Source organism: Bradyrhizobium sp. DOA1 (assembly GCF_001593325.1).
Classification (GTDB): Bacteria; Pseudomonadota; Alphaproteobacteria; order Rhizobiales; family Xanthobacteraceae; genus Bradyrhizobium.
Window position 1 is genome coordinate 4,179,173 of record NZ_JXJM01000001.1, and the last position, 47,563, is coordinate 4,226,735.

Below are 47,563 nucleotides of genomic sequence, written 5' to 3' on the forward strand. Positions count from 1 at the left end.
CGGCACGGCATCCAGCAGCGCGCGCGTATAGGGATGGGCGCAGCGCTCGAACAGATCCTCCGGCCGCCCCTGCTCGACGATCTGGCCGAGATACATCACCGCGACCTCGTCGCAGAGATAGTCGACGACGGCGAGGTCATGGCTGATCAGGATGTAGCTGAGGCCGAACTGCTCCTGGAGATCCTGCATCAGGTTCAAAACCTGCGCCTGCACGGAGACATCCAGTGCGGAGACCGGCTCGTCGGCGACGATCAGCTTGGGCTGCGTGATGAACGCGCGTGCAATGGCGATGCGCTGGCGCTGGCCGCCGGAGAATTCGTGCGGATATTTCTCCATGTCCGCATCGCGCAAGCCGACCTGGCGCAGCACCGCAGCGACGCGGTCGCGGAACGTGGTGCGGTCGGCGCCCTCGAGCACGGTCAGCGGCTCGGCGACGATGCGGGCGATGGTCTGGCGCGGATCGAGCGAGCCGTAAGGATCCTGAAACACCATCTGGAAATCGCGGCGCGCACGCCGCAGCTCGTCGGCAGATATGCGGTTGAGGTCGCGGCCGAGCAGCGCGACCTGGCCCGACGTCGGCCGCTCCAGCGCCATCACGACCCGCGCGAAGGTCGACTTGCCCGAGCCGGACTCGCCGACGACGCCGAGGCTCTTGCCGGCCTGGACCTGCACGCTCACGCCATTGAGGGCTCGCACCTGCCCCGGCGGACGGAACAGACTTTCGCGCGGCAGCGTGTAACGCTGCACCAGATCCTTCACGTCGAGAAGCGGCTCTGCAGCGGCGGTCATGCGGTCAGCGCTCCGACGCGTTCGGCCATCGACACGTCCGTTCTGATGCAGCGAACGAAGTGGCCGGGGCCGACATCCACCATCGGCGGCAGCGCGGCGCGGCACTGGTCGATCACGAGCGGACAGCGATCGGAGAAGGTGCAGCCGGTCGGCAGATCGGCCAGCTCCGGCACCGTGCCCGAGATCGTCTTCAGCCGCGTCCCCTTGCGCGCGCCGAGCTTGGGCCGGGCGCGGAACAGGCCCTGCGTATAGGGATGCCCCATGCGGCGGAACACCTCGTCGGTCGGGCCGCTCTCGACGACGGTGCCGCCATACATCACCATCATGCGCTGCACGTTCTCGGCGATGACGCCGAGATCGTGCGAGATCAGGATCATCGACATGCCGCGCTCCTCGACGAGATCGGCGATGAGGTCGAGGATCTGGCCCTGAATGGTGACGTCCAGCGCGGTGGTCGGCTCGTCGGCGATCAACAGATCCGGCTCGCAGGCGAGCGCCATCGCGATGGTGATGCGCTGGCGCTGGCCGCCCGAGAACTGGTGCGGATAGGCATCGACCCGCCGTGCCGGGTCCGGCAGCCCGACGCAGTCGAGCAAGGCGATGGTCTCACGCCGCGCCTGCGAGGCCGAATATTTCTTGTGACGCCGCAGCGGCTCGGCGACCTGGTTGCCGATCGTGTGCATCGGGTTGAGCGCGGTCATCGGCTCCTGGAAGATCATGCTGATGCGGTTGCCTCGCAGGCGGCAATAATCGGCATCGGAGAGCCCGACGAGCTCGTCGCCATCCAGCTTGATGCTGCCGCTGACGACCGCACTATCAGGCAGCAGGCCCATCAGCGACAAGGCCGTCACTGACTTGCCGCAACCGGATTCGCCGACGAGACCAAGCGTCTCGCCGCGCTTGAGCGCAAAGCTGACGCCGCGCACGGCCTGCGCCGGCCCGCGGCTGGTGTTGAGGCGGACGCCGAGATTGGCGACCTCGATCAACGGCGCCGTTGCGTAATGAGCCATCGTCACCGCTCCCGCGCCAGTCTGGGATCGAGCAAATCGCGCAATCCGTCACCAAGGAGATTGAGGCCGAGCACGGCAATGGCGATTGCGACACCCGGATAGACTGCGAGCATCGGCGACTGGAACAGCAGTGTCTGCGCATCGTTCAGCATCCGTCCCCAGGACGGCTGCGGCGGCTGCGTACCGAGACCGAGATAGGACAGCGCGGCTTCGGCGAGAATGGCGAGCGCGAACTGGATGGTGACCTGCACGATCAGGATCGACAGGATATTCGGTAGCACATGCTCGATCGTGATGCGGAAGCGCCCCTTGCCCGCCGCGCGCGCGGCCAGCACGAATTCGCGTGCCCAGATCGCGTTGGCCGAACCGCGCGTCAGCCGGGTCAAGGTCGGGATCTGGAAGATCCCGATCGCGACGATCGAGGTCACCATGCCCGGCCCGGCCACCGCGGCGAGCATGATCGCCGACAGCACGGCCGGAAAGGCGAAGCTGAAATCGGCGAAGCGCATGATGATCTCTTCGGTCCAGCCGCGCCTCGCCGAGGCGATCAGACCGAGGCAGACGCCGAAGGTGAGGCCGATGCTCACCGCGATGATGCCGACCATGATGGTCGAACGCGCGCCGGCGAACAGCAGCGAGACAATGTCGCGGCCGAAGGAATCGGTGCCGAGCCAGTGTGCGGCCGACGGCGGCCGCAGCTTCGAGGCAATGTCGATCTCATAGGGCGACCAGGGCGTCCACACCAGCGACAGCAGCGCCGAGGCAAGCACCAGCAGGCTCAGCGTGGCGCCGAGCACGAAGCTTCGATGGCGCAGCGCGCGACGCCAGAACGTTCGGCCCGGCAGCGGCCGCGTCGCGAGCGGCGCGTCGATGGTCATGGGCGCGCTCACAGATCGTGGACCTTGATGCGGGGATCGATGAAGGCGTAGAGCACGTCGACGACGAAATTGACGATGACCACCATGGTCGCCAGCAGCATCACGCAGTTGCGCACCACGATCAGGTCGCGGTTGGCGATCGACTGGAAGATCAGCCGCCCGAGGCCCGGCAGGTAGAACACGTTCTCGATCACGATGGTGCCGGCGAGCAGATTGGCGAATTGCAGCCCCATCACCGTCATCACGGGGATCATGGCGTTGCGCAGCACGTGGCGCCACAGCACCTCGCGCTTGCCGAGCCCTTTTGCGCGCGCGGTGCGGACGAAGTCCTCGCGCAGCACCTCCAGCACGGCTGAGCGCGTGACGCGCGCGAGGATCGCAGCCTGCACCACCGCGAGCGAGATTGCCGGCAGCAGCAGTGACTTGACGCCCAGCCAGATGCCGTCCTCCCAGCCGGCAAAGCCGCCAGCCGAGAGCCATTGCAGCCGCACCGAGAACAACAGCACCAGGAGGATCGCGAACCAGAAGTTCGGCAGCGCGATGCCGACCTGCGTCAGCGACATCACGCCGACGTCGCCGAGCTTGTTGTGGTTGGCGGCGGTGTAGATGCCGGCGGAGAGCGCCAGCGTCACCGTGACGGTCATGGCCATGATCGCGAGCGGAACGGTCAACACCAGCCGCTCCGCGATCAGGCTCGCGACCGGCGTGCCGTAGACATAGGAGTTGCCGAGGTCACCGGACAGCAGTCCCTTGATCCATTGCAGGTAGCGAACCGCCAGCGGTTGGTCGAGCCCGAGCTTGACGGTGAGCGCGCGGACCGCGTCCGGCGAGGCGTCGGCGCCCATCAGCATCTGCGCGGCGTTGCCGGGGAGCGCATCGAGCACCAGGAAGATGATCAGCGATGCACCGACCAGCGTCGCCAGCAAGGTCAACAGACGTCGGAGGACAAAGACGCTCATGCGTGCTCGGCTTCAGGGCTCACCCGCGGCACGATCAACATGTCTGGACGGCGGAGGCAAGCTCTTTGCAGCATGTCCGTCTCCTCAAGCCGGCCGACGGGACAGAAGGTCACTCGACGTCTCGAACAGCGCGCTCACGCGCAGCAATTCGGCGTCGCCGCGGAAACGGCCGACGAGCTGCAGCCCGATCGGCAGGCCGTCGCGGCCGAAGCCGCAGGGCAGGCTGACGGCGGGATGGCCGGTCATATTGAACGGCATGGTCCAGGGGAACCAATGCGGCCGGACGCTGTCGAAATGCTCGCCGTCGATCTCGATTCGGCCGAACAAATCCTGCCCGATCGGCAGCGCGGTGCGCGTCAGGGTCGGCATCGCCAGCAGGTGCCCGCGCGCAAGCAGCGATTGCACCCGGCGGAACAGCGCGGTGCGCGCGAACATCGCCTCCTGATAGTCGATGCCGCTGACCTCGGTCGCGAGCGCAAGCTGCTTGAGAAATGCCTCGCTCAGCTCGTCCCTGTGCTCGGTCGCGAGCTTCGCAAAGCGCGTGCGCCAGACGGTGTGGTTGATGGCGCGCCAGATCGGCTCGATGTCAAACCCGTCGCCGGAGAATTCCTCGAGCTCGGCACCGAGCCCCGCCAGAAGGTCGAGGCTCGCCTTGAAGCTGGTTGCGACGTCGGCGGACACCGGACGGCCGGGCGGGGTCAGGCAGTGCAGGATCTTCTGCCCGCGCAGATCGCCGCGCGGGGCGGCGGTGCCGATGAAGTCGGGCACGGGGACGCCAATGGACCAGGGATCGCAGGCATCCTCGCCGGCCATCGCCTGCATCATCAGCGCGGTGTCGGCGACGGTGCGCGTGGTCGGGGTGACATAGGTCTGGTTGCCGAACGCGTCCATCGCCTGGCTGTGCGGGATCACGCCGTTGCTCTGCTTCAAGCCCACCACGCCGTTGCAGGCGGCGGGAATTCGCGTGGAGCCGCCACCGTCGGTCGCGATCGCAAGCGGCGCGATGCCGCTCGCAACGGCCACCGCCGCACCGCCGCTGGAGCCGCCGGAGGAACGTTCCGCACTCCACGCGTTGCGGGTGCGGCCGAACAAGGGCGAGTCCGTCAGGCACTTGCTGCCGAACTCCGGCGTCGTGGTCTTGCCGATCAGGATCGCGCCCTCGCTGCGCAGCCGCGCCACCGCCACGGTATCCTCGTTCGGCACATTGTCCTTGTAGGGAACCGCGCCGAAAGTGGTCTTGACGCCCTTTGTGTTGACGATGTCCTTGACGGTGACGGGGATGCCGTGCAGCAGGCCGAGCGGCTCGCCGGCCATCATTTTGCGCTCGGCTTCGCGCGCCGCCGCGATCGCCTGGTCACCGCACAGCGTGATAAAGCAGTTCAGCTCGGGCTGGAGTGCCTCCGCCCGCGCGAGCACGGCACGAACGATCTCGACTGGCGAAATCCGCTTTCCGGCGATGAGGCCGCGCAGCTCGGTTGCGGACAAGAGACAGGGATCGCCGTTCATCGTCAATCGCGCTCCGAGGGGAGGCCGTTGGTGGCCCAAGCATTGCATCGGCAGCGAGAATGACAGTTCTGTTACCCTCCCGTCCAATACGATTTTGGGCGCTAACCCATACATTCACGGTATGCCAATGGATCTTCGCCGGCTCCGCTATTTCGTCGCCGTCGCCGAGGCGCGCAGCATCGGCAAAGCCGCCGAGCGGCTCCGGATGGCGCAGCCGCCGCTTTCGGTTCAGATCCGCAAGCTCGAAGCAGAGATCGGCGCGCCGCTCTTCCTCCGCGGGACTCGCGGCATCGATCTGACGGAGGCGGGTCAGGCGCTGCTGGCGCGCGCAAGCGAAGCGCTCGCCCTTGCGGCCGACGGCGCCGAGGCTGCGCGCGCCGTTGCTTCGGGGCGGCGCGGCCGGCTATCGGTGGGTTACATGTTCGTGCTGGCGAATGCGATGCTGCCGCGGCTGATCCCCGAGCTGCGCCGCGCGGTTCCCGGCGTCGACCTCGGCTTCGCCGAGCTCAGCGCCTCGACGCGGGAGGCTCGGGTGCTCGATCGCAGCGTCACGGTCGCGCTGTGCATGCCCGCAATCAACCATCCCGAAATCCAGGTGGCACGGATCGGTTCGCAGCCTTTCATGCTGGCCATGCCGATCCGCTCCCCACTCGCCCGTCTGAGCTCCGTGCCAATGGCCCGGCTGCAGGGCCGTCCACTGATCGCGCTCCCGCATCCGGACCATGGGCCCGCCTCCTCCGCAGTCGTCCCCTTGTTGCGTCGGCACCAGGTCGTGATGCCGATCGCCAGCAGGGTGGAGACCGTGCATTCGGCGATGAGCCTGGTTCTGGCCGGCGAGGGCCTCGCCATCCTGCCGGCCTGCGCGCAGCTCGGCGCACCACGCGGCGTCGTGTTCAGGCCTCTACGTGACGTCACCGACTCCCTCGACATCGCCGTCTGCTGGCGGCGGGACTCGCAGAGCCCGCTGATCGGGACCTTCCTGAAATGCGCCGAGAAGGCCGTCGCGCGGATGTGAGGCCGCGCTACAAGCTCCAAGTCACCTCATAGCTCCAGGGCGGATCGGCGCCCGGACGAGTGCATGTGAGGCCGGCGCAATTGGCGGCGAAGGACAGCGCGCGACGGAGTTCGTCGGCACCGATGTCCTTCAGGGCTTGCCGGGCGATGCGACCCTGCTTGTGCAGGGCGTACAACAGCGCGGCCTGAAAGCTGTCGCCGGCCCCGATCGTGTCGGCCACCTCGACCTTGGGCGAGGCGACCTCGATCTGCCCTGCTCCAGCGTGCCAGGCCATCGCGCCATCGTTGCCGCGGGTGATGACGACGAGGCTCGCGCCCTGCCCGAGCAGCCTAGTCGCCCGCTGCTGATATGGCTCGTCGCCGAACAGATAGGTAAAATCGACGTCAGACATCTTGATGAGATCGGCCGTCGCGGCAAACGCGGCCATGCGCGCGAGATAGGCCGGCTTATCCTTGACGAGGTTGGGGCGACAATTCGGATCGAAGGAGATCGTCGATGACGCCCGTGCATCCGCGATCAGCGCCGTCGTCTCCGCCGCGCCCCGGTCGTTGACCAGCGTGGTGGAGCCGACATGCAGCGCCTCGATCCCGCCGAGCGGAATTGTTCCGCGCCGATAGGTCCATTCCCGCGTCGCGGTTTCGGCATCGTAGAAGGCATAATGCGACTCGCCCGCAACGATGCGGACGAAGGCGAGCGTGGTCTGATGATCGCCGCGGGTGGCGAGACTGAGGTCGACCTTGGAGGCCGCGGCGTGATCCGCGATCATGCGCCCGAACAGATCGGTCGAGATGCCGCCGACGAAGCCCGTCGGCGCACCCAGCCGCGCCATGCCGATCGCGACGTTGAGACAGGAGCCGCCGACCGCCGGCATCACCGCGTCGCGGCCGTCGGCGTTTCGCGTCGGCACGAAGTCGATCAGCGCATCGCCGCTCGTTATCAGCATTCGTTTCAACCTCTCGCGCTTTCGCGCATCGCCGCGCGGCTGCCGCGATCGACCTCGCGCAGCAGCTTGTAGACCTCGCGCTTGCTGGCGTGAAAGGCGGCCATATCGGGCGCGGTCGGCTCGCTCTTCCGTCCCAGCGCCGACATTTTCGCCATGGTCTCGCCGATCGAGGCATAGGCGCCGCCGGCGACCGCGCCCAGCATCGCGGCGCCCAGCAGCACCGGCTCTTTAGTCTGCGGCAGCGCGACCGTCAGGCCGGTCGTATCGGCCATGATCTGCCGCACCAAGGGGCTGCGGCTTGCGCCGCCGCCCATGATCATGATGCTGGAGCGGACGCCATGCGCGGCAAAGGCCTCGATCACCTCGGCAAGGCCGTAGGCTAGCCCGCACAGGCCTGCGACGAACAGACGTTCCATTGATGCGACGTCGGTATCGAGATCGAGGCCGGCGATCACCGCGCGCGTGTCGGGATCGGCGTAGGGCGAGCGGTTGCCGATGAATTCGGGCAGGACATGAACGTCGCGGGCGAGCAGCGCGGCGCGGCTGGCATCGCCAGCGCGCGCGATGATGCGGCGCTCGAGGAAGTCGATGAGGTCGAGCCCCTCGTTGCGCGCCGACGCACTCGCCTCGGCATGTCCAGGATGCGATTTGAGCAGATGGTCGATTGCGGCGCCCGCGGCCGACTGGCCGCCCTCATTGAGCCAGAAGTCCGGCACCATGCCGGAATAATAAGGGCCCCAGACGCCCGGCACGAAGCATGGCTGCTTCGTCGTCGCCATGATGCAGGCCGACGTTCCCATGATGTAGGCAAGCCGATCGCAGGCATCCGCCGCGCCCCCCGATCCGTCGCGTCCGCCGATCGCACCGATGCCGCCGGCATGGGCGTCGATCAGGGAGGCGCCGACCGGCGTGGCCGGTGACAGGCCGAGCTCGTCCGCTGCCGAGCGAGTGAGACCCGCACCGAGCCGCGTGCCCGGGGCGACGATCTCGGTGCCGATCCGGGCATACGCCTCGCTGACGAAATCCGCCAGCCCGATGCGCTTGAAGAATGGTGCACTCCAGCTGTCATCATGCGCGAGATAGTTCCATTTGCAGGTGACGGTGCAGGTCGAGCGCTGGAGCGAGCCGGTCGCGCGCCAGGTCAAATAATCCGCCAGATCGAAGAAATGACCGGCAGCGTCGAAACTGCCGCGAAGATGCCGCTTCAGCCACAACAGCTTCGGCATCTCCATTTCGGGCGAGATCGAGCCGCCGACATAGCGCAGCACGGCATCTTCGGTCTCGTTGATCAGCCGCGCCTCGGCGGTGGCGCGATGGTCCATCCAGACGATGACGTTGCGCTGCGGATCGCCGGAGGCACTGACGGTGACCGGCTCGCCGGCCTTGTCGAGCACCACCAGGGAGCAAGTGGCATCGAAGCCGATGCCGCCGACGCTCTCCGGCGCGATGCCGGATTCCGTCATGGCCGCGCGTACCGATATCGCGCAGGCCTCCCAGATGTCCTGGGACGACTGCTCGACGATGTCGCCGGCCTCGTGCCACGTCCGGATTGGATGCCGCGCCATCGCGAGCAGCGTTCCGACCTCGTCGAACACCCCCGCCCGCGCGCTCGTGGTCCCCACGTCGACGCCGATATAGGCTCGCGGCATTGTCGCTCCCGGTCGCTTCGTCAATCGTGACGCAAGCCTACCAGCAAGTGTAGCCGCCATCCACCAGCACGATGCTGCCGGTCATCAGGCTCGCGGCCTCCGACGAGAGAAACAGCACGACGGAGGCGATCTCTTCGACCTGCCCCATCCGCGCCATGGGGGTTCCACCGATCCAGGCGTCGTACATCTTGGGATTGCTCTTCACGAAGGCGTTCAGCGGCGTCTCGATATAGGTCGGCGCTACCGCGTTGACGCGGATGCCGCGCGCACCCCATTCGGCCGCGAGCGACCTGGTCAGATGATGCACGCCGGCCTTGGAGGCGTTGTAGAAGCACTGCTCCTGCGGCTTGTTGACGATGAAGCCCGACATCGAGCCGACATTGACGATGGCGCCGCTTCCAGCCTTCAGCATATGCTTGCCGAACTCGCGGCAGCACCAGAAGGTGCCGTTCAGGTTGACGTCGATGACGTTGAGCCAATGCTCGTCGGTGACGGTCTCGGCCGGGGTCTCGCTGCGCGCGATGCCGGCATTGTTGACGAGAATGTCGACCTTGCCGTGACGGGCCACGAGCTCGCCCGCAACCTCCGCCACACGCTTGGTATCGGTGACGTCCATGATCGCGGTCTCGATGTCGTAGCCCTGGGCCTTGAGGCTGGCCTTTGCACTGTCCGCAACCTTGCCGTCACGATCGCCGATGACGACCCTGGCTCCGGCCTCAGCCAGCGCCTCGGCGCAGGCGAGCCCAATGCCCTGCCCGCCGCCGGTGATGAACGCGGTCTTGCCATCAAGCTTGAATTTTTCCAGATACATGGCCGTCTTTCCGTTGTCTTGCCGTTTCTTGTTCAGCCCCGAAGCGCGTTGCCGCTTTCGTCGAAGCGATGGATGCGCGCGGGGTCCGGAGCCAGCGACACGCGGTCGCCGGCATGCAGGCTCAATTCGCCGATATAGCGCGCCGTCAGCATGCCGAGCGCTCCGGCATCGACGTAGAGGAACGTATCGCTGCCGAGATGCTCGGCCACCGCGATGGTCCCGGGCCAGCCACCGCCGCCGTCGCGCTCGATCTTGAGATGCTCCGGCCGCACGCCGATCGTCGCGGCTCCTTTCTGCAAGGCGGGCTCGCCAGTGACGAAATTCATCCTGGGCGAGCCGATGAAGCCGGCGACGAACAGGTTTGCGGGCCGTTCGTAGAGCTCGAGCGGCGAGCCATATTGCTCGATCTTGCCGGCATTGAGCACGACGATCTTGTCGGCCATGGTCATGGCTTCGACCTGGTCGTGGGTGACGTAGATCGCGGTGGTGCCGAGCTGCTTCTGCAGCCGCGTCACCTCGATGCGCATCTGCACGCGCAGCGCCGCATCGAGATTCGAGAGCGGCTCATCGAACAGGAACGCCTTCGGCTCGCGCACGATGGCGCGCCCGATCGCGACCCGCTGGCGCTGACCGCCGGAAAGCTCGCGCGGCTTACGATCGAGATACGGCGTAAGGTTGAGCGTCGCGGCGGCCGCTTCGACCTTGCGATTGATCTCGTCCTTGGCAAGGCCCGCCATCTTCAGGCCGAAGCCGATATTGCCGCGCACGCTCATGTGTGGATACAGCGCGTAAGACTGGAACACCATCGACAGCCCGCGCTTGGCCGGCGGCGTGTCGACGACGTTCTTTCCGTCGATCAGGATATTGCCGCCCGAGACGTCTTCGAGCCCGGCGATCAGCCGCAGCAGTGTGGTCTTGCCGCAGCCGGAGGGGCCGACGAACACCACGAAGGAGCCGTCGGCGATGTCGAGGTCGGCGCCCTTGATGATGTGCACGGGACCGAAGGACTTTTGCACGCCCTGAAGTGTGATGTGACCCATGATCCGGCAGCCCCCTACTTCACCGCGCCGAAGGTGAGCCCGCGCACGAGCTGCTTCTGGCTGAACCAACCGAGGACGAGAATGGGCGCGATCGCCAGCGTCGAGGCCGCCGACAGCTTTGCCCAGAACAGCCCTTCCGGGCTCGAATAGGACGCGATGAACGTGGTGAGCGGCGCGGCGTTCGAGGTCGACAGGTTGAGCGTCCAGAACGCCTCGTTCCATGCCAGGATCAAATTGAGCAGCATCGTGGATGCAAGTCCCGGGATCGCCATCGGCGTCAGGACATAGACGAGCTCGCGACCGATGGTGGCGCCGTCCATGCGCGCAGCCTCCAGGATGTCGCGCGGGATCTCCTTGAAATAGGTGAACAGCATCCAGATCACGATCGGCAAGTTTCCGAGGCACAGGATGAAGACGAGGCCGATGCGGGAATCGAGCAGGCCGAAGGATTTGTAGATCAAATAGATCGGCACCAGCACGCCGACCGGCGGCATCATCTTGGTCGAGAGCATCCAGAGCAGGATGTCTTTGGTGCGTTTGGTCGGCGAGAACGCCATCGACCAGGCTGCGGGAATGGCGATCAGGAGCGCAATCAGCGTCGAGCCGCCGGCGATGATGATCGAATTCATCGCGTGGTGCAGATAGTCGCTGCGCTCCTGCACGGTTGCGTAGTTCTCCGTGGTCCAGTGGAAGAACAGGAACGACGGCGGCACGGCGAAGGCCTCGAGCTCGGTCTTGAAGCTCGCCAGCACCATCCACAGGATCGGGAAGAAGATCAGGAAGCCGAAGAACCAAGCCCCTATCGTCGAGACCACCACCCGCCGCGTCGTCGCCATCCGTGCCATGTCAGGCCTCCAAATTGCGGCCGACGATGCGGACCAGGAAGAAGGCGACGATATTGGCGATCACGACGGCAACGAGGCCGCCTGCGGAGGCGCTGCCGACGTCGAACTGGATCAGTGCCTGCGCATAGATCAGGAAGGCGATGTTGGTGGTCTGCAGGCCCGGTCCTCCCCCGGTGGTGACGAAGATCTCGGCGAACACCGTGAGCAGGAAGATGGTCTCGATCAGGATCACCACGGTGATCGGACGCGCAAGGTGCGGGAGCGTGATGTAGATGAAGGTCGAGACCGCGCTGGCGCCATCCATCTCGGCGGCTTCCTTCTGCTCCTCGTCGAGCGATTGCAGCGCGGTGAGTAGGATCAAGGTTGCGAACGGCAGCCATTGCCAAGTCACGATCAGGATGACCGCGAGCAGCGGCACGTCGTTGAACCAGTCGATCGGCGTCAGGCCGAACAGCGAAGCGAGCCAGGCGAACAGGCCGGACACCGGATGCATCAGCAGGTTCTTCCAGACCAGCGCGCTCACCGTGGGCATCACGAAGAACGGCGCGATCACCATCAGCCGGACGAAATTGCGTCCGATCACCGGCTGGTCCATCAGCAGCGCCAAGGGAATGCCGAGCAGGATAGTGAGCGCCAGCACCGAGCCGACCAGCACCAGGGTATTTTGGAGCGAAGCGAGGAAGGCGGGATCGGTGAGGAAGTAGCGGAAATTTTCCAGGCCGACGAAGGATTCCGAACCGGGATCGAGCAGGCTGTAATGCAGCGTCGAGAAATAGATCGTCAGTGCGAGCGGGACGATCATCCAGATGAAGAGCAGCCCGACGGCCGGCGTCAGGAGCGAGCGCGCAAGAAGCTGCGTCTGCCGGGTTGCCATCCCTGACTTCTCCTTCAGAGCGTTTTCGAGCGAAGTGGAGACCGGTTCGCGGGAAGAAAACGCGTCAAAATGAAACCTTGGGAAAAGGCGGCCATCCATCCGGAATGGCGGATGGCCGCGAGTCTGAGCTCAGGAGGAAGAGCCCGGATTCACTTGATGTAGCCGGCGCGCTTCATCTCGCGCTCGGTGGCCGATTGCGCCGCCGTCAGCGCTGCGTCGACGGTCATCGATCCCGCGAGCGCCGCGGAGAATTGCTGACCCACCTGGGTGCCGATGCCCTGGAATTCGGGGATCGCGGCATATTGCACGCCGACATAAGGCACCGGCTTCACCGTCGGCTTGTTCGGATCGGCCGCATCGATCGAGGCCAGCGTCAGCTTGGCGAAGGGAGCGACCTTCAGATAGTCCTCGTTGTTGTAGAGCGAGGTGCGCGTGCCCGGCGGCACGTTGGCCCAGCCCTCCTTCGACGCCACGAGCTTGGTGTAGTCCTTGCTCGTCGCCCAGGCGATGAACTTCTCGGCCGCCTCCGTCTTCTTCGAGCCGGCGGGAATCGCGAGATTCCAGGCCCACAGCCAGTTCGCGTTCTTGCCGAGCCCGGTATTGGGCGCGAGCGCGAAGCCGACCTTGTCGGCCACTTTGGACTCCTTCGGGTTGGTGACGAAGGACGCCGCGACCGTGGCGTCGATCCACATCGCGCATTTGCCGGCATTGAACAGCGCCAGATTCTCGTTGAAGCCGTTGGAACTCGCGCCGGGAGGACCGGCTTCCTTCATGAGATTGACGTAGGTCGTGAGCGTCGTTTTCCATTCCGGCGTGTTGAACTGCGGCTGCCACTTCTCGTCGAACCAGCGCGCGCCGTAGGAATTGGCCATGGCCGACAGGAAGGCCATGTTCTCGCCCCAGCCCGCCTTGCCGCGCAGGCAGATGCCGTAGGTGCCGGTGCTCTTGTCGGTGAGCTTCTTGGCGGCGTCGATCACGAAATCCCAGGCCGGCTTCTCCGGCATCTTGAGGCCGGCCTTCTCGAACAGATCGGTGCGGTACATCACCATCGAGCTCTCGCCGTAGAACGGCGCCGCGTAGAGCTTGCCGTCGGTGGAGACCGCGTCCTTGATCTTGGGCAGGAGGTCGGCGACGTCGTAATCGGCGCCGAGGTTGGCCAGCGGCACCAGCCAGCCCTTCTTGGCCCAGATCGGCACCTCGTAGGTACCGATGGTGAGGACGTCGAACTGGCCGCCCTTGGTGGCGATATCGGTGGTGACGCGCTGGCGCAGCACGTTCTCCTCCAGCGTCACCCATTTCACGGTGATGTCGGGATTCTTCTTGGTGAATTCGCTCGTGAGCCCCTGCATGCGGATCATGTCGCCATTGTTCACGGTGGCGATGGTCAGGGTCGTTTCGGCCATCGCGGGGACGGCCAGCAAAAGTGCGGACGCGCCACAGACGGCGCCCAGGACATGTTTCACGGTGACCTCCCTAAAGTCGCGTCTTTGAGCATATGCCCACGCGTTGGGCGTATGTTCAACATTGGGACCAACGCTTGTCAAGCAGGCGCGTCGGCGTTTCGGCAACTTATGAGTGCTGCGGTGCGGGAGTGGTACGAGATCCCGCGAAGCGGGGAGAGGGAGCGGAGCGCCATTGCCGCGCCGACTTGCGCCTATCGCTCCAAAATCGCCCGTGCCGTGGTCTCGTCGGTGATCAGGCCATTGATCAGGCCGCCGCTCAGCGCCGCGGCGATTGCCTGGACCTTTGCAGCACCAACTGCAGCGCCGATCGTCGTGGACTTGGCCGGGACTTCCGGCGGGATGCTGGTCAGGCGCTTGTTGGTGCCGGCCTTGAGCAGACGGCCCTTGGAATCGTAGGCCCAGCCGGTGATCTCGCCGATGGCGCCCAGTCGCATCATCTCGAACAGTTCGTCCCGGGTGACGAAGCCGTCGACATGGACCTGCGCCTTCTGGTCCATCTGGCCGATGCCGACGAGACGCAAGTCCGCCTTGGCCGCGACCGCCTTCACCTTGGCGATCGGCTCGATGCGGACCATCTTGTTGCGCTCGTCCTCGGACGACATCAGGAACGGCAGCGGCATCGGATAGTGCCGCGCGCCGGTGCGATCGGCGAGCCGGCCGACGGTGTCGTAGAAGCTCGCCGAGCCGTCGGCGGAGATGTTGCCGACCAGGGAGACGATCTGATGATTGGGCCGGTCGATCGGCGTGACGCGCTCGACCGCAGCGCGCACCGCACGGCCCGTGCCGAGCGCGACAATGACGGGCGTCTCCGAGCGCAGCGTGGAATCGAGCAAATTGGCGCAGCGCTCGGCAATGCCCGCGGTGGCTTGCGGCGCCACGGCGTCGGCCGGCACCACCTCGCAATGGACGAGATCAAAGCGCTCTTTCAGGCGCGCCGCCAGTTCCATGCAGGCCGCAATGGGATGCTCGAGCCGAAACGTGATCAGCCGCTCGGCGAGGCAGAGCGACACCAGCCGCTGCGCCGAGGCGCGCGAGACCTGAAGCATCTTTGCGATCTCGTCCTGGGTATGGCCGGCAATGAAATAGAGCCAGCCGGCGCGCGCGGCGTCGTCGAGCCTTGATTTCTCGTTCTCGGCGGCCATGCGCGCCTTACGTCCCCTTCCAGAAATCGCTCATGCGTCCGAACACCCGATCGGCCCCGGCAGCGGACAATATAGCCTGCCCGTCCCGGTCGCCGTAATGGCCTCCACCGACAAATCCCCAGACGGTCATGCCGGCCGCCTTCCCCGCCTGCACGCCGCTGACGCTGTCCTCGATCACCAGCGTGCGCGCGGCTTGCGCGCCCATTCTCTCGGCCGCGTAGAGAAAGAGATCGGGTGCGGGCTTGCCGTGCTCGACCATCTGGGCCGTGTAGATCCGGTCGCCGAAATGCGCGCGCAAGCCGGTAACGTCGAGAGAGAGCGCGACGCGATCGAGATCACTTGACGAGGCCACGCAGAACGGAACCGTCAGTTCTGATACCACCGCCTTCACCCCGGGAATTGCGTCGAGTGACGCGCCAAACGTCTCGAGCACGCGCGACTTCAACCGCGGCAGGAAGCCATCGGGCACGATCTGCCCGAGATCGCGATAATGCTGCTCGATCGCCTTGGTGCTGCGTCCGAGAAAGAGCTCGAGCGCCTGCGTCTCGCTGAGCGCGAAGCCGAATTCGCCCAGCACTTCAGACAGGCAGCGGCAGCTCAACAGTTCGCTGTCGACCAGCACGCCGTCGCAGTCGAAGATGACGAGGTTGGGCTTTGAACGGCCGTAATCCATTCGGCCATTCGATCATATACCCATGTCATGAGCAATAGCTCACTCCGAACAAGGCCGCACGGGTTTTGCGCTGCTCGTTCAATGAACCAGCTGCCGGTAGATCGCCGGCAAAGCCGCCGGCAGCCGCTTGATGTTGCCGACGATGGCGTAGCCGCCGCGGCCGAACAGGGTGGGAAAATAGGATTGCGCCGTCGCATCCACGGTCACACCGAAGGCGGCGATGCCGAGCCGGCGCGCCTCCTGCACGGATTTGCGGGTGTCCTCGACTGCGAAGCGGCCTTCATAATGATCAACATCGTTCGGCTTGCCGTCGGTGAGCACGAGCAGCAGCTTCTTGCGCTGCGGCTGGCGCGCGAGCTCGGCTGCGGCGTGGCGCACCGCGGCGCCGATCCGGGTGTAATAGCCGGGCTTGAGTGCGCCGATGCGGCGCTCCACCGCACCACTCATCGGCTCGCCGAAGGCCTTGACGGTTTCGAGCCGCACCCAGGACCGTCGGCGCGACGTGAAGGTCAGGATGCTGTGGTGATCGCCGCAGGCCGACAGCCCATGCGCGAGCACGAGCAGCGCCTCCTTCTCGACATCGAGCACGCGATGGCCATCGACCCAGGCGTCAGTGGAGAGCGAGACGTCGACCAGCAGCGTGACTGCGAGGTCGTGCCCTTGCGGGCGCATCGCGACGTGAATGCGATCGAGACCAGCGCTGCTGCCGGCACGAAGATCGCAGCGCGCTCGGACGAGCGCGTCGAGGTCGAGGTCATGCCCGTCGGCCTGCGCACGCATCAATTCATGACGTGGACGCAACACCTCGAATCGGCGGCGCACCTGGCGAACGTGCCGGCGCATAGCGTCATCAGGCGCCCAGCTCTCGCCGGTTTCGGAAGCCGCACCCGCGAGCACGCGGCAATGATTGAGCAGATAGGAGCCGCTGCGGTAGTCCCATTCGGGATAGGTGAGATCCGCATTCAGCGCAGAGGCATCGAGCGCCTCGGGCGGAAGGTCGAGATCGAATTTGAGCCGGGTCGCCGGCTTGCCGCTGCGGCGGCTGAGCGTGATCTCCTCGAGATCGTCGGCTGCCTTCTGCGCATCCTCGTCCTCGCTGTCATCAGCGGGGCGGTCGACATTGACCATCTCGGCCATCGCGAGGATCTTCTCGAAACGATTGAGCACGAAGGGATCGCGGCGGTCGGCATTATCCTCGCGTTCGCGGGCGGCGAAGCGCTTGCGATCATCCTTCGCTACGGCCTCCGCGCCCGGTGCACACTCGTCCTCTCCGACATGCGCGGGCGAGAGCTCGCGCGTCCAGCAGTCGCCCCACAGCGGACACGGTAGGATCGAGCGATAGCCCGGCGGCGCCTTGTCCGGCAGCAGACCCGTCCCCATCATCGCCGGCCACAGCTTGCCTGCGGGCGCCTTTCCGGCCCCGAGCAAGGCCAGGACGATCTGCTCAATCTCCTGCTCGATGCGCGGCAAGGGACGACGAGGCCGGGCCTCGGCAGTGGCCGCGGCGAGTTGCGCGTAGTCGGCGACCAGCCCCGGGAATTGCGTCAGCACCCAGACCGCAGTCTCGCTCGCCCGGCGCAACACCAGGAGATCCCGTCGCAGCGGATCGCCCTCCGCGATCGTCTCGACAGGTGCAGCCGCGAACCAGACTGCAAGCCAGCGATAGAGCGATGCATTCAGCGCACGGTCGGCGAAGATCGCGATGCGGCCTGGAAGGAAGATGGCCGCAGCGTCGCGGCCCGGCTGCTCGAGGCGCTCGTCGCCGAGACCGATGCGCTGGCGCCAGCCGAGCCGGTGGGTGGAATGTCGAGCGCCTGCGCTCGCGATCTGCACACCGGTTTCGCCGCCGAGCGCACGGAACATCACCGCGAGCCGGCTCTTCACCTCGCCGAGCGTAACGGCGTGATCGTCGTGAACCGGATAGCTCGCGGTGCCGCCGACCATTCGGTGCCAGGCGCGGCCGACCGTCTCCTCCAGTTCGAGGAAGTCAAGCATGGCAGGACCTCACCCGATCACGGCACGCGCGACGTCCAGCAGCGCGGCCTTGACTTCGGCATCGTCAGTAAGCGGCTCGATCATGCCGGCGAGCACCGCCTCGGCAATCGGCGTGCCCGCGCCGATCAGGCTCGCGCAATAGACCACGAGCCGGGTCGAGACGCCCTCCTCCAGATCGTGTCCCCTCAGCGCGCGCAGCCGACCAGCCAGCCCGACCAGCGGCCGCACACGCTCCGGCGACAGTCCGCTTTCGGCGGACACGACGGCGATCTCCTGCTCGGGCGGCAGAAAGCCGAATTCGATGGCGACGAAGCGCTGCCGCGTCGACGGCTTCAGCGCCTTGAGCAGCGTCTGGTAGCCAGGATTATAGGAGACGACGAGCATGAAGCTGTTTGGCGCCGCCAGTTCCTCACCGGTGCGCTCCAGCGGCAGGATGCGGCGGTCGTCTGTCAGGGGATGGAGCACCACGGTGACATCCTTGCGCGCTTCCACCACCTCGTCGAGATAGCAGATGCCACCCTCGCGAACCGCACGCGTCAACGGGCCATCGGTCCACACGGTGTCGCCGCCGCGGAGCAGATAGCGGCCGGTGAGATCGGCTGCGGTGAGATCGTCGTGACAGGCGACGGTGTGAAGCGGCAGGCCTAGTCGCGCCGCCATATGCGCGACGAAACGTGTCTTGCCGCAGCCGGTCGGGCCCTTGAGCAGCACCGGTAGCCGGCGCCGCCAAGCGTGGTCGAACAGCTCGCATTCGTTTCCGGATGGAACATAGGCCGGAAACGCTGACGCGGAGGTCACGGTGTGAAGAGCGGGTTTCATGATAATCTCTCCGGAATTTCCAGGAAGCTTGCGGCCGCGGCGAACCGCGGCCGCCGTCTGCATTTACTCGGCGGGCTGCAGTGCTGCAGAAATCGTCGCCTGCTTCTCGCGGCCGGGCACCAGCACCGCCCAGACGAACATCAGCGCGGAGATCGCCACGAACACGCCGGAGCCGAGCCGGACCCAGTAGAACATCGCGAGCTGGTCCTGCACGTCCATGTAGCCCTGGCCGAGCACGCGCTGGAGGTGAACCTGGACCACGCCAGCGAAGGTCAACGCGAAGGTCATCACCATCATCGCCGTGCACATGATCCAGAAGCTCGCCATCGAGAGCCACTGATTGTAGGGCGCACGTCCCTTCAGCTGCGGGATCGCGTAGGCCATCACTGACAGGTTCAGCATCACATAGGCGCCGAAGAAGGCGAGATGGCCGTGCGCAGCGGTGACCTGGGTGCCGTGTGTGTAGTAGTTCACCGAGGACAGCGTATGCAGGAAGCCCCAGACGCCGGCTCCCAGGAACGCCATCACGGAGCAGCCGACCGACCACAACAGCGCAGCGCGGTTCGGATGCTTGCGGCCGGCCTTCCAGGTCATCTGCACCGTGAAGATCACCATGGTGAAGAAGGGAGCGACTTCCAGCGTGGAGAACAGCGAACCGATCCACTGCCAGTAGCCGGGCGCGCCGATCCAGTAGAAATGGTGGCCGGTGCCGAGGATGCCCGAGAACAGCGCAAGGCCGATGATGACGTAGAGCCACTTCTCGACCACCTCGCGGTCGATGCCGTTGAGCTTGATCATCAGATAGGCGAGAATGGAGGCCATGATCAGCTCCCAGACGCCCTCAACCCAGAGATGGACGACGTACCACCAGTACATCTTGTCGACCGCCAGATTGATTGGATTGTAGAAGGCGAACAGGAAGAAGATCGCAACGCCCCACAGCCCGAACAGCAGGATGTTGGTGACCGTGGTCTTGCGACCTTTCAGCGCCGTCATCGTCACGTTGAACAGGAACATCAGGCAGACGACGACGATGCCGACCTTGATGATGAAGGGCTGCTCGAGGAACTCGCGGCCCTCATGGTAGTGGAAGAGATAGCCGACGACGGCCACACCCGCTGCGCCGAAGAACATCCAGAACTGGATCTTTGCCAGCAGCGGGCTGTACAGCTCGGTCTCGGTCTCTTCCGGAAGCAGGAAGTAGGTTGCGCCCATGAAGCCGATCAGCGACCACACGATCAGCGCGTTGGTGTGGATCATCCTGACGATGTTGAACGGCAGGAGCGCCGACAGCGTGTTGGGTAGGACGTAGATCGTTCCGGCGACCAGGCCGAACAGGACCTGCGCGAGGAACAGGATCAGCGCGCCGTAGAAATACAGCATCGCGACTTTCTGTGTCTGATATTTCATCTCAGGCTCTCTGTCTTGAGGAATTGCGGAAGCGATGCGCTCAACCGGCCTTGTTCGGCGGCCATTCCTGGCGCTTGATCGTCGAGGTCCATTGCAGGAAGTCGGCGAGATCGTTGAGCTCCTGGTCGGAGAGGTTGAACTGCGGCATCTGGCGCCGGCCCGGCGCACCAGAAGGTTGTGCCTGCATCCAGGCCTTCAGCGTCTCGCGCGCGCCGGCCGGATCCTCGTTGCCGCCCCAGCGATCCCAGACGTTGCCGACCTCGGGTGCGAAATACGCGCCCTCGCCCAGCAGCGTGTGGCAGTTGATGCAGGAGTGCTTCTCCCAGACATGCTTGCCCCGGGCGACTGACGAGGTCAGCGTCTTCGCGTCAGTCGAAGTCGTGTTCATGTAATAGTGGCTGTGCGCCGTCAGCCCTATGAAGATGGCGAAGAAAAAGGCCGAGCCGCCGTAGAAGACGTTTCGAGCGGCCGATTTGGTCAGGCGTTCAGCCATTGCCGATCCTTTCCGGTTGATTCCTGCAGGAAGCGATGCTGCGATTTATTGCCGATACGGCCGCCCCGTTCTTTGTCAGGGCGCAATGAGCGGGTCAGATCAGGGTGACGACCGCGGATCCGAGCCAGGCAAGCAGCAGCACGATGACGATCCATGCGCTGACGAGGCCGCGCCAGAGCGCGGGCGCAGAGCGAAGATCGAGGAAATCGAGCACGATGCGGCGACCCTTGAGGGCAGCGAATGCCAGCAGCAGGGCATTGCCGAGCAACGGACGCGGCACAAATGGTGGGACAACAACGGTCGCGAGCGCCAGACCAATCAGCGCAATCCAGGTGATGTCGAGACGATCCGGAATCACGGCTGCACCAGATAGATGATCGGGAACATGACGACCCAGAGCACATCGACCATGTGCCAGAAGACGGCTCCCGTCTCCACGCTAGACGCTTCGGCACTCCGGGAAACGACGGCCAGAATCACGATGCCAAGGCCGACATGCAGCAGGTGGAAGCCAGTGAGAAGGAAATAGAGGGTGAAGAACGCGCTGGTTTCCAGGCCATTTCCCTCGGCGATTTCCCCTGCATATTCGAGCAGCTTGACCGCGATGAATAAACCGCCGAGCGTCATCGCGCCGAACAGCCAGCCGTGCGCCACCTGCCTGCGGCCCGCACGCGCGGCCGCCGTCCCGCGGGCCGCGGCCCATCCGCTGGTCACCAGAACGACGGTGTTGATCCCGGCGAGATGGGCGTCAAGCGTGGCTTGGCCTGCCGCGAAAATCGCAGGATGGAGCGCGCGGGTGACGATGAAGGCGCCGAGAAACAGGCCGAAGGCGGCGAGCTCGCTGAAGATCAGCACCCAAATCATGGGATCGCCAGGGAGGCCTTCGAAGATTCCCCAGCCGGCTTTCTCTTGTTCGCAATCGGCGACCGACATCTGATTTCCGCATCCACGATGCGAAAAAGATACTCCGACGGCACGGTTCCACTTTGTCGCTGCACAAAGAGAGCAGCGGCGCGACGTTTGCGCTAACGCAATATCCCGGCAGTCACACCGTCATAGGATGGATGCACTTGACGGTTCCACGAGACGGCGAACGAGCCCATGAGCGATGCACAGATCGGACTGATGACCGCGACGCCCATTATCATCGCGTTTGCCATCGCTCTGAGAAGGATGGGCGTGCTCTCGACCGTGGCGACCGTATCAGCGGTGAGCCTCTCCGTCGCGATCGCGACAGTGTTGTTCACCACGCAGTAACTGGTAGGGTGGGTTAGCGAAGCGTAACCTGCGCGTTGCGCAGCTCCTCGGCTAACCCACCCTATGAGACCGCCAATGCGGGCTACCGCCGTTGGTTATACACGTCGATACACACCGCACCCAGCAGCACCAACCCCTTGATGACCTGCTGATAGTCGATGCCGATGCCGAGGATGGACATGCCGTTGTTCATCACGCCCATGATCATGGCGCCGACCACCGCGCCGCCGACGCGCCCCACCCCGCCATAGGCCGAGGCACCGCCGATGAAGCAAGCGGCGATGACGTCGAGCTCGAAGCCGAGACCGGCCTTCGGAGTCGCGGTGTTGAGGCGCGCGGCGAAGACGAGGCCGGCGAGCGCGGCGAGCACACCCATGTTGACGAAGGTGAGGAAGGTCAGCCGCTCGGTCTTGATGCCGGACAGGCTCGCCGCCTTGGCGTTGCCGCCGACCGCGTAGATCTGCCGGCCGATCACGGTACGGCGGGTGACGAAACCGTAGAGCGCGATCAGCGCCGTCATGATCACCAGCACGTTCGGCAGGCCGCGATGCGAGGCGATCAGATAGGTGAAATAGAGCACGGCACAGGCGAGCAAAACGCTCTTGCCGAGGAAGAACGCATAAGGCTCGACCTCGATGCCGTGCGACTGTTCGCGCGAGCGGCTCTTGGCGCTGGCGTAGACAAGGCCAAGCGCGAGTACCGCGCCGATCAGCATGGAGGTCGGATGCACCGTGCCGGCCTCAGGCAGCAATTCGGGAATGAACCCCGACGACAATTTCTGGAAGGTCGCCGGGAACGGCCCGAGCGACTGGCCTTGCAACACCGCGAGTGCGAGGCCCTTAAACACCAGCATGCCCGCCAAGGTGACGATGAAGGACGGGATCTTGAAATAGGCCACCCAATAGCCCTGCGCGGCACCGATGGCGGCACCGACCAGCAGGCAGGCGATGAAGGCGAGCGTGTAGTCGACCTTGTAAGTCACCATCAGTACGGCGGCTACCGCTCCGACGAAGCCGGCGACCGAGCCGACCGAGAGGTCGATGTGGCCGGTGACGATCACCAGCAGCATGCCGAGCGCCATGATGACGATGTAGCTGTTCTGCAGTACGAGGTTAGTGAGATTCAGCGGCTGCAGCAGCGTGCCGCCGGTCATGACCTGGAAGAACAGCATGATCGCGATCAGCGACATCAGCATGCCGTAGTTGCGTAAGTTGTTCTTGATGAAGCTGCCGTGGCGGCGCTCCTCGGGCAGCGACACCGTCTTGTCGGTCATGGCTGCATTCCTCCCATATCCGCGGCGGCGGGCGCGGCGTTCCCAATGCTTCGTTCGTTGCGCATGATCGCGCGCATGATCTTTTCCTGCGTCGCCTCGGATCCCCTGAATTCGCCGACGAAGGCGCCCTCGTTCATGACGCAGATGCGGTCGCAGATGCCGAGCAGCTCCGGCATTTCCGAGGAGATCACCACCACGCCGCGGCCGGCCTCCGCCAGCTCGTTGATGATACAGTAAATCTCGTATTTGGCACCGACGTCGATCCCTCGCGTTGGCTCGTCCAGGATCAGCACTTTCGGATCGGTCATCAGCCATTTCGACAGCACGACTTTCTGCTGATTGCCGCCTGAGAGCTGGCCGGTCTCCTGGTAGACGTCTGAGCAGCGGATCCGCATGCGGTTGCGGTAGTCGCTTGCGACCTTCAGCTCGGCAATGTCGTCGATCACCCGTCTGGGTGCGACCTGCTCGAGGCTTGCCAGCGTGATGTTCTTGCGGACGTCGTCGGCGAGGATAAGGCCGAGCTGCTTGCGGTCCTCGGTGACATAGGCAAGGCCGGCGTCGATCGCGGCCGCGACGCTCGGTAGCATCATCTCCCTGCCCTCGAGCCGGAGGCTGCCGCTGATATTGGTGCCCCAGGAGCGGCCGAACAGGCTCATCGCAAATTCGGTGCGACCGGCACCCATCAAGCCGGCGATGCCCACGACCTCGCCTCGCCTGACGCTGAAATTGACGTTCTTGATCACCTGCCGTTCGGGATGAATGGGATGATAGACCGACCAGTTCTCGACGGTGAGCACGGCCTCACCGATCTTCGCGTTGCGCTCCGGGAAGCGGTGAGCGAGATCGCGATTGACCATGCTGCGGATGATGCGGTCCTCCTGGATCGGCTCGGCACGGCAATCGATGCTGTCGACGGTGCGGCCGTCGCGCAGCACCGTGATGTGGTCGGCGACCTTGGCGACCTCGTTCAGCTTGTGCGAGATCAGGATCGAACCGATGCCCTGCTCGCGGAATGTCATCAGGCGTTCGAGCAGCGCGGCGCTGTCCGCCTCGTTGAGGCTCGCCGTCGGCTCGTCCAGGATCAGCATGCGCACCCGCTTGGAGAGGGCCTTGGCGATCTCGACCAGCTGCTGCTTGCCGACGCCGAGATCAGTGATCAACGTGTCAGGCGATTCCTTCAGACCGACCTGCGCGAGCAGCTCCCGCGTACGCCGGTAGACCTCGTCGCGATCGATGATGCCAAGCTTCGACGGCGGATGCGACAGAAAGATGTTCTCGGCGATCGACATCAGTGGGATCAGCGCCAGCTCCTGATGGATGATGATGATGCCGAGCGCCTCGGAATCGTTGATGTCGCGGAAGCGACGCTCCTCGCCCTCGAAGACGATGGTGCCTTCATAGCTGCCGTGCGGATAGACCCCGCTCAACACCTTCATCAGCGTCGACTTGCCGGCGCCGTTCTCGCCGACGAGCGCGTGGATCTGGCCTGCGTGAACTGAGAAGTTGACGTCGCGCAGCGCCTGCACACCGGCAAAGCTCTTGCTGACGTTACGCATCTCCAGCATGGCGGTCATCGTCGTGTCCCTTGCTTCCTTCGACTCTCCGGCGTGCGGCGAGAGGTCGAATGATATCGCTGCATCCGCTTCGTCATTGCGAGCGCAGCGAAGCAATCCAGACTATTTTCCGCGGCGACAGACTGGATTGCTTCGCTGCGCTCGCAATGACGGAGTGCATATCAACCACTGCTCCCGTGGAGAGCCCCCTCACCCTAACCCTCTCCCCGCACGCGGGGAGAGGGGAAAGAGCCTCACTGGAACTGCGACTTCTTGTAGTAGCCGCTGTCGACCAGCTCCTTCTCCCAATTGTCCTTGTAGACCACGACCGGCTTGAGCAGATAGGACGGCACCGTCTTGACGCCGTTCTCGTAGGTCTTGGTGTCGTTGACAGTGACTTGCTTGCCGGCGAGCGCGGCGTCGACCATGTCGGCCGTGACCTTGGCGAGGTCGCGGGTGTCCTTGAAGATGGTCGAATACTGATCGCCCCGCAGCATCGCCTTGATTGAGGGCACCTCGGCGTCCTGACCGGAGATGATCGGCATCGGCTGGTCGGCGCTGCCATAGCCGACGCCCTTCAGCGAGGAGATGATGCCGATCGAGATGCCGTCATAGGGCGACAGCACGGCATTGATCTTCTTGTTACCGTAATAGGCGCTGAGCAGATTATCCATGCGCGCCTGCGCGGTGGCGCCGTCCCAGCGCAGCGTCGCGACCTTGTCCATGCCCATCTGGCCGGAGGCGACGACGAGCTTGCCGCTGTCGATGTAGGGTTTCAGCACGCTCATGGCGCCATTGTAGAAGAAGTAGGCGTTGTTGTCGTCGGGCGAGCCGCCGAACAGCTCGATGTTAAAGGGTCCCTTGCCCTCCTTCAGGCCGAGGCCCTTTTCGATCGACTGCGCCTGGAGCACGCCGACCTGGAAGTTGTCGAAGGTTGCGTAATAGTCGACGTTCGGCGTGCCGCGGATCAGGCGGTCATAGGCGATCACGATGATGCCTTTTGCTTTTGCCTGCTTCAGCACATCTGACAGAGTCGTGCCGTCGATTGCGGCGATGACCAGCGCCTTGGCGCCCTTGGTCACCATGTTCTCGACCTGCGAGAGCTGGTTCGGAATGTCGTCCTCGGCATATTGCAGGTCGGTGTTGTAGCCGCGCTCTTTCAGCACCTTGACCATGTTGTTGCCGTCGTCGATCCAGCGCGCCGAGGATTTTGTCGGCATGGCAATGCCGACCGTCGCCTTCTGGGCAGAGGCGGCCACGCCCGTGGCCATCGTCGCAGCGCCGGCCAGCGCCAGCGCGAGGAATGTGGTTTTCAATTTCAGCATGTTTCACTCCCTTTGGGTGTCAGACTGTTCTTCGTTTCGGCGAGGACGTAGACTCGGATTAGTTCGGATCTCCTATGCGAGCTTGACGTCAGGCTCGGCGCGACCGCGCGCGGAAGCCTCCAGCAGAAAGGTTTGGCCTGCTTGCGGATCCGAGGCGCGCGCTGCTGCGTCCATGTCCTGCCATGCGGACGTGACGAGGAGGCTCGACAGATCCGGACCGACAAACGCGGGACAGCTCGCTTGCTTGGCTGGCACGCCGAGTGAGCGCAGGCGCTCGCCTTGGGGAGAGTAGACGTCGATGCGGCTTGCACCCCAGCACGCGTTCCAGATCTGCCCGTCGGCATCGCACACCGAGCCGTCGAGACCGCCGATGCCGGTGTGACGCAGCAGCACTTCGGGCTCGCCACGCGGCAGGCCGGTCGCGGGGTTGAGCGGGACCCTGTAGAGCACGGCGCGCGCACTATCGGCGAAATAGCCGATCGCACCGTCCGGCGAAAAGCAGATCGAGTTCGGAATGCTGATGCGGGGGAACAGCAGGGAGATCTTGCCGCGATGAAACGCATAGATTGCGCCTGCCCCGGGCTCCGCCTTGCGGCCCATGGTGCCGATCCAGAACGTGCCGGATTGATGCACCCGCGCGTCATTGGAACGCGTCGTGGGATTGTCGGCTTCGAGCGGACAGAGCAGCGTCATGACGCCGTCGGCGAGCTTGCGGACATAGAGGCCGTCCTCGGCGACGATCAAGTGCCGCTCCGCATCGATGCGCCCGAGCGCACTCGCCATCCGGCCGAGCGTATGGACGCGGATGCTGCCGCTGCCCAGCTGCGCCTCGAACAGCAGCCCTTCGCGGATGTCGAACCACCAGGCGGTATCGGTGGTCGCGTCATAGGTCGGCCCCTCGCCGAGATGGCAAGGATGGTCCGAGAGGACAGACGTGGGCACCTGCTCCATCATGGCGACCTCACCGAAAAGCGATACACGGTGTGATGACGATAGATCTCGCCGGGTGCGAGCCGAGGGCTCGGGAAGTCCGGCCGGTTCGGCGCGTCAGGCCAGATGTGCGGCTCCAGGCAAATCGCATCCGATTGCCGGATGAGCTTGCCGCCCTTCCCTGAAATCGTGCCATCGAGATAGTTGCCGGAATAGACCTGAAGGCCGGGCTGATTGGTGAACAGTTCCATGATGCGCCCCGAGCGTGGCGCCTCCAGCCGCGCTGCGAACGCGAGCTTGTCGTCACGGCCCAAGCAATAGGTGTGGTCGTAGCCCCTGCCGTTCTGCAATTGCTGATCGCTCTCGCGGATCCGTGCGCCGACTGCTCGCGCATCGCGAAAATCGAACGGTGTGCCGGCCACGCTGCGCGGCGGCTCCGGCAACGGAATGGCGGTGGGATCGATCGCAAGGAAATGCTCGGCGGCGACGGTCAGCTTGTGATCGAGGACGGGCGTGCCGGCGGTCGCGCCTTCCAAATTGAAGAAGCTGTGGTTGGTGAGGTTGACGATGGTCGGACGGTCCGTGCGGGCCTCCATGGTGAGCGACAGTTCGGTCGGTCCCGTGACGCGGTAAGTCAGGCCCACGTCGAGCCGGCCGGGATAATTTTCCTCGCCATGCGGACTGACATAAGTGAGCGTCACCGCGGGCTCGGCGCCCTCGTCGATCTCCGCAAGCTCCCAGAGCTTGCGGTCGAAGCCGTCGAGGCCGCCATGCAGCGCATTGGGGCCGTTGTTGACGGCAAGCTGCACCGTCTCGCCGTCGAGCGAAAACTGCCCCTTGGCGATACGATTGGCGTAGCGGCCGACGGTGGCGCCGAAGAACTTTCGCTCAGTGAGGTAGCCGGCGAATGCGTCATGGCCGAGCACGACATCATCATGGCCACCATTGGCGTCGGGCGCGATCAACGCTTGCAGCACCGCGCCATGGGTGATGATGCGTGCTTCGAAGCCGCTCTCCCCACGCAGCACGATGCGCTCGACCTTGCGGCCGTCGGGCAACGTTCCAAAAGCGTCTTTTGTGATCCTTGATGCGGCCATGGTCAGTCCAAGAATGGTTCGACGACGCTGCGCTTGGCGAGCAGGAAGGCGTCGGCGACGAGGCGAAGCGGCGCCAGATCGACGTCACTCGCGCCGGTGGCGGCGAGCGCGATGAAGCGCCGGTAGAGGCCGCGATATTCCTCATCAGGCGCTTCGGCAAGCACCTTGCCGTCGATCACCATGCGCGCCCCTCCGTTCGACAGGGTCATCCGGCCCTGGTCGGTTTCCACCACGATATCCCAGCTCTGAGGTCCCGTCTGGCGAAAGTCGAATTCGGCGCTGATCGGGAGGCCTCCGATGTCCGTCAGGGTCAGGTTCGCGGCGATCGGCGCCTGACAATTGGCGGGAAAGGCCAGCTCGGCCGCGGTGACGAACACGGGTCGCGGCAGGATACGGGTGAGGATCGACAGCGCGTTGATGCCGGGGTCGAGCACGCCGAGGCCACCCGGCTCCCAGATCCAGCCCTGCCCGGGATGCCAGACGCGGACGTCCTCCTTCCAGCTGATATGCACGGAGGCGATGCGGCGCCCGGCGAGCCATTGCCGTGCCGGCTCGACCGCGGGCGCGTAGCGGGAATGCCAGGTCGCAAACAGCGTGCGCTTCGCATCTGCCGCCATGGCGATCAGCGGATCGAGCTCGGCGACGCCGGTGCCCGGCGGCTTCTCCAGCATGACATGCTTGCCGGCGGCCAGCGCCGCAGCAGCCTGGCCGCGGCGAACCTGCGGCGGCGTGCAGAGCGAGACCGCGTCGATCGGCGGCCCCTTCTCCAGCAATTCCTCGATGGTCGCAAAATGCGGCAGTCCCGGCAGCGAGGCGTTGCGGCTGGCGATCGCCGCGAGCGTCGCGCCCGGCGTCGCGGCGATGGCGCCGACATGCTGGTCGCGCGCGATCTTGCCGAAGCCGACGATGGCGATGCGAAGATCTGTCACGACTATTCTCCAGTATCGACTGACGGCAACGCCTCGGCCTGGGCGTTCTCGATGACCGTGCCCTCGTGGCGGCTCATGCCATTGTGAATGACGTAGACCATCGCCTCTGACGCAGCTTCCGCATCGCCCGCCGCAATGGCGTCGACGATGTTCTGGTGCCAGAGCAGCACGGTGTCACGGTCCTCCGGCTCGACCGGGGCGCTGAGCAGGAACGAGGCGCGCAGCGCAGCCTCGATGACATGCCCGATCGAGCGCATGAACAGATTGCCGGAGGCGCGCGCCACCGCAACATGGAGCGCGAGGTCGGCGTCGGCAAAGCCGACGGAATCGGAAGCTTCAAGACGCATCCGGTCCATGCAGCGGCGAAGCTCGACGAGATCTTCCTCCGATCGCTGCGCCGCCGCAAGCATCGCGGCGCGCGGCTCGACAGCCAGACGTATCTCGGCGAGGTCGTTGAGGAAGCGCTTGTCGATGCCGGCGTCCAGATGCCAGGCCAGCACGTCGGCGTCGAACATGTTCCAGGCGCCACGCTCGCGCACCACGGTGCCGACCCGCGCCTTGGTGGTGAGCAGGCCCTTGGCGACCAGCGTCTTCACGCTCTCCCGCAGCACCGGGCGCGACACGCCGAACATCGCGATCATCTCGGCATCGCCCGGCAGCCGCGTCCCCTCCGCGTAGCGCCCGGCGATGATGTCGACGCCGATCGAGCGGGCCACTTCGGCGTGGTTGGAATGAGCCCGCCGCGTCGGGATGACGACGATGCGCGAGGTCATGAGGCTGCTCCTGCACTCGCCTTCACCGGCCGGCGCGCCAGCCCGACCAGCCCCTGCTGCAAGGCGATGAAGGCGAACAGCAGAACACCGGTCGCGATCTTGGTCCACCAGCTCGACAATGTACCGTCAAAATTGATGTAGGTCTGGATCAGGCCCTGGATCAGGACACCGAGGAAGGTGCCGATCACCGAGCCCTGTCCACCCGTCAGCAGCGTGCCGCCGATCACGACGGCCGCGATGGTGTCGAGCTCGACGCCGACGGCGGAGAGCGAGTAGCCCGCGCTCGTGTAGAAGGAAAAGACAATGCCCGCGATGCCGGCGAGCAGGCTCGATAGCATGTAGATCTTCACCGTCATCTTGCCGACGGCAACGCCCATCAGGCTCGCGGTCGCCCGGCTGCCGCCGAGCGCGTAGACGTTGGCGCCGAACCTGGTGAGCTGCAGCAGCAGGGCGCCGCCAATCACGATCACCAGCATGATGATCGCGATCGCCGTCAGCCGCCCGCCGCCGGGCATGCGCAGTGCGAAATCCGACACGGTGGAATAGACCGGCGCGGTGATCGGCACCGATTCCGTCGAGAGCAGGAAGCTCGCACCGCGCGACAGGAACATGCCGGCCAACGTGACGATGAAGGGCGGCAGGTCGAAGACGTGGATCACGGCGCCCATCGCAGCCCCGAACCCTGCCGAGAGCACGAGGACGGCGGCGAAGGCGGCCAGCGGCGGCACGCCCCAGCGCTCGATCGCCAACGCCACGAAGACAGTGGTGAATCCGATCACCGATCCGACCGACAGATCGATGCCGCCTGAGATGATGACGAAAGTCATGCCGGTCGCGACAATACCGAGAAAGGCATTGTCGGTGAGGAGATTTCCGATCACGCGGGTCGAGGCCATGTTGGGGAATTGCACTGCGCAGAGCGCAAAGCCCGCGACGAGCACGATCGCCGTGATGAGGACGGGCGGCAGGCCTTTCATGGTTTCGCCCTCCGCAGCCGTGCCGCGATTCCGGCAATGCCGGACAGTTTCGGCGATTGCAGCAGCAGCACCGCGAGCACCACCACCGCCTTGACCAGCAGATTGAATTCCGGCGGATAGCCCGACAGCAGGATGCCGGTGTTCATGGTCTGGATGATCAACGCGCCGAGTACGGCCAGAACGAGGCTGAAGCGGCCGCCGAACAGCGAAGTGCCGCCGATCACCACGGCGAGAATGGCGTCGAGCTCGAGCCAGAGGCCGGCATTGTTGGCATCGGCTCCCATGATGTCGGCGGCTGCGATGACGCCGGCGAGCGCGGCGCAGACCCCGCACCAGACATAAACGGCCAGGATCATGGCGCGGGTGCCGACGCCGGCAAGCTCGCTTGCCCGCGCATTGCCGCCGGTCGCCTCGATCAGGAGCCCGAGCGCCGAGCCCCGCACCACCGCGCCGGTGAGGATCAGCATGCCGAGCGCGATGGCGACCGGCACCGGCAGACCGAGCACCGCGCCATTGCCCAGCCAGACCAGATCCGGTGAGGAGAAGGTGACGATGCGTCCCTCGGTGATGAGCTGGGCGATGCCGCGTCCCGCCACCATCAGAATCAGCGTTGCCACGATCGGCTGCATGCCGAGCACGGCGACGAGAAAGCCGTTCCAGAGGCCGCAGACGAGTCCGGCACCCAGCGCGGCGGCCAGCACCACCGGCAGGCCATGGCTATCGGCAAGGCTCGCCGCGATCGCGCCAGAGATCGCCATGACCGCGCCGACCGACAGGTCGATGCCTCGCGTCGCGATGACCAGCACCATGCCGAGCGAGAGCAGCGCCACCGGCGTGCCGCGATTGAGCACGTCGATCAGGCTGCCGAACAGCCGGCCGTCCTGGAGGCGGAGGTCGAAGAATTGCGGTGACACTGCGCGGTCGACCGCGAGGATGACGATCAGCGCGAGGATCTGGGGAAGGCCGCGGCGCGGCAACAACGCCGTCATGTGTGGGCCTCAAGCGCGACAGCTACGCTATCGGCGGCGATGGCGGCGAGAATGTTACCGACGTCGATCGCCTCGCCCGCGAGCTCCTCGACATGGGCGCGGTCACGCAGCACCACGACGCGATCCGAATAGGTCACGATCTCGTCGAGCTCGGAAGATATCACGAGCAGTGCGAGACCGTCGTCGCAGAGCTCCCGGATAAGGCGGATGATCTCGGCATGCGCGCCGACGTCGATGCCGCGGGTCGGCTCGTCCAGCACCAGGAGCCGCGGCGAGGTCGCAAGCCAGCGCGCCAGCAGCACTTTCTGCTGATTGCCGCCGGAGAGCAGGCCTACGGGCCGTTCCGGATCGGGCGGGCGGATGTCGAGCATCTTGACATAGCGGCTTGCGATCTCGTCCTGCTCGCGTCGCGACAATGGCCGATGCAGGCCGCGCTTGGCCTGGAGCGCGAGCACGATGTTCTCGCGCACGCTGAGCTCGGCGACGATGCCGTCGGTCTTGCGTTCCTCCGGGCAATAGCCGAAACCGTGGCGTACGCCGTCGCGCGGCGACTGCAGCCGCACAGCCGCGCCCTCCACCCTCGCCTGCCCGCGATCGGCGCGTTCGGCGCCGAACACAAGCCGCGCCGTCTCGGTGCGCCCTGAACCGAGCAGGCCGGCAAGGCCGACCACCTCGCCATGGCGCAGCTCGAGATTGAAGGGCGCGACATAGCCGGCCTTGCCGTAACCCTCGAAGCTCGCGCAGACCTCGCGCGCCTTGGGTTCGGTGGCCGCAGCCCGCGCGCTGGTGGTCTCGGCCAGCTCGCGGCCAAGCATCATCCGGATCAGCTCGAGTCGCGGCAGCGAAGCCGTCTCGCGCTCGCCGACCAGGCGGCCGTTGCGTAACACCGTGATGCGGTCGGAGATCTCGTAGACCTGATCGAGGAAATGGCTGACGAAGACGATGCCGATGCCGCGCTTCGCGAGCTGGCGCATGATGCCGAAGAGGATCTCGACCTCGTGGCGGTCGAGGCTCGCGGTCGGCTCGTCCAGGATCAGCACGCGTGCGGAGAGATCGACTGCCCGCGCGATCGCAGTGACGTGCTGGATGGCGACCGAATAGTTGCCGAGCGGTGCGGTAACGTCGATGTCGAGCCCGAAATCGGCAAGCAGCGCCTTGGCGCGACGCCGCATCTCGCCCTCGCGCACGATGCCGAAGCGCATCGGCTGGCGGTCGAGGAAGAGGTTCTGCACCACCGAGAGGTTCGGCAGCAGATTGACCTCCTGGTAGACCGTGGCGATGCCGGATTGAAGCGCAGCCTTGGTCGAACGCGGCGCAATCTCTTCACCGCTGATCCTGACGATACCGGCGTCGCGCGGAAACACGCCGGTGATCACCTTGATCAGCGTGGACTTGCCGGCGCCGTTCTCGCCGAGCAGCGCATGGATCTCACCCGCGCGCAACGTGAAGTCGGCCTCCTGCAACGCGCGCACGGCACCAAAGCTCTTGCTGATCCCGCGCACCTCCAGCAGCGGCAAAGCAGGATCGAGGCTGTTCTCCATGGCAACGTCACTCCACCGGTGTCCGTCGAGGCGGACACCCAGCCTAGCGGTTAATGCAACCGCTTCGAAGGGTGCGCCGGACCACTAGGGGCGATCCGGCGCGGTAACCGCCTCAGTAACCGAGGCCCTTCTTGCTGTCGTAGATCTTCTGCGGATCGTCGGCGGCGGTGTAGAGCTTGGACTCGGTCTGGATCCATTTCGGCGGAACCGTGCCCTTGGTCTTGAAGGCTGCAATGGCATCGAGCGCGGGGCCGGCCATGTTCGGCGTCAGCTCGACCGTCGCGTTGGCCTCGCCGGCGGCCATCGCCTTGAAGATGTCGGGGACCGCGTCGATCGAGACGGTCAGGATCTCCTTGCCCGGCTTGAGGCCGGCTTCCTTCATCGCCTGGATCGCGCCCACCATCATGTCGTCGTTGTGGGCGTAGACGGCGCAGATGGACTTGCCGCCGCCTTCGGCCTTGATGAAGCTTTCCATCACCTCCTTGCCCTTGGCGCGGGTGAAGTCGCCGGTTTGGCTGCGCACCACCTTCAGGTTCGGATGCTTGGCGATGGCGGTGTCGAAGCCCTTCTTGCGGTTGGCGGCGACGCTGGCGCCGACCGTGCCCTGCAGTTCGACGATGTTGCAGGCCTTCGTCCCGACAGTTTTGGCGAGCCAGTCGCCGGCAACGGCGCCTTCGTGCACGCTGTCGGAGGTGACGGCGGTGAGATAGAGATCCTTGCCGGAGGGATCAATGTCGCGGTCGAGCAGCACGACCGGAATCTTGGCCTCCTTGGCTTCCTTCAACACCGAATCCCAACCGGTCGAAACGACGGGCGCAAGGAAGATCGCATCGACGTTCTGCGCGATGAAGGAGCGGATCGCCTTGATTTGGTTCTCCTGCTTCTGCTGCGCGTCGGCGATCTTGAGGTTGACCTTGCGCTTGGCAGCTTCCTGCTTGGAGACCGAGGTCTCGGCGGCGCGCCAGCCGGATTCCGATCCGATCTGCGAGAAGCCGATGGTGAGCTCGGCCGCATTGGCCGGCAGCGCGAGCAACAACGCCGCCGTGGCGCTGGCCGCAAAGAGAACTTTCAGGGTCATCAGGCGTGTCTCCCAAGATGTTTATCCGGAGCGCCGATTGGTAGCATGGCACCCGCAGGCCAGCCTTTGGGGCGGCGGGAGGCACTATTTCACGGAAGTTCGGTTCCGACTAGTCATATTATTTGACTATTTGGAGGGGGACCTGGCGACGCGGCAGCGCGCGGTTCTACGACACGCTCAGAGCGATTTTGTTCCAGGGATGCAACGAGGAGATGAGGAGTTTCATGCGGCTGGGTGGGGCCACAGATCGTCATGGCCGGGCTTGTCCCGGCCATCCACGCCTTGCTTAGTTGCCCCAACAGAACTTGGATGCCCGGGACAGGCCCGGGCATGACGGCCGTAGATGAGGGAGAGGCGAAGCGCTAGATCAATTTCCGCTGCGCCAGGTTGTTCATCAGCGCGCCGATGCCGAACGTCCAGGGCTCGCACTCGTCACTGGTGCGCATGCGGTTGATCAGCTTGCCGAGCTGCGGCGCTGAGATCGTGACGATGTCGTCGCGCTTGTGAGTGAAGCCCTGCCCCGGCGCCTCGCGATCCTTCACGGGGGCGAACATGGTACCAAGGAAGAGTACGAAACCGTCAGGGTATTGGTGGATCTTGCCAATGGTCTGCGCCACGAGATCGGTCGGATCGCGGCTGATCTTGCTGATGGAGGAATGGCCGTCGAGGACGAAACCGTCGGCGCCCTTCACATTGAGACTGATGTCCAGCTTGCGCGCGTGGTCGAGCGTGAATGTGTCGTCGAACAGGCGCAGCAGCGGGCCGATCGCGCAGGAGGCGTTGTTGTCCTTGGCTTTCGACAGCAGCAGCGCCGAGCGTCCCTCGAAGTCGCGCAGGTTCACGTCGTTGCCGAGCGCGCCGCCGACGATCTTGCCGCGGCTCGAGACGAACAGCACGAACTCGGGCTCGGGATTGTTCCAGGTCGACTTCGGATGCAGGCCGGCGTCCATGCCAGTGCCGACCGAGGACATGGTCGGTGCCTTGGTGAAGACCTCGGCATCGGGGCCGATGCCGACTTCAAGATACTGGCTCCAGGCGTTCTGATCGATCAGCACCTGCTTCAGGTGCATCGCCTGGTCCGAGCCCGGCTTGAGCTTCGACAGATCGTCGCCGATCAGCCGTGTCACCTCTTTGCGGATCGCCTCGGCCGAGGCCGGATTGCCCTTGGCCCGCTCCTCGATGACGCGCTCCAGCATCGAGATGGCGAAGGTGACGCCGGCGGCCTTCAGCGTCTGGAGGTCGACGGGCGCGAGCAGCCACGGCTTTTTCGGGTCGCGCCCATCGGGCGCCGTGTTGGTGACGATCGCCTCGAGATCGCCGATGCGCTCGCCCTTGGTCGAGCTGAGGGCCTTGGCGGGATTGTCTTCCTCGCAGAGCGCGCTGATGGTCGGAAACTTCGCGGTGACGTCAAAAACGCCATCGTCTCGCACAGCAACGACGGCCGGACCGTTCACCTGCGGCAGCCAGACGCGGCCGGCCAACGTTCCCCGCGTTCCGTCCTCGGGGAGAAGGTCTTTCACCGTCAATGTGGTCATGGCTGGCGTTCTCGCTGTTTTCGGACCGGCCACGTGAACGATGGCCGGTCACATTGGCGAAGACCAATAAACGTCTGGCTCCGGATGTCCAGAGCAGCGGCGCCCTCCTACTTGAACCAATGCACCAGCGCGATGCTGATGCCCAGCAGCAGCATCAGCGACAGCGTCACGGCGGCGGTCACACGGCCGCCAACATTGGCAAGCACCCGCACATCCACACCCAGGCCCAGCGCGGCCATCGACACCACGGTGAGAAAGCCCGTGATCTTCGTGACCGGCCCGACCACCGTGGCGGGCACGATTTCGAGGGAGCGCAGGGTCGCAAGCGCGAGGAAGCCGAGGATGAACCACGGGACCAGTCGAAAGAATCCGACATTGGTCTTCTTGGCATCGCTCTGCCAGCGTGAGGCAACCAGCGACAGGCCGACGACGACGGGGCCGAGCATCAGGACGCGCATCAGCTTGACGAGCGTGCCGATCTGCGTCGAGACAAGCCCGGCGGGCACAGTCGCGGCCAGCACCTGCGGCACAGCGTAGACGGTGAGACCCGCCAGGATCCCGTACTGCGTCGCGGATAACTGCAACAGCGGAATCAACAGCGGCAGGCCCAGCACCATCATCACGCCGAGAATCGCGGTGAAGGAGATTGAAGACGCGATTTCGTCGTTGTTGGCGCCGATGATCGGAGCCACGGCCGCAATTGCGGAATTGCCGCAGATCGAGTTGCCGCAGGCGATCAGGATCGACAAGCGCGTCGACAGCCCCAACATCCGACTGAGGCCGAAGGATACGCCGAGCGCGATCACGACGACGGCAGCGATCGAGGCCAGCAGCGCAATGCCTGAGGCCGCGATCGCGGCGAAGCTGATCGAGGCCCCCAGAAGCATGACGGCGACTTCGAGGAGCTGCTTTGCGCTGAAGGCGATCCCGGCCTGCCAGCGCGGCGCCGGTTTCCAGAAGCTGCGCAAGGCCATGCCGAGCAGGATCGCCATGACCAGCGCCTCGACATAGGGATGCTCGAACATGCCCAGTTCGGCCCGCTCCAGCAGGGCCGAGACACCGGCGACCAGAACGCAAAGGAGGATGCCGGGAATCAGCGCCGCAATACGGCTCGCGGCTGAGGCCGGCTTGTCGTCGGCCGGGCTGGATGCTTGATTCTGCGACACAAATCTCTCCCAGAGGGGAAAGATTTATACGCAGCAAGGCCCGAGAGGGGAATAAGTTTTCGACATATCAGGCCCGAGAGAAGTCCTATCCTCAGCCTGGAATAATCGGCCTTAGAAGATGAGGCTCTTGGCGAGCGAAGCGACCCGGCTGAAGCCGTCATAGATGCCGGGCTCGAAGAAGGCGGCGCGGGCAAGCACGATACCCGCGACCAACGACCAGAACAGCGTGGTGCCACTCCGCAGCAGGAGCTTTGAGGCGCGCGACTTCGGCTGGGTGTCCGTTGCGGACACCAACTGCTCGCCGAAGGGCTCAAATCCGGTGCGTTCCATGGCTGCGCCAATCCATCAAATCCTGACAGAATGTCGTCGTTTCCGGCTCAAACGGCAATGGAAGGGATTGGCGTTTTTCCCCCTCGGAGGGAAATCTTCTTCCGTCGTGCAACCTCGGGACAACAGTTTTCCTCCTCCGGCCACGCGGACACCGGGACGGAGGCTACAGGGCCAGATATCGCCGTCGGATCGCGTCGTTGGCCTTCAGCTCGTCGATTCCGGCGGCATAGACGATCTGGCCCTTGTCGATGACGGTGGCATGGCTCGCCAAGCCCAGGCAGAAATGCATGTTCTGCTCGGCGATCAACACGGTCGAACCGAGCGAACGGAGCTGCCGCAGAAGCTCGCCGATCCGTTGCACGATGATCGGTGCGAGACCCTCGCTCGGCTCATCCAGCAACAGCAGTGCGGGGTTTCCCATCAGCGTGCGCGCGATGGCGAGCATCTGCTGCTCGCCGCCGGACAGGCGCCCGGCGATACGGTGGCGCAGCGGCTCCAGCAGCGGAAAAACCTCGTAGATGCGCTTGATCGGCCATTCGTCTTGGCCTTCGGGCCCCTTCTTCTTCCCGATGACGAGATTGTCCTCCACCGTGTGCTCCGGAAAGACCTGCCGGTCCTCCGGCACGAAGCCGAGGCCGGCGCGCGCAATCGTGTGCGGCTTCCGGCCGGAGATGACCGCGCCGCGCAGACTGACCCTGCCCCGCCGCGGCGGCGCCAGTCCCATGATCGCTTTCATGGTCGTCGACTTGCCCGCGCCATTGCGCCCGAGCAGCGCCATGGTCTCGCCCTGCCGCACCGACAGGCCGACGCCGAACAGGATCTGGCTGGTGCCGTAATAGACGTCGAGATCGGCAACTTCGATGACGACCCCGCTCATGCGGCAGCTCCCGCGTGTTCGGTGCCGAGATAGGCCTCGATCACAGCGCTGTTGTTGCGGATCTCGTCGGGCGTGCCGGTCGCGAGGATACGCCCATAGCAGAGCACGACGATCTTCGGGGCGATCTTGAACACGATATCCATGTCGTGCTCGATGAAGACGACGGTGATCTTCTGGGTCTCCCAGAGCTCGCGCACCTTGTCGATCATGCGCCAGCGTTCCTCCGGGCCCATGCCGGCGGTGGGTTCGTCCAGCAGCAACACTTTTGGTTCGAGCACTAGCGCGAGCGCGATGTCGAGCAGCTTCTGGTCGCCATGCGAGAGCGTCGCGGCGGTGCGATTGCGCTTGCCGGCGAGCCCCAGCAGCTCCATCACATGCTCGGCGCGCTCGCGCGTCTCTAGCAATGGAAAGCGCTTGTGCAGCACCGCCGACGAGCGCTGGTCGGCGCTGACGGCAGCGAGCATCGTCTCCTGCACCGTCAGCGACTTGAAGATGCTGGCGACCTGGAAGGCGCGGCCGATGCCGTGACGCACGATCTCCGGCGGCGAGCGGCCGGCGAGATCGACGCCGTCGAGCAGCACCTGGCCGGAATCCGGCTTCAACGCGCCGGTGATCAGGTTGAAGAAGGTGCTCTTGCCTGCGCCGTTCGGGCCGATCACCGCGGTGAGCGAGCCGTCGGGAAAGTCGAGCGAGACGTCGTTGGTCGCCTTCACGCCGCCGAAGGATTTTGCGAGATTGCGTATCTCCAGCATGGCTAGCGTCCCTCGCCTGCGTCGCGCCGATGCGCAACCCATTCGGCGACGAAATCCAGGAGGCCCTTGCGCAGGCCCAGCGCGAAGAACAGGATGACCACCCCGAGCACGATGCCATGATACTCGGTGAAACGCGTCACGGTGTCGTTGAGCAAAAGCAGCAGCACGGTGCCCACCATCGGCCCCAGGAAGGTCGAGACGCCGCCGAGCATGTTGATGAAGATGCCCTCACCCGAGATCGTCCAATAGGCGAATTCCGGATAGGCGCCTGAGACGAACAGCGCCATCACCATGCCGCCCATCGACGCGAACAAGGCCGCCAGCACGAACACGGTGAGCTTTGCGCGCCAGACGTCGATGCCGAGAAAGCTCGCGCGCGCCGCGTTGTCGCGGATCATGCGCAGCGTGTAGCCGAACGGCGATTGTGCGATCTGGCGCATCGCGAGTAGGCCGAGGACGAGAAGCGCGCAGCTCGCGACATAGAGATGGACGTGGTTGGTGAGGTCGATGCCGAGAAACACGGGGCGCGGAATGCCACCGCGCAGGCCCTGGTCGCCTCCGGTGAAAGAGGCCCAGGACAGGATCGTCGAATGGATCAGCATCTGGAAAGCCAGCGTGACGAAGGCGAAATAGATCTCCTTCAGCCGCACGCAGATCGCACCGATGATGGCGGCGACCACCGTCGTGATCGCCAGCGTCGCGATGAAGGCGACGGGAATCGGCACGCTCAGTTTCTGCATGATCAGGCCGAAGCCATACGCGCCGAGGCCAAAGAACATGCCGTGGCCGAAAGAGGTCAGGCCGGTGTAGCCGACGAGCAAATTGAGCGAAGTCGCAAACAGCCCGTAGGCCGAGCAGCGGATGACGAAATCGAGCAGCGCCTTGCTGCCTGACAAGAGCGGCAGGCTCGCCAGCACGGCGAAGGCGATCAGCGCAATCAGGACATCGCGGTAGCGTCCAAGCGCCGGGCCGCTACGCACCGGCACCAGCGTCTGCGCGCGTCCGGCCTCCAGCTCCGTCATGCCGCCTCCTTGCCGAACAGGCCGGTGGGTTTGGAGACCAGCACGATCACCATGAACAGATACATCAGCCCTTCCACGAACAGGGGAAAGCCTTGCGAGCCGAACGACCTGATGAGACCGAGCAGCAGCGCGCCGATCAGCGCCCCCAGGATCGAGCCCATGCCGCCGATCACGGTGACGATGAAGGATTCGATCAGCACCGAGAATCCCATCCCCGGGGTAAGCGAGCGCACGGGCGCGGCCAGCGCGCCTGCAAGGCCGGCCAGCATGCCGCCGAGCGCGAACACGCCGCCATAGATCAGACCAGTGTTGATGCCGAGCGCCGAGACCATGCCGGGATTGTGCGCGGCGGCGCGGATGACCTTGCCGATACGGCTGCGCGCCAGGCCAAGGCCGAGCACGATGGCCGCGACTAGCGCCACAGCGATCAGCAAAAGATAATAGGGCGGCACGACGCCTCCGCCGATGAACAGCGGCATCACCTGAAACGCGGACGGCATGCCCATGGACTTGAATTCCGGTCCCCAGATCATGCGCACGACATCGTCAAAGATCAGCACGAAGGCGTAGCAGACGAGGACCTGCATCAACACGTCCGCGCCGTAGACGCGGCTCATGAAGACGCGCTCGAAGACCAGGCCGAGAATGGCGGTGCCCGCCGCGCCCGCCAGCATCGCCAGCGCGAAGCTGCCGGTGAGCTGATAGGCCGTCATCGCAAAATAGGCACCGAACATGTAAAAGGCGCCGTGGCTGAAATTGACCACCTTGAGCACGCCGAAGATCAGCGTCAGCCCGACCGCGACGAGAAACAGAAGCATGCCGATGATGAGGCCGCTGGTGGTCTGCGTCACCAGACAGGCGGAGCTGGAGAGGCAGCCGGCAAGCGCATCGAGATCCACGGGAGCACTTTCATTGCAGCGCGCCTGAAACGACGCGGAAAACGAACGAAGGCGGAGACGGTCGCCCGTCTCCGCCGACACGTCGGTTCAGGTGTAGCCCTTGCTCTTCTTCCACTCGGCCTCGAGTTCGAAGATGGTCTTCCAATCGCCGGCCTTGACCTCGGGCACGTAAGGCTCCTGCGGGATCGTGGTGCCCCAGCCGATGGCGTAGCCAACCAGCGTGTGGTCGTCGCCGCGCATGGTCACGGTGCCGTCGGCGCCGAACGGGCACTTGATGGTGAGGCCCTTCAAAACTTCCGCGATCTTCTTGCCGTCGGCCGAATTCGCCTTCTTGGCGGCTTCGGCCAGGAACATCACCGCCGTCGCGTTCTGCCACGACCAGTTAGTGGGATATTCGTTGTACTTCGCCCTGTAGGCATCACCCCAGGCAGCGTTCTCCGGCGTGGTCGGAAAGGTCTTGATGTACCGATTGCCGGAGTGGATGCCCTTGGGCAGATTCTTCACCACGGTGAGCGCGGTGTAGTCGGCCATGTTGACCGCGAACACCTCCATCTGGCTGAACATCGCGTAGATGTTGGCCTGGTCGATGTAGGAGGTGAGATCGCCGCCCCACAGACAGGAGTACAGCGCCTGCGGCTTGGCCTGAAGAATCTTCGTCACCACCTCGGTGTAGTCAGCCTGGAACAGCTTTGGCCAGGACTCGCTGATGATTTCGACGTCGGGCGCGAAGCGCTTCAGGTACAGTGTGAACTCGCCGGTGGTGTCGCGGCCATAGGCATAGTCCGGCGAACAGGTCGCCCACTTCTTCAAGCCCTTGGCCTTGGCGATCGAGGCGGCGTAGCTGCCGCCGACGATGGAATCGTGGATGCCCTGCCGCACGCAGCGGAACGCATTCGGGATGTGCTGCTTCGGATCGGCGGTCAGCGAGGAGGCTTCCGAGCAGGTGTGGATGCAGAGCACGCCGAGATCGCGCGCGACCTCGTGCACTGCGAACGATCCCGAGGACGCCTCGCCGTCGAGCAGCAGCTCGCAGCCGTCGGTGTTGACGAGTTCGCGCGCGACGCGGGCGGCCTCCTGCGGCTGCCCCTTGGAGTCGCGGATCACCATCTCGATCTGCCGGCCTGCAAGACCGCCGGCGGCGTTGACCTTCTCGACCTCGAGCATCACGGCATTACGCGAGGACGTGCCGAGTTGCGCAACGCGCCCCGACAAAATCGTCGGCATGCCGATCTTGATCGTCTTGGCCTGCGCCCGTGCCACCCATGGCGCGGCAAACGTCATCGCACCGGCGCCCATGAACGCCAATGTTGAACGGCGGCTGATGCCCGGCGTGCGGGTTCTCGTCATTTTCCCCTCCCTCTTGTGGGTCGGCGTTCCTGATCCCTGCCGGAGATCGTCCGTCTCCGTGTCTCCAAGGATTTCAGAGCAAAGGGGGTGACGTCAAGCCAAAGATGAATTACGAGTCAGAATTCATCAAGGGAGGCATGAGGCCGCCAATCGGCTCAAAACAGCGCTATGATTAACCTCTCGAGCTTCATCGCCTTTCATGCACGGCGTACGCCGGACCGCCCTGCGCTGAAATATCGCGGCGAGGAGATTTCCTACGCGGTCTTCCATGCGCGCGTTCGCCAAGTCGCAGGCTGGCTCGCCGCGCATGGCATCGGCCCAGGCGACGTCGTCGCAGTGCTGATGAAGAACAGCGCGGCGTTCCTGGAGCTCGTGTTCGCGACCAGCCATCTCGGCGCGGTGTTCCTGCCGGTCAATTTCCGGCTCTCGCGCGACGAGGTCAGCTACATCGCCGGCAATGCCGGCGCGCGGATGTTGATTGCCGATGAAGAACTCGCGGCGAATGCAGCGGGCGCGAAGACCATCGTGGTGAATGAAGCTGCGCAACAAAGCATCACCCATCTTGCCGGCGATACGCTGCACGCGCCCATGCATGTGCGCCAGCCATCCGACCTGATGCGGCTGATGTACACCTCGGGCACGACCGACCGCCCCAAGGGCGTGATGCTCACTTACGATAATTTCTACTGGAAGTCGGCCGATCAGACCATCGCGCTCGGTCTCGGTGCGGACACGCGCCTTCTCGTCCTCGGCCCGCTCTATCACGTCGGCGCGCTCGATCTGCCCGGAATCGCTGTGCTCTGGCATGGCGGCTTCATCCGCATCGAACGCAATTTCGAGCCGGAGGCGGCGCTGGCGGCGATCGCCGAAGACAAGCTGAATGCCGCCTGGTTCGCGCCCGTGATGACCACCGCGATGCTGACCTGCCCGACGCGCGACCGCTACGACGTTTCCAGCCTGAAGTGGGCAATCGGTGGCGGCGAGAAGACGCCGGAGCTGCGCATCCGCGCCTTCTCGGAATATTTCCGCAACGCGCGCTATATCGACGCCTACGGCCTCACGGAGACTGTCGGTGGCGATACTTTCATGGAGGCCGGCCGCGAAATTGAGAAGATCGGCTCGACCGGGCGCGCCATTGCCCATGTCGAGATCGAGATCCGCGACGAGGACGGCAAGACGCTGCCGCCGAATGTCAACGGCGAGATCTGCCTGCGCGGCCCGAAGATCACGCGCGGCTATTGGAAGGATCCGGAGAAGACGGCCTCCGCCTTCTTCGGCGACTGGTTCCGCAGCGGCGACGTCGGCTATCTCGACCACGAAGGCTTTCTGTATTTGAGCGACCGCAAGAAGGACATGATCATCTCCGGCGGCGAGAACATCGCATCCTCCGAGGTCGAGCGCGTCATCTACGATCTGCCTGACGTGCGCGAGGTCGCCGTGATCGGGCTGCGCGATCCACGCTGGGGCGAGCGGCCGGTGGCCATCGTCGTGCTCGCCGAAGGTGCCAGCCTCAACCTTGCTGCCCTCACCGAGCACTGCCGCACGCGGCTGGCGAGCTTCAAGGTGCCGAAGCAGCTGATTATCCGTGACAGCCTTCCCCGCAATCCCAGTGGCAAGATCCTGAAGCGCCTGTTGCGCGCCGAGCTGGAGACCTCTGAATGACGCAAGTGAACGCCAAGGTCACAAAGCTCAACCGTGTCGAGCGCAACGCCTGGACCAAGCAGAAGATCTTCGAGGCCGCCACCAAGGTGGTCGGCAAGCATGGCTATGCCGAAGCCTCGGTCGCGCGCATCACCGAGGAAGCCGGCGTCGCGCAGGGCACCTTCTACAATCATTTCGGTAACCGGCAGGAGCTGCTCGATCAGCTCCTGCCCAAGATCGGTCTCGACATGGTCGAGTTCATCCGCGCCCGCACCGGCACCGCGGATGCGGCCCGGCAGGAGATCGCGCGCTTCTCCGCCTTCTTCGATTTCATACGCGAGGTCCCGGAATTCCTGCGCATCCTCAACGAAGCCGAGTTCTTCGCACCCATCGGCTATCAGAAGCATCTCGACAACATCGCGACCGCCTATGTCCGCATCCTGCGCCGGGCTCGCCTTGCCGGCGCCATAGAGGACTACAGCGACGAGGAATTCGAGGCGATCGTTCACATGCTGATGGGCTCGCGCGGCTATCTCAGCCGACGCTACTCCTATTCGGAAGGCGTCGTCACCGCCGTGCCCGATCACGTCATCTCTGCCTATCGCAAGCTGATGACGCGCGGCCTCTTCACTGCATCCGGAGATCAGGACACGCCATGAACATCGCATCTCCACACAAGCCGCTCGATCTCGCCTCCACGATCGCCGAAGGCGACATCCGCTGTCTGCTGATGGTGCTGGTGCATATGACCGGCGACGAGAAGTGGCTCGCGCCGCCCTACCTGCCCAAGCGCGACATTCGCCTCATTCCCGATCCCGAGGCCGGCGTGCCCAGGGACATCCAAGACGAGATCCGCGCTGCGGTCGTCGAACTCTTCGCCAATGGCACGCCGAAGCCCGTCATCACCGATCCCGGCGACGAGCTGCTGCTGAAGATGATGCGCGCGTGTCTCGGCGAGAACGTCGCGCCGGAATATGCCCCCCTGATGCGCGAGGAAATGGGTTTCGTGCCGCGCCAGGCGCGATGGACCGAGCGTCCAGCAGACGACAAGCTTGCCGACCAGCATGTGCTGATCGTCGGCGCCGGCGTCTGTGCCATCGCGCTCGGCGTGGCGCTCGGCCATCTCGGAATTCCCTACACCATCGTCGAGAAGAACGCCGAGCTCGGCGGCACCTGGTGGATCAATCGCTATCCCGGCTGTGGCGTCGACACGCCGAACCATTCCTATTCCTACTCGTTCGGCTCGGGCAACGCATGGACGCGCTATTTCTGCCAGCGCGAGGAGCTGCTCGGCTATCTCCAGAAGGTCGCGGAGGAATACGGCATCCGCAAGCATTTGCGGGTCAACACAGAATTGACCTCGTCGCGCTGGGACGAAGCCAAGCGGCGCTGGATCTCCACCCTCAAGACAAAGGATGGCGAGGAGATTTTCGAATCCACTGCGCTGGTCTCGGCCATCGGCCAGCTCAACGATCCCTCGCGCGCCCATTTCAAAGGCGAGGAAGACTTCAAGGGCACGATCCTGCACTCGGCACTATGGTCCGACGAGATCAATCTCGACGGCAAGCATGTCGCCGTGATCGGCACCGGCGCAACATCGATGCAGCTGGTACCCTCGATCGCCTGCCGCGTGGCCTCCGTCACCGTCTACCAGCGCAGCGCGCAATGGGCGCGGCCGGTGAAGGGCTACGCCGATCCGATCAGCGAGGGCGCGCGCTGGCTGCTGGCGCATCTGCCGTTTTATGTGCAGTGGTATCGCTTCAACATGTTCTGGCGCTACGGCGACGGCCTCCTGCCTTTCCTCCGCAAGGATCCGGCCTGGCCGCATCCGGAGCGCGCCGTCAACAAGGGCAATGACCGGCATCGGCAGGAACTGACCGATTTCATCCTGTCCGAGCTGAAGGATCGGCCCGATCTGATCGAAAAATGCGTGCCGACCTATCCGCCCTACGGCAAGCGCATCCTGCTCGACAACAACTGGTTCAAGACGCTGACCCGACAAAATGTCGAATTGGTCACCGATGCGATCGATCATTTCGACGAGAGCGGCATCGTCACCGCCGACGGCAAGCACCGGCCCGCCGATATCATCGTGGTCGCAACCGGCTTCAAGGTCACGGAGATGGCAGCGCGCCTGAACATCCGTGGCCGCGACGACAAGGATTTGCGTGAGGCTTGGGCCAACGACAATCCAACTGCGTATCTCGGCCTCACCGTGCCGGGCTTTCCGAACTTCTTCTGCATGCTCGGGCCGAATTCAGGCCCTGCCCATGGCGGCAGCGTCATCTTCCAGTCGGAGTGCCAGAGCCGCTACATCTCGGCTTGCCTCGCCGACATGATCGAGCACGACGTCGCCGCCATCGACGTCCGTCAGGACGTGCTCGATGATTACGTCCGCAAGGTCGATGCCGAGCACGAGGCGATGATCTGGACCCACCCGGGCATGAGCACCTACTACCGCAATGCGAGCGGCCGGGTGTTTTCGGCGATGCCGTGGCGGTTCGTGGATTACTGGCGCATGACGCATGATCCGGATATGGGGCAGTACCGGCTTACGAAGGGGTAACCTCTTGCCACATCGTCATTGCGAGCGCGGCGAAGCAATCCTGAATCTTTCCGCAGTGAGACGCTGGATTGCTTCGCTGCGCTCGCAATGACGGAATTCGCGAGTTAACTTCCCGCCCGCCAAGGAGTGCCACACGTCCAAAGGGAGCCGACCGTGCCCAAGCCAATCGTGCGCGTCTACACCGACTACAAGAGCCCCTACGCATTCGTCGCGAATAAGCGTCTGTTCACGCTCCAAGAGACACACGGCGTCGAGATCGAATGGCTGCCTTACACGCTGCGTGTCGCGGAATTCATGGGGACGGTTGAGGAGCGCACACCGCATTTCTGGCGCAAAGTGCGCTACGCCTATATGGACGCGCGCCGCCATGCCAATGCGCAGGGGCTCATCATGAAAGGGCCGCGACGGATCTACGACGCCTTCTATTCCAGCGTCGGCATGCTGTTCGCACAACGGCATGGCTTCTTCCGCCCCTACCATGACACGGTATTCCGAAAATTCTGGAGCCATGAGCTGGAGATCGACGATCTCGCCGCAATCACGGATGTCATCACATCATGCGGCGGCTCGGCCAGCGAGTTCGAGGCCTACGTGCACGGCCCTGCACGCGCCGAACATGACCGCATCATCTTTGATGCCGAAGCGCTCGGCGTGTTCGGCGTGCCCACCATGGTGTTCAACGGCGAGCTGTTCTGGGGCGGCGATCGCATCGACATGCTGATCGAGCGGATCGAGAGACCTGAGACGATCGAGGCCGCGCTCGGCAGTCGTCATCGCAAGCCGGCATAAGCGCTAGGCCGCCAGCCCGCTCTCCACCGGAGCGAACTCCAGGCCCAGGCTTTCCGCCACCGCCTTGTTCGTGATCCGGCCGCGATGCACGTTGAGGCCGTTGCGCAAGTGAGGATTTTCCAGCACCGCGGCAAAGCCCTTGTTCGCGAGCATCAGGCCGAACGGCAGCGTCGCGTTGTTGAGCGCTTGGCTCGACGTCACCGGCACCGCGCCAGGCATGTTGGCGACGCAATAATGCACGACGCCTTCGACCTCATAGGTCGGCTCGGTGTGCGTGGTCGGATGCGAGGTCTCGAAGCAGCCGCCCTGGTCGATGGCGACGTCGACCAGCACCGCGCCCGGCCGCATCGACTTCAACATCGCGCGCGTGACCAGCTTCGGGGCGCTCGCGCCCGGCACCAGCACAGCGCCGATCACGACGTCGGCGGCGAACACCTCCTCCTCGACCGACTCGATCGTCGAGAAGCGGGTGCGCACCCTTCCGACAAAGAGATCGTCCAGCTGGCGCAGACGTGGAATCGAGCGATCGATCACCGTGACTTCAGCGCCGAGGCCTGCGGCCATGCGCGCCGCCTGCGTTCCCACCACGCCGCCGCCGAGCAC

At 64.7% G+C, this 47,563-nt stretch carries 46 protein-coding genes; 6 read left to right on the forward strand and 40 right to left on the reverse strand.

Features of this window, described 5'->3' with window-relative positions:
* The 5 genes from SE91_RS19715 to SE91_RS19735 all read right to left on the reverse strand — a co-directional run.
* Positions 1-789: ATP-binding cassette domain-containing protein (locus tag SE91_RS19715; protein WP_061848769.1), on the reverse strand; the 789-nt coding region annotated here is incomplete at its 3' end.
* Positions 786-1,799, reverse strand: coding sequence for an ABC transporter ATP-binding protein (locus SE91_RS19720; RefSeq protein WP_061848770.1), 1,014 nt, complete (start codon positions 1,797-1,799; stop codon positions 786-788). The genes SE91_RS19715 and SE91_RS19720, both read right to left, overlap by 4 nt.
* A 2-nt stretch (positions 1,800-1,801) precedes the next feature.
* On the reverse strand, positions 1,802-2,689 hold the full coding sequence (locus tag SE91_RS19725) for an ABC transporter permease (RefSeq protein ID WP_061848771.1): 888 nt from the start codon (positions 2,687-2,689) through the stop codon (positions 1,802-1,804).
* Positions 2,686-3,636, reverse strand: a complete 951-nt coding sequence (locus SE91_RS19730; RefSeq protein ID WP_060735623.1) for an ABC transporter permease — start codon at positions 3,634-3,636, stop codon at positions 2,686-2,688. The genes SE91_RS19725 and SE91_RS19730 overlap by 4 nt, the downstream gene beginning before the upstream one ends.
* Before the next feature lie 84 nt (positions 3,637-3,720).
* Positions 3,721-5,142, reverse strand: a complete 1,422-nt coding sequence (locus SE91_RS19735) for an amidase (RefSeq protein ID WP_061848772.1) — start codon at positions 5,140-5,142, stop codon at positions 3,721-3,723.
* A 127-nt stretch (positions 5,143-5,269) separates the two neighbouring features.
* On the opposite strand from SE91_RS19735, the gene SE91_RS19740 reads away from it, so the two are divergent.
* A complete protein-coding gene (locus SE91_RS19740) occupies positions 5,270-6,157 on the forward strand; it encodes a LysR family transcriptional regulator (RefSeq protein WP_061848773.1) in 888 nt (295 codons plus the stop codon).
* A 7-nt stretch (positions 6,158-6,164) separates the two neighbouring features.
* Here the strand turns inward: SE91_RS19740 and SE91_RS19745 are convergent, their stop codons facing one another.
* From SE91_RS19745 to SE91_RS19815, 15 genes are all read right to left on the reverse strand, one after another.
* The gene (locus tag SE91_RS19745; RefSeq protein WP_061848774.1) at positions 6,165-7,100 is read right to left on the reverse strand and encodes a carbohydrate kinase family protein; all 936 of its coding nucleotides are present in this window, start codon (positions 7,098-7,100) and stop codon (positions 6,165-6,167) included.
* 5 nt (positions 7,101-7,105) lie between these two features.
* Positions 7,106-8,749, reverse strand: coding sequence for an FGGY-family carbohydrate kinase (locus tag SE91_RS19750; protein ID WP_061848775.1), 1,644 nt, complete (start codon positions 8,747-8,749; stop codon positions 7,106-7,108).
* A 37-nt stretch (positions 8,750-8,786) separates the two neighbouring features.
* Entirely contained in the window at positions 8,787-9,560 is a 774-nt protein-coding gene (locus SE91_RS19755; RefSeq protein ID WP_061848776.1) for an SDR family NAD(P)-dependent oxidoreductase, read from the reverse strand.
* A gap of 32 nt (positions 9,561-9,592) precedes the next feature.
* Positions 9,593-10,600, reverse strand: coding sequence for an ABC transporter ATP-binding protein (locus tag SE91_RS19760; RefSeq protein WP_061848777.1), 1,008 nt, complete (start codon positions 10,598-10,600; stop codon positions 9,593-9,595).
* 14 nt (positions 10,601-10,614) lie between these two features.
* Complete coding sequence (locus SE91_RS19765; RefSeq protein WP_060735618.1) at positions 10,615-11,445, reverse strand: carbohydrate ABC transporter permease; 831 nt, start codon at positions 11,443-11,445, stop codon at positions 10,615-10,617.
* Between the two features lies 1 nt (position 11,446).
* Positions 11,447-12,319: a carbohydrate ABC transporter permease gene (locus SE91_RS19770; protein WP_008554209.1), complete on the reverse strand. Its 873-nt coding sequence runs from the start codon at positions 12,317-12,319 to the stop codon at positions 11,447-11,449.
* Positions 12,320-12,468: 149 nt separating this feature from the next.
* Positions 12,469-13,722, reverse strand: a complete 1,254-nt coding sequence (locus SE91_RS19775; RefSeq protein ID WP_236840896.1) for an ABC transporter substrate-binding protein — start codon at positions 13,720-13,722, stop codon at positions 12,469-12,471.
* A gap of 251 nt (positions 13,723-13,973) precedes the next feature.
* Positions 13,974-14,924 carry a sugar-binding transcriptional regulator gene (locus SE91_RS19780; RefSeq protein WP_061848778.1) on the reverse strand — a complete coding sequence of 317 codons (951 nt, stop codon included), beginning with the start codon at positions 14,922-14,924 and terminating at the stop codon, positions 13,974-13,976.
* Positions 14,925-14,931: 7 nt separating this feature from the next.
* Positions 14,932-15,597, reverse strand: a complete 666-nt coding sequence (locus SE91_RS19785) for an HAD family hydrolase (RefSeq protein WP_061848779.1) — start codon at positions 15,595-15,597, stop codon at positions 14,932-14,934.
* A 78-nt stretch (positions 15,598-15,675) separates the two neighbouring features.
* A complete protein-coding gene (locus SE91_RS19790; RefSeq protein ID WP_061848780.1) occupies positions 15,676-17,592 on the reverse strand; it encodes a nitric oxide reductase activation protein NorD in 1,917 nt (638 codons plus the stop codon).
* Positions 17,593-17,601: 9 nt separating this feature from the next.
* Positions 17,602-18,411, reverse strand: a complete 810-nt coding sequence (locus SE91_RS19795; RefSeq protein ID WP_061851215.1) for a CbbQ/NirQ/NorQ/GpvN family protein — start codon at positions 18,409-18,411, stop codon at positions 17,602-17,604.
* A gap of 63 nt (positions 18,412-18,474) precedes the next feature.
* Positions 18,475-19,821 (reverse strand): cbb3-type cytochrome c oxidase subunit I, encoded by a 1,347-nt coding sequence (locus tag SE91_RS19800; protein WP_008554180.1) that lies wholly within the window; start codon positions 19,819-19,821, stop codon positions 18,475-18,477.
* Positions 19,822-19,861: 40 nt separating this feature from the next.
* On the reverse strand, positions 19,862-20,314 hold the full coding sequence (locus tag SE91_RS19805) for a c-type cytochrome (RefSeq protein WP_061848781.1): 453 nt from the start codon (positions 20,312-20,314) through the stop codon (positions 19,862-19,864).
* Between the two features lie 94 nt (positions 20,315-20,408).
* Positions 20,409-20,669, reverse strand: a complete 261-nt coding sequence (locus tag SE91_RS19810; RefSeq protein WP_061851216.1) for a cytochrome C oxidase subunit IV family protein — start codon at positions 20,667-20,669, stop codon at positions 20,409-20,411.
* A complete protein-coding gene (locus SE91_RS19815; protein WP_061848782.1) occupies positions 20,669-21,247 on the reverse strand; it encodes a cytochrome c oxidase subunit 3 in 579 nt (192 codons plus the stop codon). The genes SE91_RS19810 and SE91_RS19815 overlap by 1 nt, the downstream gene beginning before the upstream one ends.
* A 168-nt stretch (positions 21,248-21,415) precedes the next feature.
* Here SE91_RS19815 and SE91_RS37165 point away from each other — a divergent pair, with 168 nt between their 5' ends.
* Positions 21,416-21,571 carry a hypothetical protein gene (locus tag SE91_RS37165; RefSeq protein WP_085965373.1) on the forward strand — a complete coding sequence of 52 codons (156 nt, stop codon included), beginning with the start codon at positions 21,416-21,418 and terminating at the stop codon, positions 21,569-21,571.
* 82 nt (positions 21,572-21,653) lie between these two features.
* Here SE91_RS37165 and mmsB read toward each other — a convergent pair whose 3' ends face one another.
* From mmsB to SE91_RS19910, 19 genes are all read right to left on the reverse strand, one after another.
* Positions 21,654-22,844, reverse strand: a complete 1,191-nt coding sequence (gene mmsB / locus SE91_RS19820) for a multiple monosaccharide ABC transporter permease (protein ID WP_008554166.1) — start codon at positions 22,842-22,844, stop codon at positions 21,654-21,656.
* Positions 22,841-24,418, reverse strand: coding sequence for a multiple monosaccharide ABC transporter ATP-binding protein (mmsA, locus tag SE91_RS19825; RefSeq protein ID WP_061851217.1), 1,578 nt, complete (start codon positions 24,416-24,418; stop codon positions 22,841-22,843). The genes mmsB and mmsA overlap by 4 nt, the downstream gene beginning before the upstream one ends.
* Before the next feature lie 233 nt (positions 24,419-24,651).
* Entirely contained in the window at positions 24,652-25,722 is a 1,071-nt protein-coding gene (chvE, locus tag SE91_RS19830; RefSeq protein WP_061848783.1) for a multiple monosaccharide ABC transporter substrate-binding protein, read from the reverse strand.
* Between the two features lie 72 nt (positions 25,723-25,794).
* Positions 25,795-26,673 carry an SMP-30/gluconolactonase/LRE family protein gene (locus SE91_RS19835; RefSeq protein WP_061848784.1) on the reverse strand — a complete coding sequence of 293 codons (879 nt, stop codon included), beginning with the start codon at positions 26,671-26,673 and terminating at the stop codon, positions 25,795-25,797.
* Positions 26,673-27,749: an aldose epimerase family protein gene (locus tag SE91_RS19840; RefSeq protein ID WP_061848785.1), complete on the reverse strand. Its 1,077-nt coding sequence runs from the start codon at positions 27,747-27,749 to the stop codon at positions 26,673-26,675. Before SE91_RS19840 ends, SE91_RS19835 begins: the two co-directional genes overlap by 1 nt.
* Positions 27,750-27,751: 2 nt before the next feature.
* Positions 27,752-28,678, reverse strand: a complete 927-nt coding sequence (locus tag SE91_RS19845) for a Gfo/Idh/MocA family protein (RefSeq protein WP_061848786.1) — start codon at positions 28,676-28,678, stop codon at positions 27,752-27,754.
* Positions 28,679-28,680: 2 nt separating this feature from the next.
* Positions 28,681-29,451, reverse strand: a complete 771-nt coding sequence (locus SE91_RS19850) for a FadR/GntR family transcriptional regulator (RefSeq protein WP_061848787.1) — start codon at positions 29,449-29,451, stop codon at positions 28,681-28,683.
* Complete coding sequence (gene yjfF, locus SE91_RS19855) at positions 29,448-30,428, reverse strand: galactofuranose ABC transporter, permease protein YjfF (RefSeq protein WP_061848788.1); 981 nt, start codon at positions 30,426-30,428, stop codon at positions 29,448-29,450. The genes SE91_RS19850 and yjfF overlap by 4 nt, the downstream gene beginning before the upstream one ends.
* Positions 30,425-31,417 carry an ABC transporter permease gene (locus tag SE91_RS19860; protein WP_061848789.1) on the reverse strand — a complete coding sequence of 331 codons (993 nt, stop codon included), beginning with the start codon at positions 31,415-31,417 and terminating at the stop codon, positions 30,425-30,427. Before SE91_RS19860 ends, yjfF begins: the two co-directional genes overlap by 4 nt.
* Positions 31,414-32,958 (reverse strand): sugar ABC transporter ATP-binding protein, encoded by a 1,545-nt coding sequence (locus SE91_RS19865; protein ID WP_061848790.1) that lies wholly within the window; start codon positions 32,956-32,958, stop codon positions 31,414-31,416. Before SE91_RS19865 ends, SE91_RS19860 begins: the two co-directional genes overlap by 4 nt.
* Before the next feature lie 112 nt (positions 32,959-33,070).
* Positions 33,071-34,036, reverse strand: coding sequence for a galactofuranose ABC transporter, galactofuranose-binding protein YtfQ (gene ytfQ / locus SE91_RS19870; protein ID WP_061848791.1), 966 nt, complete (start codon positions 34,034-34,036; stop codon positions 33,071-33,073).
* A gap of 362 nt (positions 34,037-34,398) precedes the next feature.
* Positions 34,399-35,571 (reverse strand): fumarylacetoacetate hydrolase family protein, encoded by a 1,173-nt coding sequence (locus tag SE91_RS19875; RefSeq protein ID WP_061848792.1) that lies wholly within the window; start codon positions 35,569-35,571, stop codon positions 34,399-34,401.
* Between the two features lie 107 nt (positions 35,572-35,678).
* Complete coding sequence (locus SE91_RS19880) at positions 35,679-36,737, reverse strand: YeiH family protein (RefSeq protein WP_061848793.1); 1,059 nt, start codon at positions 36,735-36,737, stop codon at positions 35,679-35,681.
* A 111-nt stretch (positions 36,738-36,848) separates the two neighbouring features.
* The gene (locus tag SE91_RS19885; RefSeq protein WP_008554103.1) at positions 36,849-37,067 is read right to left on the reverse strand and encodes a hypothetical protein; all 219 of its coding nucleotides are present in this window, start codon (positions 37,065-37,067) and stop codon (positions 36,849-36,851) included.
* Positions 37,068-37,230: 163 nt separating this feature from the next.
* Positions 37,231-37,944 (reverse strand): ABC transporter ATP-binding protein, encoded by a 714-nt coding sequence (locus SE91_RS19890; RefSeq protein ID WP_061848794.1) that lies wholly within the window; start codon positions 37,942-37,944, stop codon positions 37,231-37,233.
* Complete coding sequence (locus tag SE91_RS19895) at positions 37,941-38,696, reverse strand: ABC transporter ATP-binding protein (RefSeq protein WP_061848795.1); 756 nt, start codon at positions 38,694-38,696, stop codon at positions 37,941-37,943. Before SE91_RS19895 ends, SE91_RS19890 begins: the two co-directional genes overlap by 4 nt.
* A 2-nt stretch (positions 38,697-38,698) precedes the next feature.
* Complete coding sequence (locus SE91_RS19900; protein ID WP_060735606.1) at positions 38,699-39,718, reverse strand: branched-chain amino acid ABC transporter permease; 1,020 nt, start codon at positions 39,716-39,718, stop codon at positions 38,699-38,701.
* Positions 39,715-40,617 (reverse strand): branched-chain amino acid ABC transporter permease, encoded by a 903-nt coding sequence (locus SE91_RS19905; RefSeq protein WP_008554084.1) that lies wholly within the window; start codon positions 40,615-40,617, stop codon positions 39,715-39,717. The genes SE91_RS19900 and SE91_RS19905 overlap by 4 nt, the downstream gene beginning before the upstream one ends.
* Before the next feature lie 87 nt (positions 40,618-40,704).
* Positions 40,705-41,964: an ABC transporter substrate-binding protein gene (locus SE91_RS19910; RefSeq protein ID WP_061848796.1), complete on the reverse strand. Its 1,260-nt coding sequence runs from the start codon at positions 41,962-41,964 to the stop codon at positions 40,705-40,707.
* Between the two features lie 168 nt (positions 41,965-42,132).
* Between SE91_RS19910 and SE91_RS19915 the strand changes: the two genes are divergently transcribed.
* The 4 genes from SE91_RS19915 to SE91_RS19930 all read left to right on the forward strand — a co-directional run bounded on the left by SE91_RS19915 (position 42,133) and on the right by SE91_RS19930 (position 46,960).
* Positions 42,133-43,626: an AMP-binding protein gene (locus SE91_RS19915; RefSeq protein WP_061848797.1), complete on the forward strand. Its 1,494-nt coding sequence runs from the start codon at positions 42,133-42,135 to the stop codon at positions 43,624-43,626.
* Positions 43,623-44,264, forward strand: coding sequence for a TetR/AcrR family transcriptional regulator (locus SE91_RS19920; RefSeq protein ID WP_061848798.1), 642 nt, complete (start codon positions 43,623-43,625; stop codon positions 44,262-44,264). The genes SE91_RS19915 and SE91_RS19920 overlap by 4 nt, the downstream gene beginning before the upstream one ends.
* A complete protein-coding gene (locus SE91_RS19925) occupies positions 44,261-46,171 on the forward strand; it encodes a flavin-containing monooxygenase (RefSeq protein ID WP_061848799.1) in 1,911 nt (636 codons plus the stop codon). The genes SE91_RS19920 and SE91_RS19925 overlap by 4 nt, the downstream gene beginning before the upstream one ends.
* 153 nt (positions 46,172-46,324) lie before the next feature.
* Complete coding sequence (locus SE91_RS19930; protein ID WP_061851218.1) at positions 46,325-46,960, forward strand: 2-hydroxychromene-2-carboxylate isomerase; 636 nt, start codon at positions 46,325-46,327, stop codon at positions 46,958-46,960.
* A 3-nt stretch (positions 46,961-46,963) separates the two neighbouring features.
* On the opposite strand, the gene SE91_RS19935 is transcribed toward SE91_RS19930, so the two are convergent.
* Positions 46,964-47,563 (reverse strand): alanine dehydrogenase (locus SE91_RS19935; protein ID WP_197489489.1); only part of this gene is annotated, 600 nt, incomplete at its 5' end.

Excerpts from the sequence above, each read along its gene's own strand:
- SE91_RS19720 (WP_061848770.1), bottom strand. The coding sequence starts at position 1,799 with ATGGCTCATTACGCAACGGCGCCGTTGATCGAGGTCGCCAATCTCGGC.
- SE91_RS19730 (WP_060735623.1), bottom strand. The coding sequence starts at position 3,636 with ATGAGCGTCTTTGTCCTCCGACGTCTGTTGACCTTGCTGGCGACGCTG.
- SE91_RS19735 (WP_061848772.1), bottom strand. The coding sequence starts at position 5,142 with ATGAACGGCGATCCCTGTCTCTTGTCCGCAACCGAGCTGCGCGGCCTC.
- SE91_RS19740 (WP_061848773.1), top strand. The coding sequence starts at position 5,270 with ATGGATCTTCGCCGGCTCCGCTATTTCGTCGCCGTCGCCGAGGCGCGC.
- SE91_RS19745 (WP_061848774.1), bottom strand. The coding sequence starts at position 7,100 with ATGCTGATAACGAGCGGCGATGCGCTGATCGACTTCGTGCCGACGCGA.
- SE91_RS19750 (WP_061848775.1), bottom strand. The coding sequence starts at position 8,749 with ATGCCGCGAGCCTATATCGGCGTCGACGTGGGGACCACGAGCGCGCGG.
- SE91_RS19755 (WP_061848776.1), bottom strand. The coding sequence starts at position 9,560 with ATGTATCTGGAAAAATTCAAGCTTGATGGCAAGACCGCGTTCATCACC.
- SE91_RS19760 (WP_061848777.1), bottom strand. The coding sequence starts at position 10,600 with ATGGGTCACATCACACTTCAGGGCGTGCAAAAGTCCTTCGGTCCCGTG.
- SE91_RS19765 (WP_060735618.1), bottom strand. The coding sequence starts at position 11,445 with ATGGCACGGATGGCGACGACGCGGCGGGTGGTGGTCTCGACGATAGGG.
- SE91_RS19770 (WP_008554209.1), bottom strand. The coding sequence starts at position 12,319 with ATGGCAACCCGGCAGACGCAGCTTCTTGCGCGCTCGCTCCTGACGCCG.
- SE91_RS19775 (WP_236840896.1), bottom strand. The coding sequence starts at position 13,722 with ATGGCCGAAACGACCCTGACCATCGCCACCGTGAACAATGGCGACATG.
- SE91_RS19780 (WP_061848778.1), bottom strand. The coding sequence starts at position 14,924 with ATGGCCGCCGAGAACGAGAAATCAAGGCTCGACGACGCCGCGCGCGCC.
- SE91_RS19785 (WP_061848779.1), bottom strand. The coding sequence starts at position 15,597 with ATGGATTACGGCCGTTCAAAGCCCAACCTCGTCATCTTCGACTGCGAC.
- SE91_RS19790 (WP_061848780.1), bottom strand. The coding sequence starts at position 17,592 with ATGCTTGACTTCCTCGAACTGGAGGAGACGGTCGGCCGCGCCTGGCAC.
- SE91_RS19795 (WP_061851215.1), bottom strand. The coding sequence starts at position 18,411 with ATGAAACCCGCTCTTCACACCGTGACCTCCGCGTCAGCGTTTCCGGCC.
- SE91_RS19800 (WP_008554180.1), bottom strand. The coding sequence starts at position 19,821 with ATGAAATATCAGACACAGAAAGTCGCGATGCTGTATTTCTACGGCGCG.
- SE91_RS19805 (WP_061848781.1), bottom strand. The coding sequence starts at position 20,314 with ATGGCTGAACGCCTGACCAAATCGGCCGCTCGAAACGTCTTCTACGGC.
- SE91_RS19815 (WP_061848782.1), bottom strand. The coding sequence starts at position 21,247 with ATGTCGGTCGCCGATTGCGAACAAGAGAAAGCCGGCTGGGGAATCTTC.
- SE91_RS37165 (WP_085965373.1), top strand. The coding sequence starts at position 21,416 with ATGAGCGATGCACAGATCGGACTGATGACCGCGACGCCCATTATCATC.
- mmsB (WP_008554166.1), bottom strand. The coding sequence starts at position 22,844 with ATGACCGACAAGACGGTGTCGCTGCCCGAGGAGCGCCGCCACGGCAGC.
- mmsA (WP_061851217.1), bottom strand. The coding sequence starts at position 24,418 with ATGACCGCCATGCTGGAGATGCGTAACGTCAGCAAGAGCTTTGCCGGT.
- chvE (WP_061848783.1), bottom strand. The coding sequence starts at position 25,722 with ATGCTGAAATTGAAAACCACATTCCTCGCGCTGGCGCTGGCCGGCGCT.
- SE91_RS19835 (WP_061848784.1), bottom strand. The coding sequence starts at position 26,673 with ATGGAGCAGGTGCCCACGTCTGTCCTCTCGGACCATCCTTGCCATCTC.
- SE91_RS19840 (WP_061848785.1), bottom strand. The coding sequence starts at position 27,749 with ATGGCCGCATCAAGGATCACAAAAGACGCTTTTGGAACGTTGCCCGAC.
- SE91_RS19850 (WP_061848787.1), bottom strand. The coding sequence starts at position 29,451 with ATGACCTCGCGCATCGTCGTCATCCCGACGCGGCGGGCTCATTCCAAC.
- yjfF (WP_061848788.1), bottom strand. The coding sequence starts at position 30,428 with ATGAAAGGCCTGCCGCCCGTCCTCATCACGGCGATCGTGCTCGTCGCG.
- SE91_RS19860 (WP_061848789.1), bottom strand. The coding sequence starts at position 31,417 with ATGACGGCGTTGTTGCCGCGCCGCGGCCTTCCCCAGATCCTCGCGCTG.
- SE91_RS19865 (WP_061848790.1), bottom strand. The coding sequence starts at position 32,958 with ATGGAGAACAGCCTCGATCCTGCTTTGCCGCTGCTGGAGGTGCGCGGG.
- ytfQ (WP_061848791.1), bottom strand. The coding sequence starts at position 34,036 with ATGACCCTGAAAGTTCTCTTTGCGGCCAGCGCCACGGCGGCGTTGTTG.
- SE91_RS19875 (WP_061848792.1), bottom strand. The coding sequence starts at position 35,571 with ATGACCACATTGACGGTGAAAGACCTTCTCCCCGAGGACGGAACGCGG.
- SE91_RS19885 (WP_008554103.1), bottom strand. The coding sequence starts at position 37,067 with ATGGAACGCACCGGATTTGAGCCCTTCGGCGAGCAGTTGGTGTCCGCA.
- SE91_RS19890 (WP_061848794.1), bottom strand. The coding sequence starts at position 37,944 with ATGAGCGGGGTCGTCATCGAAGTTGCCGATCTCGACGTCTATTACGGC.
- SE91_RS19895 (WP_061848795.1), bottom strand. The coding sequence starts at position 38,696 with ATGCTGGAGATACGCAATCTCGCAAAATCCTTCGGCGGCGTGAAGGCG.
- SE91_RS19900 (WP_060735606.1), bottom strand. The coding sequence starts at position 39,718 with ATGACGGAGCTGGAGGCCGGACGCGCGCAGACGCTGGTGCCGGTGCGT.
- SE91_RS19910 (WP_061848796.1), bottom strand. The coding sequence starts at position 41,964 with ATGACGAGAACCCGCACGCCGGGCATCAGCCGCCGTTCAACATTGGCG.
- SE91_RS19915 (WP_061848797.1), top strand. The coding sequence starts at position 42,133 with ATGATTAACCTCTCGAGCTTCATCGCCTTTCATGCACGGCGTACGCCG.
- SE91_RS19920 (WP_061848798.1), top strand. The coding sequence starts at position 43,623 with ATGACGCAAGTGAACGCCAAGGTCACAAAGCTCAACCGTGTCGAGCGC.
- SE91_RS19925 (WP_061848799.1), top strand. The coding sequence starts at position 44,261 with ATGAACATCGCATCTCCACACAAGCCGCTCGATCTCGCCTCCACGATC.